55 protein-coding genes, 1 pseudogene and 1 other annotated feature (2 of these 57 running past the window's edge) are annotated in these 57,671 nt (G+C 35.8%); of the genes and pseudogenes, 39 read left to right on the top strand and 17 right to left on the bottom strand.

Going from position 1 to position 57,671, the window contains the following annotated elements:
- From CWO92_RS11705 to CWO92_RS11700, 3 genes are all read left to right on the top strand, one after another.
- Positions 1-506 carry the end of a PAS domain-containing sensor histidine kinase gene (locus CWO92_RS11705; protein WP_268877594.1) on the top strand. Its footprint begins 883 nt before the window's first position, so the window shows 506 of its 1,389 coding nt (coding positions 884-1,389); its start codon lies beyond the left edge, outside the window; it ends in the stop codon at positions 504-506.
- A gap of 155 nt (positions 507-661) precedes the next feature.
- Complete coding sequence (locus tag CWO92_RS25080; protein ID WP_133120556.1) at positions 662-808, top strand: ArsR/SmtB family transcription factor; 147 nt, start codon at positions 662-664, stop codon at positions 806-808.
- Positions 809-936: 128 nt separating this feature from the next.
- A complete protein-coding gene (locus CWO92_RS11700; protein WP_101354383.1) occupies positions 937-1,536 on the top strand; it encodes a PDZ domain-containing protein in 600 nt (199 codons plus the stop codon).
- Positions 1,537-1,805: 269 nt separating this feature from the next.
- Here the strand turns inward: CWO92_RS11700 and CWO92_RS11695 are convergent, their stop codons facing one another.
- A complete protein-coding gene (locus tag CWO92_RS11695; protein WP_101354382.1) occupies positions 1,806-2,786 on the bottom strand; it encodes a DMT family transporter in 981 nt (326 codons plus the stop codon).
- Positions 2,787-3,000: 214 nt separating this feature from the next.
- Positions 3,001-3,549, bottom strand: coding sequence for a DUF3231 family protein (locus tag CWO92_RS11690; RefSeq protein ID WP_101354381.1), 549 nt, complete (start codon positions 3,547-3,549; stop codon positions 3,001-3,003).
- A 207-nt stretch (positions 3,550-3,756) separates the two neighbouring features.
- Between CWO92_RS11690 and CWO92_RS11685 the strand changes: the two genes are divergently transcribed.
- On the top strand, positions 3,757-4,923 hold the full coding sequence (locus tag CWO92_RS11685; protein WP_101354380.1) for an MFS transporter: 1,167 nt from the start codon (positions 3,757-3,759) through the stop codon (positions 4,921-4,923).
- Positions 4,924-5,091: 168 nt separating this feature from the next.
- Here the strand turns inward: CWO92_RS11685 and CWO92_RS11680 are convergent, their stop codons facing one another.
- Entirely contained in the window at positions 5,092-5,850 is a 759-nt protein-coding gene (locus tag CWO92_RS11680) for a TrmB family transcriptional regulator (protein WP_101354379.1), read from the bottom strand.
- Positions 5,851-5,927: 77 nt separating this feature from the next.
- Between CWO92_RS11680 and CWO92_RS26325 the strand changes: the two are divergent.
- The 11 genes and pseudogenes from CWO92_RS26325 to CWO92_RS11620 all read left to right on the top strand — a co-directional run bounded on the left by CWO92_RS26325 (position 5,928) and on the right by CWO92_RS11620 (position 15,445).
- A pseudogene (locus tag CWO92_RS26325) lies at positions 5,928-6,452 on the top strand (serine hydrolase domain-containing protein).
- Positions 6,425-6,793: a serine hydrolase domain-containing protein gene (locus CWO92_RS26320; RefSeq protein ID WP_101354376.1), complete on the top strand. Its 369-nt coding sequence runs from the start codon at positions 6,425-6,427 to the stop codon at positions 6,791-6,793. Before CWO92_RS26325 ends, CWO92_RS26320 begins: the two are co-directional and overlap by 28 nt.
- Positions 6,774-7,205: a hypothetical protein gene (locus CWO92_RS11660; protein WP_101354375.1), complete on the top strand. Its 432-nt coding sequence runs from the start codon at positions 6,774-6,776 to the stop codon at positions 7,203-7,205. Before CWO92_RS26320 ends, CWO92_RS11660 begins: the two co-directional genes overlap by 20 nt.
- Before the next feature lie 228 nt (positions 7,206-7,433).
- Positions 7,434-7,922: a CBO0543 family protein gene (locus CWO92_RS26535; protein WP_101354374.1), complete on the top strand. Its 489-nt coding sequence runs from the start codon at positions 7,434-7,436 to the stop codon at positions 7,920-7,922.
- A 4-nt stretch (positions 7,923-7,926) separates the two neighbouring features.
- A complete protein-coding gene (locus CWO92_RS26530) occupies positions 7,927-8,400 on the top strand; it encodes a CBO0543 family protein (protein ID WP_101354373.1) in 474 nt (157 codons plus the stop codon).
- 67 nt (positions 8,401-8,467) lie between these two features.
- Positions 8,468-9,304, top strand: a complete 837-nt coding sequence (locus tag CWO92_RS11645) for a lipoate--protein ligase family protein (protein WP_101354372.1) — start codon at positions 8,468-8,470, stop codon at positions 9,302-9,304.
- Positions 9,305-9,319: 15 nt separating this feature from the next.
- Positions 9,320-10,270, top strand: a complete 951-nt coding sequence (lipA, locus tag CWO92_RS11640) for a lipoyl synthase (RefSeq protein ID WP_101354371.1) — start codon at positions 9,320-9,322, stop codon at positions 10,268-10,270.
- A gap of 386 nt (positions 10,271-10,656) precedes the next feature.
- Positions 10,657-12,159, top strand: a complete 1,503-nt coding sequence (locus CWO92_RS11635; protein ID WP_101354370.1) for a DHA2 family efflux MFS transporter permease subunit — start codon at positions 10,657-10,659, stop codon at positions 12,157-12,159.
- A 295-nt stretch (positions 12,160-12,454) separates the two neighbouring features.
- Entirely contained in the window at positions 12,455-13,231 is a 777-nt protein-coding gene (locus CWO92_RS11630; RefSeq protein WP_101354369.1) for a class I SAM-dependent methyltransferase, read from the top strand.
- Between the two features lie 111 nt (positions 13,232-13,342).
- Positions 13,343-14,503 carry a stage II sporulation protein P gene (gene spoIIP, locus CWO92_RS11625; RefSeq protein ID WP_101354368.1) on the top strand — a complete coding sequence of 387 codons (1,161 nt, stop codon included), beginning with the start codon at positions 13,343-13,345 and terminating at the stop codon, positions 14,501-14,503.
- A 129-nt stretch (positions 14,504-14,632) separates the two neighbouring features.
- On the top strand, positions 14,633-15,445 hold the full coding sequence (locus tag CWO92_RS11620) for a VOC family protein (protein ID WP_101354367.1): 813 nt from the start codon (positions 14,633-14,635) through the stop codon (positions 15,443-15,445).
- Between the two features lie 97 nt (positions 15,446-15,542).
- Here the strand turns inward: CWO92_RS11620 and CWO92_RS11615 are convergent, their stop codons facing one another.
- Both CWO92_RS11615 and CWO92_RS11610 read right to left on the bottom strand, forming a co-directional pair.
- The gene (locus CWO92_RS11615) at positions 15,543-16,979 is read right to left on the bottom strand and encodes a vWA domain-containing protein (protein WP_101354366.1); all 1,437 of its coding nucleotides are present in this window, start codon (positions 16,977-16,979) and stop codon (positions 15,543-15,545) included.
- A gap of 375 nt (positions 16,980-17,354) precedes the next feature.
- Positions 17,355-18,176, bottom strand: coding sequence for a GDSL-type esterase/lipase family protein (locus tag CWO92_RS11610; protein WP_101354365.1), 822 nt, complete (start codon positions 18,174-18,176; stop codon positions 17,355-17,357).
- A 235-nt stretch (positions 18,177-18,411) separates the two neighbouring features.
- Between CWO92_RS11610 and CWO92_RS11605 the strand changes: the two genes are divergently transcribed.
- Together CWO92_RS11605 and CWO92_RS11600 are read left to right on the top strand one after the other, a co-directional pair.
- A complete protein-coding gene (locus tag CWO92_RS11605; RefSeq protein WP_101354364.1) occupies positions 18,412-19,191 on the top strand; it encodes an ABC transporter ATP-binding protein in 780 nt (259 codons plus the stop codon).
- 2 nt (positions 19,192-19,193) lie between these two features.
- Positions 19,194-20,825 (top strand): hypothetical protein, encoded by a 1,632-nt coding sequence (locus tag CWO92_RS11600; RefSeq protein WP_101354363.1) that lies wholly within the window; start codon positions 19,194-19,196, stop codon positions 20,823-20,825.
- Between the two features lie 130 nt (positions 20,826-20,955).
- On the opposite strand, the gene CWO92_RS11595 is transcribed toward CWO92_RS11600, so the two are convergent.
- Positions 20,956-21,369 carry a hypothetical protein gene (locus CWO92_RS11595; RefSeq protein ID WP_101354362.1) on the bottom strand — a complete coding sequence of 138 codons (414 nt, stop codon included), beginning with the start codon at positions 21,367-21,369 and terminating at the stop codon, positions 20,956-20,958.
- A gap of 297 nt (positions 21,370-21,666) precedes the next feature.
- Between CWO92_RS11595 and CWO92_RS11590 the strand changes: the two genes are divergently transcribed.
- The 5 genes from CWO92_RS11590 (at position 21,667) to CWO92_RS11570 (ending at position 27,052) form a co-directional block, all read left to right on the top strand.
- Positions 21,667-22,896: an aminopeptidase gene (locus CWO92_RS11590; RefSeq protein WP_101354361.1), complete on the top strand. Its 1,230-nt coding sequence runs from the start codon at positions 21,667-21,669 to the stop codon at positions 22,894-22,896.
- Between the two features lie 395 nt (positions 22,897-23,291).
- Positions 23,292-24,008 carry a DUF8832 domain-containing protein gene (locus CWO92_RS11585; protein WP_235851599.1) on the top strand — a complete coding sequence of 239 codons (717 nt, stop codon included), beginning with the start codon at positions 23,292-23,294 and terminating at the stop codon, positions 24,006-24,008.
- A gap of 159 nt (positions 24,009-24,167) precedes the next feature.
- Positions 24,168-24,743, top strand: a complete 576-nt coding sequence (locus tag CWO92_RS11580) for a DeoR family transcriptional regulator (protein WP_101354359.1) — start codon at positions 24,168-24,170, stop codon at positions 24,741-24,743.
- A gap of 26 nt (positions 24,744-24,769) precedes the next feature.
- On the top strand, positions 24,770-26,386 hold the full coding sequence (locus CWO92_RS11575; RefSeq protein ID WP_101354358.1) for a copper resistance protein CopC: 1,617 nt from the start codon (positions 24,770-24,772) through the stop codon (positions 26,384-26,386).
- Positions 26,387-26,401: 15 nt separating this feature from the next.
- Complete coding sequence (locus CWO92_RS11570; protein ID WP_101354357.1) at positions 26,402-27,052, top strand: YcnI family copper-binding membrane protein; 651 nt, start codon at positions 26,402-26,404, stop codon at positions 27,050-27,052.
- Positions 27,053-27,278: 226 nt separating this feature from the next.
- Here the strand turns inward: CWO92_RS11570 and CWO92_RS11565 are convergent, their stop codons facing one another.
- Complete coding sequence (locus tag CWO92_RS11565) at positions 27,279-28,217, bottom strand: alpha/beta hydrolase (protein ID WP_101354356.1); 939 nt, start codon at positions 28,215-28,217, stop codon at positions 27,279-27,281.
- A 164-nt stretch (positions 28,218-28,381) separates the two neighbouring features.
- Here CWO92_RS11565 and CWO92_RS11560 point away from each other — a divergent pair, with 164 nt between their 5' ends.
- The 3 genes from CWO92_RS11560 (at position 28,382) to CWO92_RS11550 (ending at position 31,542) form a co-directional block, all read left to right on the top strand.
- Positions 28,382-29,383, top strand: coding sequence for a GNAT family N-acetyltransferase (locus tag CWO92_RS11560; RefSeq protein ID WP_101354355.1), 1,002 nt, complete (start codon positions 28,382-28,384; stop codon positions 29,381-29,383).
- Between the two features lie 76 nt (positions 29,384-29,459).
- The gene (locus tag CWO92_RS11555; protein ID WP_101354354.1) at positions 29,460-30,140 is read left to right on the top strand and encodes an aminoglycoside adenylyltransferase domain-containing protein; all 681 of its coding nucleotides are present in this window, start codon (positions 29,460-29,462) and stop codon (positions 30,138-30,140) included.
- A gap of 33 nt (positions 30,141-30,173) precedes the next feature.
- Positions 30,174-30,421, top strand: a binding site (T-box leader).
- Between the two features lie 125 nt (positions 30,422-30,546).
- Positions 30,547-31,542 (top strand): tryptophan--tRNA ligase, encoded by a 996-nt coding sequence (locus CWO92_RS11550; protein WP_101354353.1) that lies wholly within the window; start codon positions 30,547-30,549, stop codon positions 31,540-31,542.
- 85 nt (positions 31,543-31,627) lie between these two features.
- Here the strand turns inward: CWO92_RS11550 and CWO92_RS11545 are convergent, their stop codons facing one another.
- Positions 31,628-32,395 carry an SDR family oxidoreductase gene (locus CWO92_RS11545; protein ID WP_101354352.1) on the bottom strand — a complete coding sequence of 256 codons (768 nt, stop codon included), beginning with the start codon at positions 32,393-32,395 and terminating at the stop codon, positions 31,628-31,630.
- A gap of 148 nt (positions 32,396-32,543) precedes the next feature.
- Here CWO92_RS11545 and CWO92_RS11540 point away from each other — a divergent pair, with 148 nt between their 5' ends.
- On the top strand, positions 32,544-33,560 hold the full coding sequence (locus CWO92_RS11540) for a DUF3231 family protein (protein WP_101354351.1): 1,017 nt from the start codon (positions 32,544-32,546) through the stop codon (positions 33,558-33,560).
- Positions 33,561-33,610: 50 nt separating this feature from the next.
- Here the strand turns inward: CWO92_RS11540 and CWO92_RS11535 are convergent, their stop codons facing one another.
- Entirely contained in the window at positions 33,611-34,120 is a 510-nt protein-coding gene (locus CWO92_RS11535) for a hypothetical protein (protein WP_101354350.1), read from the bottom strand.
- Positions 34,121-34,271: 151 nt separating this feature from the next.
- On the opposite strand from CWO92_RS11535, the gene CWO92_RS11530 reads away from it, so the two are divergent.
- Together CWO92_RS11530 and CWO92_RS11525 are read left to right on the top strand one after the other, a co-directional pair.
- On the top strand, positions 34,272-34,667 hold the full coding sequence (locus tag CWO92_RS11530; protein WP_101354349.1) for a VOC family protein: 396 nt from the start codon (positions 34,272-34,274) through the stop codon (positions 34,665-34,667).
- Between the two features lie 336 nt (positions 34,668-35,003).
- Entirely contained in the window at positions 35,004-37,745 is a 2,742-nt protein-coding gene (locus CWO92_RS11525; RefSeq protein ID WP_101354348.1) for a dynamin family protein, read from the top strand.
- A gap of 185 nt (positions 37,746-37,930) precedes the next feature.
- Here the strand turns inward: CWO92_RS11525 and CWO92_RS11520 are convergent, their stop codons facing one another.
- A complete protein-coding gene (locus CWO92_RS11520) occupies positions 37,931-38,983 on the bottom strand; it encodes a lactonase family protein (RefSeq protein ID WP_101354347.1) in 1,053 nt (350 codons plus the stop codon).
- 235 nt (positions 38,984-39,218) lie between these two features.
- On the opposite strand from CWO92_RS11520, the gene CWO92_RS11515 reads away from it, so the two are divergent.
- The 4 genes from CWO92_RS11515 to CWO92_RS11500 all read left to right on the top strand — a co-directional run bounded on the left by CWO92_RS11515 (position 39,219) and on the right by CWO92_RS11500 (position 43,402).
- Positions 39,219-39,905, top strand: coding sequence for an IspD/TarI family cytidylyltransferase (locus CWO92_RS11515; protein WP_233269761.1), 687 nt, complete (start codon positions 39,219-39,221; stop codon positions 39,903-39,905).
- A gap of 4 nt (positions 39,906-39,909) precedes the next feature.
- Positions 39,910-40,662, top strand: coding sequence for an SDR family NAD(P)-dependent oxidoreductase (locus tag CWO92_RS11510; protein WP_101354346.1), 753 nt, complete (start codon positions 39,910-39,912; stop codon positions 40,660-40,662).
- A 22-nt stretch (positions 40,663-40,684) separates the two neighbouring features.
- The gene (locus CWO92_RS11505) at positions 40,685-42,001 is read left to right on the top strand and encodes a CDP-glycerol glycerophosphotransferase family protein (protein WP_101354345.1); all 1,317 of its coding nucleotides are present in this window, start codon (positions 40,685-40,687) and stop codon (positions 41,999-42,001) included.
- A gap of 177 nt (positions 42,002-42,178) precedes the next feature.
- Positions 42,179-43,402: a CDP-glycerol glycerophosphotransferase family protein gene (locus CWO92_RS11500; protein ID WP_165786675.1), complete on the top strand. Its 1,224-nt coding sequence runs from the start codon at positions 42,179-42,181 to the stop codon at positions 43,400-43,402.
- Between the two features lie 685 nt (positions 43,403-44,087).
- On the opposite strand, the gene CWO92_RS11495 is transcribed toward CWO92_RS11500, so the two are convergent.
- From CWO92_RS11495 to CWO92_RS11480, 4 genes are all read right to left on the bottom strand, one after another.
- Positions 44,088-44,288, bottom strand: a complete 201-nt coding sequence (locus tag CWO92_RS11495) for an aspartyl-phosphate phosphatase Spo0E family protein (protein ID WP_101354343.1) — start codon at positions 44,286-44,288, stop codon at positions 44,088-44,090.
- Between the two features lie 236 nt (positions 44,289-44,524).
- Complete coding sequence (locus CWO92_RS11490; protein ID WP_101354342.1) at positions 44,525-44,683, bottom strand: YjcZ family sporulation protein; 159 nt, start codon at positions 44,681-44,683, stop codon at positions 44,525-44,527.
- A gap of 34 nt (positions 44,684-44,717) precedes the next feature.
- Positions 44,718-44,807: a YjcZ family sporulation protein gene (locus tag CWO92_RS11485; protein ID WP_083489537.1), complete on the bottom strand. Its 90-nt coding sequence runs from the start codon at positions 44,805-44,807 to the stop codon at positions 44,718-44,720.
- 152 nt (positions 44,808-44,959) lie between these two features.
- Positions 44,960-45,562, bottom strand: coding sequence for a nucleotidyltransferase family protein (locus tag CWO92_RS11480; RefSeq protein ID WP_101354340.1), 603 nt, complete (start codon positions 45,560-45,562; stop codon positions 44,960-44,962).
- Between the two features lie 193 nt (positions 45,563-45,755).
- On the opposite strand from CWO92_RS11480, the gene pepV reads away from it, so the two are divergent.
- A complete protein-coding gene (gene pepV / locus CWO92_RS11475) occupies positions 45,756-47,168 on the top strand; it encodes a dipeptidase PepV (RefSeq protein ID WP_101354339.1) in 1,413 nt (470 codons plus the stop codon).
- A gap of 38 nt (positions 47,169-47,206) precedes the next feature.
- Here the strand turns inward: pepV and CWO92_RS11470 are convergent, their stop codons facing one another.
- The 3 genes from CWO92_RS11470 to CWO92_RS11460 form a co-directional block, all read right to left on the bottom strand.
- Positions 47,207-48,169, bottom strand: a complete 963-nt coding sequence (locus CWO92_RS11470; protein WP_101354338.1) for a D-2-hydroxyacid dehydrogenase — start codon at positions 48,167-48,169, stop codon at positions 47,207-47,209.
- 124 nt (positions 48,170-48,293) lie between these two features.
- On the bottom strand, positions 48,294-48,854 hold the full coding sequence (locus CWO92_RS11465) for a 3D domain-containing protein (RefSeq protein ID WP_101354337.1): 561 nt from the start codon (positions 48,852-48,854) through the stop codon (positions 48,294-48,296).
- 225 nt (positions 48,855-49,079) lie between these two features.
- Positions 49,080-49,280: a cold-shock protein gene (locus tag CWO92_RS11460; RefSeq protein WP_055742292.1), complete on the bottom strand. Its 201-nt coding sequence runs from the start codon at positions 49,278-49,280 to the stop codon at positions 49,080-49,082.
- A gap of 306 nt (positions 49,281-49,586) precedes the next feature.
- Here CWO92_RS11460 and CWO92_RS25075 point away from each other — a divergent pair, with 306 nt between their 5' ends.
- From CWO92_RS25075 to CWO92_RS11425, 6 genes are all read left to right on the top strand, one after another.
- A complete protein-coding gene (locus CWO92_RS25075) occupies positions 49,587-50,075 on the top strand; it encodes a CotG/ExsB N-terminal domain-containing protein (RefSeq protein WP_133120554.1) in 489 nt (162 codons plus the stop codon).
- 395 nt (positions 50,076-50,470) lie between these two features.
- Entirely contained in the window at positions 50,471-52,768 is a 2,298-nt protein-coding gene (helD, locus tag CWO92_RS11450) for an RNA polymerase recycling motor HelD (RefSeq protein ID WP_235851598.1), read from the top strand.
- 142 nt (positions 52,769-52,910) lie between these two features.
- Positions 52,911-54,182: an ATP-binding protein gene (locus tag CWO92_RS11445; protein ID WP_101354335.1), complete on the top strand. Its 1,272-nt coding sequence runs from the start codon at positions 52,911-52,913 to the stop codon at positions 54,180-54,182.
- A gap of 673 nt (positions 54,183-54,855) precedes the next feature.
- Positions 54,856-55,929 carry a CotH kinase family protein gene (locus CWO92_RS11435; RefSeq protein ID WP_101354412.1) on the top strand — a complete coding sequence of 358 codons (1,074 nt, stop codon included), beginning with the start codon at positions 54,856-54,858 and terminating at the stop codon, positions 55,927-55,929.
- Between the two features lie 175 nt (positions 55,930-56,104).
- Positions 56,105-57,331 (top strand): hypothetical protein, encoded by a 1,227-nt coding sequence (locus CWO92_RS11430; RefSeq protein WP_101354333.1) that lies wholly within the window; start codon positions 56,105-56,107, stop codon positions 57,329-57,331.
- Between the two features lie 125 nt (positions 57,332-57,456).
- Positions 57,457-57,671 carry the beginning of a YwrJ family protein gene (locus CWO92_RS11425; protein ID WP_101354332.1) on the top strand. It continues 466 nt past the right edge of the window, so the window shows 215 of its 681 coding nt (coding positions 1-215); the start codon lies at positions 57,457-57,459; its stop codon lies off the right edge, out of view.

The raw sequence follows: 57,671 nt of genomic DNA, 5'->3' as shown, positions 1-57,671 counted from the left end.
AAATGAATCGAATCGAGTTAATACTTACAGAATTATTAGTTCTTTCCAAACCTCAGGATTTGAAATTTGAAATGAAAGACATAGCTGTCATTATTGAACATGTGAAAGCGCTGATTGATACTAATGCAATTATGAAAAACATTGTGATTAACACCTACTATGAATGTGAAAACTTGATGATTAGATGTGATGAAAATCAATTAAAACAAGTCTTTATTAATCTCTTAAAAAATTCTATTGAGGCAATGCCAGATGGTGGAAAGATAACTATTGAAGTGATAAATCATGGGAAAGATAAAGTGAAGATTTTATTTAAAGACACTGGAAGCGGTATTCCAAAGGAACTTTTAAAAAAAATCGGACAGCCATTTTTTACTACAAAGGAAAATGGCACTGGTCTTGGCATTATGGTTTCCAAACAAATCATCGAAAATCATCATGGCACTATGCATATATGGAGTGATCCGCATGGTACCATTATTGAAATTATTCTTCCGGTTAAATAAGATATTCTACGGATCGTTATGGTAGAGCACAAGAAATTTCTTGTGCCTTTTTTCAAATAATAATTATCAAAATATATTGAAAAATAATACGAATGTATCTAATACATAACTATAAGGTTATATAATATAGATGGTGTTAGGGGGCATACGTTCTAATGACAGACATATACAGAGCATTGGCAGATCCTCATCGCCGAAGAATCTTGCAAATGCTATCACAGTGTGAACGAACACAATCAGTACTGGTAGATGCCTATCCGATTTCACAGCTAGCAACAAAGAAACACATAACCATTTTATAAGAGGAGGATTTAATCAAAGAAAGGAAACTGGGTAAATATGTTTACTATCGTTTAAACAGAGAAGTTTATCAACAACAATTTGAAATGCTGAAACGGGAAATTATTATCAATGTCACACCGGAAAAGATATGGCGGCATTAACAATACCGAGTGAACGAAATAAGTGGGAAACGAAATCTTGTGAGTTAGAATTAAAATCAGGTGGGGATACTTTTTTCGATTATGGCTGGAACTCAACTTACCGTTGTAAAACCAAGGGATTTATCGAGAATGAAAAGCTTGTATTCGAAGGGGATGACCACAGCCTTACAATTTGGACATTAGAAAAGTATAATCATGGTACAAAAGTTTCGATTGAATATACAGGCCTTTGGATTGGAGACCTTGGACATTTCGGAATGGATAATATGGCATTTGGAACGTATCAATTTATACGGAATTTAAAAAGCGTACTGGAAACATCCAGCGACATTCGCTCTTCCTTCTGGAAAAGCTGGATTGGTGTTTTTCACACTACAATTCAAGATAAAGCAATAAAAGGAACGAAAGTGGTCTGTGTAAAAGAAGGTACTCCTGCAGCAAGTTTATTAAAAACCGGAGATATTATTATAGAGGTTGACGGAAAAGCGGTTCATTCCCATGATGACTTTGAAATTCATGTTACCGAAAAAGTTGCCGGTCAGTATGTTCACCTTATAATATTACGTAATCAACAGGAAAAGCGTTGACTATAAAAACCGTTCCTTTTGGATTTGCTGCATAGTTTATATAAAGCAAGATATGTTTTATTAATGCTTTAAAACGGCCTTCATTCAGGCTTTTGCGGACATAGGTTTCGATATGAACGGTAAAATACTAGGATATCCCTGATTTTACACGATATAACGCAGCCTTTGTCCATAGAATGGAAAAGTCACCTTTTTGCCATACTTAACCAAACTGGTGTGCACGAACCTTCCATAATCCCATCATAAAGGCAATCAACCTTATGCATTTCTCATGCCCTAACATTTCGCTTATTCTCAAGAAATTGTTTTTTCTTCGTAATTTGCGTCATATAGCTATGCAATACCATTCCGATAATCACAACAAACATGCCGAACCATGAAAGAACGGAAGGATTTGGGATGGATAAGAAAATTAGTTCACCTATTAAGGTAAAAAGCACTTCCATCGATTGGGTTGCTTCTACAGATGCAAGCCTTTGCATATTCCCTCTTACCAAATCTGTTGCCTTAAAAAAAAGCACTGTTGCGATAACGCCTGAACAAATCGCAACTAAACCCGATTGAAGCGTTTGACTAACACTTGGCATGCCAACCGAAAAAAGACCGTAGATTGATAATAAAATCCATACTGGCAAGCTTGCTAAGGTCATTCCTAATACACGCTGGTAAGCGTCTAAACGTCCCATGCAATTATCCATCATCTTTCTATTTCCTAAAGGATAGGCAAAGGATGCAATAAGTACAGGGATTACACCGAGTAGGATATTATTAAGGGAAACATGTTTGGAATGCTCCAATTGCATTAGGATAATCCCAAGTAGGATGATAAGAGACATAATTAATCCTTTATAAGGAATTTTTCCTCTTACCTTTAATGGACCATGTCCAGTGTGTACTGTCTCAAAAAAAAGAGGTGTAAGCAAAGTACCTGAAATAATCGTAATTTGCCACGTACCAGCTATAAGCCAGCCTGGTGAATAAGCTGCTGCAAAGCACAAGGGAGTATAAAAAAGCCCAAATCCAACAAAGCTCCAAAGCAGCCAGCTGCCAGGACTCGCCTTTAATTCTTTGAATACCCCTTTAAGATTTCCTCTCAAAGCGACAATACATATTAAAAACGGAATCATAAAAATATAACGCAGGGAAGCACTCCATATCCAACTTCCTCCAGATATATCCATTGCCTGATTCAGAATAAAGGTGAAAGCAAAAAAGAAGGCTGCACTAATACCAAGGAAAATTGGTCGCAATTTACACACCTCAATTGTTTGCGTTTTAGATAAAAAAACTAGTCACTAATCGATAATATTATATAAATATATCTTACTTTGGTTATTCCATCAATAATTAATTTTGAATATTCTTGATTATTAACAAGACAATTAAGGTGGTAGGAGAATTAGTGGTCTCACGGAAGAAAAAAACCGCGAGACACATAACTAACATAAAAAGACGGGGAAGATCTTAACTGATCGGAGCACCCGGCGGATAATAGTAGGGAGGTACCTTTATCCACCCATTTCTTCTCATTAATGTTTTAAAAGATGAGCCATATTTTAAAAGTTCATACTGAATATTTAAGAAAAGTTCGCATACATCATTTCTAACAGAACAGGCTAATGCTTGCCCAATTAAGGTGATTTGTGCAGCCACTTTTGCAGATACTAGATTAGCAAGTTCTTCATCTGTTTGTTTTACTCCAAGGGGAACTGAATTCGGATCAGATTGCGGCTTTTCTGCCGATGTTTCTGGAAGTGGAATTCCTTCCTTTTTTAAAAAGATTCTTATTTGTTGGGCAGTTGCTTTCGATTGTTGCTCTCCATTTCTGATGGCATGAATTAAATCATCATCATTTGTTGTATTTAAGCCCGTTTGGTAAACACCAATTCCTTCTTCCATCATGGTCAACAGAACCCACATATGATTTACTTCACCAACATGAAGCGGGTTCTTCTCCTCATGATCGACAAGTGTTTTAAGATAATCCTTAGTGGATTCAAATAAATTTGTCATAAAATGTTAACCTCCTTATAAAAAGTATTTTCCTATAAAATTGTATTATTCACTCCTTTTGTGTTAAAAAATGTAAAATGAATCAAAATAGACATCTGATAAATTTTCAGTGTAAAGAAAGATAGCAGAAATTTTTTTCGCTTGTTTTTGTTGTGTTTAGAGGTTACTATCTTAGTAGTAACTTTTTAAACAGAAAGAAGGGATATCTTGAATTTTCGAGTTTATATACTTGCCATTGTTTCATTTGTCGTTGGAATGGCCGAGTTAATTGTTGGTGGAATATTAGATATCATAGCCAAAGGTCTTCATATTTCGATCGGTACAGCAGGGGAACTTATAACGGTTTACTCGCTTATATTTGCTATTGCCAGTCCGGTTCTTTTGACATTAACAGCAAAGGTAGAAAGGAAAAAGTTAAGTTTAATCTCACTTGTTATCTTCTTTGTTGGAAACTTAGTTGCTTTTACAAGCCCAAATTTTTTCTTTCTTTTTCTATCGAGGATTATTTGCGCGGCAAGCGGATCTCTTTTAGTCGTATTATGTGTAACCATCGCGGCAAGCATTGTAAAGAAGGAATTGCGTGCGAGAGCAATTGGGATAATCTTCATGGGAGTTAGTGGTTCTCTCGTATTAGGGGTGCCTATCGGACTTGTCATTGGGAATCATTTAGGTTGGCGATCACCGTTTTTATTTATTGCAATTCTTACATTGATTTCAATGGTAGGCGTTTCCTTGTTTTTATCGAAAATTGAGCCGAAACCAGTAATTCCATTACAGAAGCAATTAAAAACGCTAAGAAAGCCCAAAATTTTGTTTGCACAATTAACTTCCTTGTTGTTTTTAACGGGGCATTTAACGCTGTACGCTTATCTAACCCCATTTTTAAAATCTGTATTGCATTTAAATTCGAATATGTTAAGTATTTTTTATTTTATCTTTGGAATATCGGCTGTTATCGGAGGCGGTGTTGGAGGTTGGATGGCAGATAAATGGGGGTCAAAGAAAAGCATCCTATCGATTATCGCAGTATTTGCCATTGTTCTACTAATACTTCCAAAAGTCACTTTTTCTATCATACTTTTTGTCATTGTTATGATGATTTGGAGCATGTTAAGCTGGGCTATAACACCTGCACAGCAAAATTATTTAATTGAATCATCGCCAGGTTCCTCTGACATTCAACAAAGCTTAAATAATTCTGCCTTACATTTTGGCATCGCAATCGGCTCAATCATTGGAGGGATTGTGATAAGTCAAACTTCCGTATTGTATAATGCTTGGGTAGGCGGACTGTTCGTTGTTTTTGCACTTATATGTGCTATTGTTTCTATCAATAGTTCTGTTCAAGTTAATCAAGAAAATCATCAGTTCTAGATATGCAAAGAGAGGCTGGGACATAACTCAGTAAAAATCAAAAAAACGCATGAAATCAAATTTATAAACCTTGATTTCATGCGTTTTTGCTTTCGTAGATTTAACCGATATCAATGATTTGTTTACTTATGTCCCAGCCTCTTTTTCTTTTTTAATAAAAAACTTACACTAATATCGGAGACGCATTAACAGGCTTTTGATTTCTTCATCCTTCATTAATGTATCTTCGTATTTTTTGGTGATTTTAGTCAGAGCAACATCATGATAGAAAAACTCTACAAAAAATTTAACCAGGGGCTTCGATTTCGTTAAGATGGCTTGCCAAGCTCCTTCCTCCATGCCTGCAAACAATATTTCTTCATCATCTCTAACGATTAAACGATTTTTCTCCAACATGCGATGTTCTTCATTAGGGGATAGGATAAACAAAGAAGACAGTGGTGCTTTTACCTCTCCTACCACAAGTACTTCCACTTTTACTCCCAATTTTTCTTTTTCCATTAATATAGGTAAATATTCGTTAAAATCTTCTTTCCAAACAGAAATACGAATGGAGTTTTTTGCATTCTGGAGAAGCTGCTTGCTTTGTGAGAGGATGGATGTATCCAATTTTAAACTCCATACCCTGTCATCACTTAGCGTTTTTTTATAATTATATTGCTTAAGATTATCAATATTCTTTTGAAAGTCTTTCGTTAACATTTCAATAACAGCCTCTAATGGCAATGCGGTGTATAGCTTTTTCTTATCGGATATCGAATCTAATATCATCCCTTTTTCCAACAGCCGAGTCAAAACTTCGTATACTTTTGCTTTAGGGACGCCTGAATATTTTACGATTAAAGTGGCATCGAGTGGCTCATTGCTAGTACAAAGAGATTCATATACCTTACTTTCATATTGTGAAAATCCAAATTGCTGAAGCATGTGTCCGCCCTCTTACTTCTAATATTATTAATGGTCCTAATGAACATAATGATACCAAATATTTTCTAGGATAAACAATGTCTCTTTTTGTCATGGTACAATTTATGAAAATATTCTGTAAGGTGGTACGTTTAAAAATGGGGGAAATTTTAAATAAATATATGGAGATGTTGGATCGACACCGATACTTTAATGGGGCTGTTTTAGTCGCGAAGAAAGGCGAAGTACTATTAAGCAAGGGATACGGATATGCAGTCTATAACCATGATATCCCTAATACGTCCTCCACAAAATTGCGAATTGGCTCCTTGACAAAGGCATTCACAGCAATGGCAATCCTAATTCTTCATGATTAAGGGAGGTTGAGTATTTACGATACGATAGATACTGTATTGCCAGACTTTCCAAATGGAAACCTTATAGCTATTTATCATTTATTAACCCATACGTCAGGGATTCCAAATTTCACATCATCCCCTGAATACTGGGATAAAACGATGCGTCTTCCAGTAGAGTTGGCAAAGATGGTGGAAACTTTTAAACCTTTACCATTAAAGTTTAATCGGGTGAGGAGATGGAGTACAGTAATTCTGGTTATCTAGTATTAACGGCAATCATTGAAAAAAGGTCAGGTCTTCGTTACGAAGATTTCTTAAGAGAAAATATATTTACCAAACTTGGTATGAATAACTCTGGTGTAGACACAGGACGTGAAATTTTAAAAAATCGTGCAGAAGGCTATACGGTTTGGGAAAAAATCATTCACACCGAATTTGTGGATATGTCCTTCCCGCAAGGTGCATACGGGATGTATTCTACAATTGAAGATTTATATAAATGGAGCCAAGCGTTAATTAACAGTGAATTGATACACAGAGAATTGCAGGCAGAAATGTTTTCCGCACATAAAGGCGGATATGGCTTTGGCTTTGTTTATCGATGATGTTGTAAGTCATTTTGGAGACATTAATGGATTTGTGAATTACTTCTATTTAGATATATCCAATGATACAGTTGTCATTGCTTTAAGTAATATCAATATTTCTCCAGTAAGTAAGATTTGCCACGATTTGGCTGGGATTGTAAATGGCAAGAAAGTGGAGTTAATAAAAGAATTTGTAATAGAAGAGAGGCTAATAAAGCTGGACAAGTACATAGGAGATTATGCAAATGAACACAAAATCCTATCGTTTACATGGAGGAATGTGCCTTTTGTTACTGTCCCAAAGATGTACGGAGTTCTGTATAAATTCAAAATTTCACCGATAAAAGAAAACGAGTTTAAAAGAGAGTTCCTCCATGATACCTATGTTTTTGAGGTAGATGAAGAGGGGAAGCCTGTATCATGTAATTAATAGGTGTATACGGATGGGCAGAAACATTTATGAAAATATAGTTCCATATAAATACGCAACATTTCAACCTTGAAAAAGAGCGGGTTATTTTGTTTGGATGTTCAGTTTAATAAATCCGCTATTTTTTTGTAGTACATCTTTTGTAAAAAACAGTCCATGTTGTATATCTTTCCTGCATTTTGTGAAATATTGTTCATATTAATAAATTTAAAAGGTAGATATTAGTTTATGAATTTCTCCCAAAATGTTACGTGGATTACAATCACTTCTATCATCGTCGTGATTCTTCTAATCCTCATCGTACCGAAAAACAGAATTCGAGAAGCTTGGATTAACTTTCTTTTTTTTCAAACCTTAACTTGGGGCACAGGGGTTATTTTGGCTCAATACCACTTGCTTAAAAGCCCTTTTCGAATTTTTCCAAAAGCGACCACACAAGATTTTTTTAATGATTTCACCATTTTTCCAGCTGTTTCCGTAATCTATTATTTCCTATATCCTTTTCAGCAGAAATGGTATATTCAATTGTTCTTTATTCTTGGATCTTCCGTTATCATTGGCCTATATGATTTTTCTGTGGAAAAATTTACAGATTTAAAGAGATATATTCATTGGAGTGTCATCCATCAATTTTTATACTCTCTATTTTATTCAATTTGGGTTCCTTATGGTTTACAGTTTGGTTTTTTAAGAAATCTAAAAATGATACACAGGTGAGATCATGAACGTTAATACGATCATTGAAGCCTTAGTATGGATCATTTCTTTCCTCTTACTTTTCCTTTTCGTTCCCAAACATAAAATTCGTGATGCTTGGATTAGTTTTCTGTTCATGCAATTGCCATCTTGGATTCTTGGGCTTGCCGCAGTCCAATTTAGGTTAATCTCATACCCAAGCCGTTTCTTTGCCCATGCTGTGCAAACCAGTTTCACATTCGAGTTTCTTGCATTCCCAGTAATAAGTGTCCTTTTTAATATCTATTATCCAACCCAAATGCGCCTTGTATGGCGACTTTTATACGCTCTTGCCTTTCCCTCCGTCATTGTCACAATAGAAATTTTAATATTACGCTATACAGACCTGATTGAGTATATCCATTGGAATGGGTATCTGTCTTGGATATCCCTTTTGTTGACCCTGTTCCTTTCGTATGGATTTTACAAATGGTTTTTGACAGGGAAATGTAGGAAATAGGTTTCATTGACAAAGAGAAGGAGAATGTTAAACTAAAAATGTTTAAAAATCATTGACTTTTTAAAGAATGGGAGTGGGAGAAACCTTGAGTGAGGAATGGTTTTTTCTAGATACTGGGATAAGCTCACCCGCATTTAATATGGCGATGGATGAGGTTCTTCTGAATTGGCATAGTAAAGGGGAAATTCCGCCAGTTCTGCGTTTCTATGAATGGGAGCCAGCGGGATTATCGCTGGGATATTTTCAGAAAACGGTTGGGAGAATTGATGTTCAAGCCGCTAAAGAGCAAGGTATCGACATTGTCAGGCGTCCTACCGGGGGCCTTGCAGTACTGCATGACAAGGAGTTAACCTACTCTGTTATTATTAGTGAAAAACATAAAATAATGTCACCTTCTATCATTGAATCTTATCGGGTTCTTTCGCAAGGATTGTTAGAAGGATATAGATTACTTGGCATATCGGCCGAGTTGGCAATACCAGACAAGCCAATAGGTAAAACGGGTACCGCCGTGTGTTTTGAGGAAGCTTCATGGTATGAATTAGAAATTGACGGGAAAAAGGCTGCCGGTAGTGCGCAAACACGTCAAAAAGGCGTTATTTTACAACATGGCTCCATTCCCATCGATATCGATGAGGATGCTTTGTATAATGTCTTTGTCTTCCCAAATGAAAAGGTGAAGGAAAGAGCGAAAAAGGGCTTTAAAGAAAAGGCTGTTTCGATTAATCGGATATTAGGAAGAGAAGCGACAATGGATGAGGTGAAAATCGCTTTTAAAAATGGTTTCCAAAAAGGGCTGAATATCGAACTGACACCATATGAACTACCGCAGCAAATGATCGATGAGGCTCGTGAATTGATGGCAGAGAAGTATACTGCCGACAGTTATACCTTTTATCGATAAGGAGTGTACATAGTCGTGAACAAAAATGATGAATACTTAAGAAAGCCTGAATGGTTAAAAATAAAACTAAACACAAACAAAACCTATACCGGATTAAAAAAAATGATGCGGGAGGAAAGACTGCATACGGTTTGTGAGGAAGCAAAGTGTCCAAATATTCATGAGTGCTGGGCAGTTCGAAAAACGGCAACTTTCATGATTCTCGGGGACCTTTGTACACGCGGCTGTCGGTTCTGTGCAGTAAAAACAGGTCTGCCGACAGAATTGGATTGGGAAGAACCAGAACGCGTCGCGAGATCTGTTGAGGTTATGGGATTACGCCATTGTGTTGTAACAGCAGTTGCCCGGGATGATCTTGCTGATGGTGGAGCAGCAATTTTTGCTGAAACGATTCGAGCAATTCGACGACGTGTTCCATCTTGTACGGTAGAAGTGCTACCTTCTGATATGAAGGGGGACTATGAAAGTTTGAAAACACTGATGGACGCAAAACCTGATATCTTTAACCATAATATCGAAACGGTGGAAAGATTAACAAAACGTGTTCGTTCCAAGGCTACTTATCGACGTTCATTAGAACTCTTAAAAAGAGTAAAAGAAATTAGCCCGAATACTCCAACAAAATCCAGCATTATGGTCGGACTTGGGGAAACCAAAGAGGAAATCATTCAAGCGATGGATGATTTATTGGAACATCAAGTAGATATTATGACAATTGGACAATATTTGCAGCCAACGAAGAAACATCTAAAAGTAGAACGCTATGTACATCCAGATGAATTTGCTGAATTAAAGGAAATTGCGCTTCAAAAAGGCTTCAAACATTGTGAGGCTGGACCGCTTGTTCGTTCGAGCTATCATGCAGATGAACAAGTAAATAAAGCTGCGCGTTTAAGACAATTACAAGGTGAAAACATGGAACCTGATCTGGTCATTAGTCAGTATAAATCACAGTTCACTAATTAAAGGTGAAAAATCGAATGGTTATGCCATTCGATTTTTTATTTATGATTAAATTTTTATTTCGAAATCCGTAAATTTGCTTGACAAATTATTTAAGGGTATGTAAAATTTAAAACATTGTATCGGTACTTACAAATATTAAGCTACTAGTCTATTGTAATTATTCTTATCATGGAAAAATGCATCCCCTCTCTGGCAGCGGGTATTATATGACATTCCTCGAATATTATCTTTAGCTGAATCATTCTTAACCCATACTTCTATTAATTAAAATCAATTTAAAATTGGCGTATTATTACACCAATTTATTTTTAAATCAGTGTTCGCTGATTTTTTAAGCATATACGCAAAAAAATTCTAAGTATACAACTTGAGGAGGACAATAACAGATGAGTGCAACAACAAAAAATGTGGTTCGGACAGGTCCGATTTTTACCGTCATGCTCATTGGAGCGGTCATCGCCTTTTTGAACCAGACATTAATCAATGTTGCGTTGCCGCAGATGATGAATAAACTTCACATATCGGCGACAACGGCAGACTGGTTAACTACTATTTTTATGCTTGTAAACGGAATTGTAATCCCGATTACAGCTTTTTTAATGAACCGATTTACAACTAGGCAGCTATATCTCACTTCAATGGGGTTATTTGCATTAGGAACATTGATTTGTGGAATTGCGCCAACCTTTTCGATTATTTTAATCGGAAGAGTTATCCAGGCTATCGGTGCTGGAATTCTATTTCCGCTTATTACAAATATTATTTTTATTTTGTTTCCGACTGAGCGTCGTGGTTTTGCAATGGGGCTATTTGGGGTTGCAATGAACTTTGCACCAGCTGTCGGACCAACATTGTCAGGTTGGGTCGTCCAAAGCCATTCATGGAGAGTATTATTCTTTATTGTTTTTCCATTTGCCTTTTTAAATTTTATTGTTGCTATTTTTACCATGAAAAACGTTACAGAAACAAGTAGGCCAAAGCTGGATGTTATTGGCGTGATTTTATCCACTATCGGTTTTGGCGGAGTTTTATATGGTTTTGCAACAGCAGGTACAAATGGATGGGGAGGAACCGATGTTATCTCCATGTTCATTATCGGTGGTATCAGCTTGATCTTATTTGTATGGAGACAATGGGTTGTTGAAGAACCTATTCTAGAGTTTCGAATTTTTCGCTATAAAATCTTTTCACTTACAACTATAATCAATGTTGTTGTTACAATGGCCATGTTCTCAGGTATGATTTTAATGCCAATCTATATGCAAAATGTACGTGGATTTTCACCGCTTATGTCAGGACTTATGCTTTTGCCTGGCGGTATTGTAATGGGAATTATGTCTCCGATTACCGGAAAATTATTTGATAGATATGGTGCAAAATGGTTAACCGTCATAGGGCTGGGAATGACCATTATAACCACTTTTTCACTCACAAGATTGGAAGTAACAACTTCCTTTACTTATGTCGTAACAGTATATACATTGAGAATGCTGGGAATGTCATTAGTGATGATGCCAATCTTTACAGCAGGATTAAACGAGTTGCCTGCTAGCCTAAATAAATTTGGTACTGCCATGGTGAATACATTTAGAATGATTGCCGGAGCAGTCGGAATGGCTTTCTTTGTCTCTATTATGACAAATGAGGGTGCTAGTCATGTGAAAAATATCATGATTCATCAACATATATTGAAATCAGACAAAGTGCACTATTTACTTGCTGAGCACCAGGGAATGGTTATGGGAATAAATGATGCATTTATGGTTGCAACTGCCTTAACGATTGTCGCCTTCTTACTATCCTTTTTTATTAAGAGAACCACTCCGCAAAAGGATACGATCTCAAATCGGGTAAGAAAACCAAGAAGAAAAATCGCAGGTGCTCAATAAGGTATGTTATAAAAGAATATAGAAATTGAGCCTCCCCACATTTTAGGGAGGCTTTACTTTGTTATTTCCGATAACTTTTTCTTATGTTAAAACATTAAAAATCAAATATTTTCATAATACCTACTCTGCCGTATAGTAAAAATAAGCAATCGCTCTTTTCTTAAACAAGGTAGGTTTTGTAAATAAAATCTATAGCCAGGTATTCCTAATAGGAAAAGATGCCCATAGGAAATGCAGGATTTAAAATAATTTATACGAACTGTCTACTTACAGAACAAATGGTGGAGGGAAGAGGATGAGTCAAACAAAAAAGGATGTTCAAGAACAGTTTGGAAAAAGTGCTGAATCCTATGTCGAAAGTAAAGTGCATAAAGACGGAAAGGATCTTCAGATGCTCATTGAAATGGCAACCCTAACTGGTAATGAGAAGCTGTTGGATATTGCAACAGGCGGGGGACATACTGCGAATACTTTTGCCTCTCGTGTGAAAAGCATCATAGCACTTGATTTGACCAAGGAAATGTTGCTTGCAGCGGAAAAATTCATTACAGGAAATGGCCATCAAAATGTCCAGTTTGTAGAAGGGGATGCAGAGAATATACCGTATGCAAACGAAACGTTTGACGTGGTCACTTGTAGAATTGCACCACATCATTTTCCAAATATCCTTGACTTTATTTCTGAGGTTAATAGGGTTTTAAAAGAAAATGGTCAATTTTTGTTAGACGATAATGTTGTCCCTGAGGCAAAGGAATACGATATATTTTATAATACAATTGAAAAAATCCGTGATTATAGCCATTTTCGAGCTTGGAAAAAATCCGAATGGCTACAAATGCTAGAAGCAAATGGGTTTGAAGTAGAAGAATGGCACCGCTTTGAGAAGGTATTTAGCTTTGAACCATGGTGCGATAGAATGAATGTGTCCGATATAGAGAAAAAGAAATTAACAAAAATCATCATAAATGCATCTGATGATGTTAAGCGGAAATTTGCAATAAAAATAGAAGATAATCAAGTAGTCTCTTTTAAAGGGGAAGCAATCGTTTTGAAAGCAGTAAAGAAATATTAAATTTACATTAGACTAGCATGGGATGGATGCTAGTCTTTTTCTATTTTATATGAAATCAAATTCTAAATAGGACAAACTCTGCATAGATTACTAGTAATAGGAGGTAATTCTATGCTTGAAAAAAATAGTAAACCTATTCATATTGTTATATTTTTTAGTAGGATATTTGTTGGTGTTATGTTGGTATTTCTATTGGTATTTTGTTTAGTGAAGACGCCTATAAGCCCCTCATCCGCATCATTAAAACAGTCATTGAGTAAATTAGATTATTCAGGCATATTTGCTTCTATGCTGCAGAGTGAAAACCACTTATTATTTATAGACAAGAATGTCAATTCTAATATATCACTTTCGAAAGTTTTATTTACTCTAGTAACCAATATCAACCCTTCGAAGTCTATCACTCTTCTTGGTCGTGAAATACCAGGTTTGGATATGTATAATACAGAAATAGCTATTGCGGGAAAGGGAACAAATCTTACAAATCTCCCGTTTGATCCTCCGCCCAAATCGAATGATGATATCATAAAGGAACGTCCGATTGCTGATAACCAAAATCTAAATAATGAGAGTAACTCAGAAGAAAAAAGTAAACAAGGGGATTCTTCTAATAATACCTTGAAAAAAGTGGTTTATATCTATCAATCCCATAGTTGGGAATCATTCCTACCATTAATTAGCGGCGCGAAGGTCCCTAATGATGCGACGAGCACTAATAACAAAATTAATGTGGTTGCAGTAGGATCACGACTAACTCAAGCATTAATAGATAAGGGAATTGGTGTAGAACACGATACAAGCAATATGGGGGCAGAGTTGAAAGCGAAAAACTGGAATTATAATAATGCATATAGTCTTTCACGTGAACATGCCCAAGAGGTAATGACAGGTGACCGTGATGTAAAGTTTTTAATAGATATTCATCGGGACTCACAGAGAAAAGCGGTCACTACCACTACTATTAAAGGAAAAAAATACGCTAGAATAGATATCATAGTCGGAAAGGAAAATAAAAATTATAAAGATAATTTGAATTACGCGAAGGAATTAAATTCGATGTTGGAAAAATTATATCCTGGACTCAGCAGAGGGGTCTTTATTAAAAGTAAGAGCGAGGGAAATGGTATTTATAATCAAGATCTTTCCAATCGATCCATTTTACTAGAATTTGGCGGCGTCGATAATAATTTAGAAGAATTATACAATGCGGTTGATGCATTTGCAAAAGTATTCAGCGATTATTATTGGAAAGCGGAGGAAGTCAATGGTTAATCTGTTTCCAAAGCAATCTCAGTATTATTGCCTTTAAGTGTGCACAAATAGCATAATAAGAGCTAACAAAGGAAAATCCGGAGCAAGTTAGGATGTTCGTGTTAGTAATTAGATAGGAGTGGTGTAGTAGTGGAATTCTCCTTTGATCATCTTGTACATTTTGTTCAGAACCCACTTGGAGCAATGGAAGATGCCAAAAAAATGGGGCTTCATGCTTTTGCGGGGGGTAACCATGAAAAATGGGGAACTTATAACTCCTTAGCCTATTTCGGGTTAAGCTATATAGAATTTTTAGGGATAAGGGATCGGAAGAAGGCGGAACAAGCAGCCATTCATCATGACCTTACCCAACAAGCTATCAATCTTTTACCGAGTATACAAGGATTTAATAGAATTGCACTCCGGACCAATCAGATAGAAACGGTTGCGGAGAGAGCAAGTGAACTTGGATTTAATATAGATGGTCCAGTGGCTGGGGAAAGAACAAGGGATGATGGTATAACGATACGCTGGAAAATGCTCTTTATTAAGGATAATGATTCAAAATTGCCATTACCGTTTGTTATTCAATGGGATCAGAGTGATGAGGATCGTCAATTGGATTTACAGGAAAAAATAAATGGTCATTCGATTGGAAAAGTGGAATTAGATGATCTGGTATTTGCCGTTCATGACATAGAATTACACACAGAAAAATGGAGTCATTTATTTGGATTAAGAAAGAGTGAGCCCTTTATAGATGAGGATCTGGGAGCAACTTGTATTCAGATCTCTTTAAAAGGTGGAAATCTCACTTTTGCCTCCCCTTCCGGATGTGGATTTCTAGCCGATTATTTGCAACAACATGTGGAAGGCCCGTTTTTGCTAAGATTAAAAGGAGAGCAGTCTATTCCAACACAAGAGATATTAGGTTCGTATTTTCAAGTAGAAAGGCAAAGTTAACTTAAGCAGTTCTGTTTGATGTAAAGAAATAAAATAGAGGTTTCACGTAGTTTGTGAAACCTCTAATCTCTTATTCTCGGAATTAGTTACGAACATTTCATTGCGACTTCCGCAACTGTTCCATCTCTTTCTCCCATTCTAGAACCTTATTTTGTATCCTGTTAAGCTCTTTATTTTCTTCCTCACTTTTTATTTTTTCTAGCTTTTCTTTTTCCTTTACAATATTTTGTTGATAATGATTAACTAAGTTTCCTAATTGGACTAGCTTTTCTTCTGAAAGTAAGTGATTGGACCTCATCAAAGCAATTGCTTGGGTAAACCTGCTTTTTTCATTGTAGCTGGCATAAAGGATACGGTCTGCAAGGGCACTTCGCTCCGTTAAGTTATTCCAAGTCCTCCCCCAATTTTTAAGTAATGAATTATGCTTTTTCATTACATCATAAATACTTGGCACCCATTTTTTTTCAATGGAATTATCCAATTCATTGGTATTCTTAGCGGATATGTATTCACCATTTCCCGCTTTTGCTACTTCTTTTAATTGGTTCTCCGATTTTTGATCAACGTCAAATCCAATAATATTTACTTTACGTTGGTTATTTTCATTCGCAAATGACCTTGCTTCTTTAACAGGGTTCCCACCACATGTTTCCGCTCCATCACTTACAATGTATAGCGTTATCGCTCCGCTTAGGGATGCCGTTTTTGCCTTCGCTGTTTTAATTGCCTCTGCTAGTGGAGTCCATCCTTTTGCTTGAATTTCTTCTACTGATTTTGAAAAACGTTTCGCAACATATCGTTGAAGAGGATAGACCTCCTCAATTGATGAACAAGATAATATCTTATCCTTATCGTCTTGAGTTCCCTTATGTCCATATACATATAAGGAAATCTCGTTATCCTGACCGACTGTACTTGCGAATCTGCCGACAGCTGTTTTAGCAATGTTCATCTTTTGCTTTCCATCTACATTAAGCAGCATACTAGAGCTTGCATCGAGCAAGATAATAGCTTTTCCAGAACTCTTTATTTTCTTCTCACTTGTCGTCTTTATATCGCCTGGCTGAGGTAAATAGGGTTCATATAGTCCACCATTATAATCAGTTAATCTCTCGATGGACTGTGAATAACTATTACTTCCTAAATAATATAGCAGGCCTTTAAAAATAGTGTCTACATCATCTGTTACTGCTGTTAGTTCCTTTAATTTTTGTAACGTTTGTTCCTTGTATTCACTTATATCAAAATCACCCCATATTTGTGAGGTCTCCTTTTCATATGGTATGTCCTTCGATAAACGCCCAGGCGGCGTCTTTCTAAGGTCATCCAATGTCTTAGGAACGGAAATAGATATGATTGTATCCAAATCACTGTTTTCCCTTTGTTTGTTCACATTTGTGCTCTCGTTCTCTTCTACATTAGATGATACTTTATCTGAAGCGACTTCCCTTTTTTTATTTATACTTTGCTTCTCTGAACATCCCGTCAAGATAAACAAAATAGCACACATTATGAAAAATATCCGTTTAATCATTTCCATCCCCCATCTTAAAAACAGTAATTGTTCCCAATATTATCCATAATAGCATGTTAAATCGTCGATAGAATATCATACTTTTGACCTATAATATTTGGTATGAGAATACTTTATTGTAAAAGCTTCATAGTAAAGGAGAATTTTAATTATAAACTATATCTTTTTTATAAAAACGACCTGTGTATAATCCGCAACAAAGTCTAAACCTATTGTTCAGTAGTACCGGTTATGCACGAAATCTGGGTGAAGGACATGTAGAGGAAATGGTCATTATAATAATGTGAAATCATAAGCAAAACCGCTTTGAATTAACCAAAGCGGTTTTGCTTATATTGATAAATAACTACAACATGGTACTCACGTTTTGGGAAACTAAGTGGATGTTGGCTTTGCTGTATGCTGAAACTCATATAACATCTTCCGTGAAATAGCTAAATAGCCTTTTGAATTTGGATGAACACCATCCGCTGAAAGATATTGTAAATGTTTATCATTGATAACCTTAGATGTCTGTACTACGATCGATGAAGGTATTTGTTCTGCTGCTTTATAAATATTGATATTCCACTTTGGCAGCAGTTTATTTGCTAATCCGTAATACTGGTTGGTTGGATTTAATGGGTTATATAGTTCCAAATAGACTAATGTTGCTTTCGGATTCAGTTTTTGAATATGCATGGTTATCTGTTTTAAGTTATTTTCAAAATCATTTTGTAAGGTATGAAAAGATTGAATCGCTTGATAAATATTTTTTTGTTTTGCTATTCGTAAGATATCGTTCCCGCCTACATTAATAGTAATAATATCGGCGTTTTTAATCCCTTGATCAAATTTCTCCTGCTTGATAAGTTCATTCAACTCCGAACTAGTAATACCTGGAATGCCCTCATTTTCTGAAACAACGGGTTTTCCGGTAGCATGTGTTAATTCAGTGGAAAACTGTGTGATAAAGTCTTTATTTTGACTTGCACCAATTCCTTTAATAACTGAATCTCCAATCGCCAACAGATGAATGTTCGCAATTTTCTTTTTAGCAAAGTATTGAATATAGGAGGTTTTCTTATGTTGATTACTTGTGGACATTGCAGCTGCTTTTTGCAATTTGCTTATTTGATACTGTGGATAGTAATACCAAACAGCTCCGCCTCCAGTAAGGATAATACATATAATAAGAATAAATTTTAACCATTTCATATTTCGTCTCTCCTTATATTTTTACATTATAACAAGATAGACATGATTTCATTCTGAAATTAAAACCAATTATCCATAACCGTTGCTAGAGGTGAAGAATAACTTATTTATCCACAAAGTTCCTAACCTGACATTTGTCTTATTTTTATCTTACAACTGAGATATTAATTCACCTAAGACCCACAAGGAAATATATGCTAAAATATGAATATATCTACTAAAAGAGGGTGAAGTGATGGGGGAAGAAGTCTTAAGCATACAGGATTTACAAAAAAATTATGGGGCAAAAAAAGTGCTGCAAGGAATTAATCTAACTGTAGAACGTGGGGAGATTATTGGATATATTGGTCCAAATGGTGCCGGAAAAAGTACTACTGTAAAACTCTTGCTCGGCATTGAGGAAGGATATACCGGTGAAATTAAAATTTTTGGAACAGATATCTCAGATGGAAATATAGATTATAAGCGAAGAATTGGGTATGTGCCGGAAATTGCGGAAGTATATGATAATTTAACAGGTCATGAGTATTTAACCTTTATCGGTGAATTGTATGGAATGGAATATGATCGTGTGGATTATAAAGCTAAAAGTTTAATGGAATTGTTCGGTGTAGGAGAAGTATACCACTCTCGAATTGCCTCTTACTCAAAAGGTATGCGGCAAAAGCTTCTTATAATCTCAAGCATGCTGCATAACCCGGATATTTTGTTTTTAGATGAACCAATCAATGGTCTAGATGCTAATAGTGTCATGATTTTTAAGGAAATCTTAGCTCAATTAGCTGCACATGGAAAGACAATTTTTTACTCTTCTCATATTATGGATGTGGTTGAAAAAATCAGCAGTCGAATTATTTTGCTACATGGGGGAAATATAGTCGCTGATGGCACTTTCGCAGAATTAAAAAATCAAAATCATGAAGGAACACTGGAAGAAATCTTTAATGAGCTCACTGATTTCCATGAACATAAGGATATTGGGACTAGATTTGTCTCGGTTGTACATGAGGTGTAAGAATGAAAGATATTCGGACATTAAAGTTTCTCGACAAATTCAGTAGTCTTTTCCAAAGAGCTGGCGTCGATTATTCAACCATGAGGAAGATACTACAGGTAAAACTTTTGATGGACGGGAGAAGGGTCCCAACTGTTTTTAACCAAGGAGCCCAAAGAAAGAAAAAGAAAGCGGATAACGAAGGAAATGGATTTTTGAAATCACTTTGGATGTATGCTTTTTTTGGACTATTAACAATTCCGTTCATCGTTCTCGGTGATAATTATCTTTTTCAAATGTCTATTATGTTCGGCTTTGTTATGTTTATTGTCATGACATCGATGATTGCTGATTTTTCATCGGTTTTGCTCGATATTCGTGATAAAAATATTTTGTATACAAGACCAATAGATAAGAAGACAATCAGTGCGGCGAAAATGATGCATGTATTCATCTACTTGTTTTATTTGACAGCCTCTATTGTTACGATACCTTTGATTGTAGGGCTTTTTAGACATGGGATTGTATTTTTTCTTTTATCCATTATCCTGATTATCTTAATGGAAGCCTTCATCTTAGTATTAACTGCATTAATTTACATGTTGATTTTAAAATTCTTTGACGGGGAAAAGCTAAAGGATATCGTAAATTATGTCCAGATCGGGCTGTCGTTCACCATCATGATCGGCTATCAAGTATTAGGACGATCTTTTGAAATCATCAACTTTCACGCAGTACTCACTCCTAAGTGGTGGCAAGTGTTTATTATCCCAATGTGGTTTGCAGCCCCATATGAAGTAGCACTAAATGGACATTTTGATTCTTTTTATATAATATTCTCTATTTTGGCGATTTCTGTCCCAATTGTAGCGTTTTTCGTTTATTTACGATTGGTGCCGACTTTTGAAAAAAATCTTCAAAAGCTTGCTGTTCATAGCGTGGCGAAAGAAAAGAAACAAAGTAAATTTGGAAAAACCATCATCCAATTAGTATGTTCCAGTAAAGAAGAACAGGCCTTTTTCCGTTTTGCAAGCATCATGATGAAAAATGAACGTGATTTTAAGCTGAAGGTATATCCATCATTAGGATTTGCCATCATTATGCCTTTTATCTTTCTCTTTAATAGTTTACGAGATGGGGGATTTTCTAGTATTTCTGACGGCAAGGGATATTTAACCATTTATTCAACCATGATTTTTATTCCTAGTGTCATCATGATGCTTAAGTTCTCCGGAAAATATAAGGGTGCTTGGATCTATAAAACATTGCCGCTAGGAGATTTATCGCCACTATTTAAAGGGACTTTGAAAGCATTTTTAGTAAGGCTTTACCTCCCAATGTATTTTATTATCTGTATCTTATTTGTCGTTATATTTGGGGGCAGAGTGATCCCAGATCTAATTTTGGTGTTACTAATTTCTGCTTTATATTCTGTTATTTGTTTTATCATTTTGAAAAAAGCCATTCCCTTCTCAGAAAGCTTTGAAGCAGTAGGTCAGACAGAAAGTTGGAAAGTATTCGGTTTGATGATTCCAATAGTGATTTTTGCAGGATTGCATTATTTAAGTACATTGGTAGGTTTTGGTGTATATATATACATTGTAATCATGCTGATTGCAAACCTTTTTCTATGGAGGAAAAGCATCCGTGCCTAATTCTTTTCCTTTATGATCTGGAGTTACCATCGTTAACCATATAAATGACTTTTTCAAAGTCTATTAAAACGTTTAAAATCCCCTATTTTAAGAAAAAGAGGGGATTTTCTCTAATTTTTGCATGAACGGATTAACGGTTACTTTTTACACTATCTAATAAAACATAACCAAAAACAATGCCAGCGGTTGTTGTGATGACACTACTACTATCCAAAAATATCAACTCTTTTGCGAATAAAAATTTTATTCCGGTTAAAAAAACTAAAGAGGGTAACAAAGCTATATAGAGAGCTGGTAATCCGATTGGGATAACTTTAGTCCAATTAAAGGTCCAATGTTTTCTTTCTTTAATCTCCAAAAACAGCTTCGGCAACCGGAGTAACAAACCAATAATAATAGGATATATGGTTGAAAAAATGATAAGAGGCTTCATATTGTATGTCATATCCACTACTTCTTTTAAATCAACTTTATACATTAATCCAAAGTATAAAAGAAACCCAATAACGACTGTACAGCCAAGATTGTATAAAAACCTTTTCACTTAGAACGCCCCCTTTTCATGTATATACATATTAATACGAAAATAAATATTAATCGATTCAATATTCTAAAAATATATAAAGCTTTACTGTTATTTACAGAAATAAGCCTATATGTAGTTGCATTCAAAAATGCACTCGCATGATTCTATTGTGTCTAACAGTTATCCAGCTGCCAATAATCAGATGTAAATCATAATTATTATCTTGGATACGGGTATTTCGGCAGTAAAATAGTATTAGAAAATAATCATAAGTTTCATTAAAATGAAGTTAAGCAAAACGGAAGGGGAATACAAATGAACTTCGAACAGAAAATGGATAAATATGCTGAATTAGCCGTTAAAGTGGGGGTGAATATCCAGCCCGGCCAGCCATTGTGGATTAATGCACCCCTCGGAACAGAACAGGTAATTCGTAAAATTGTCAGACAAGCTTACTTAGCGGGAGCAAAAAACGTCCATGTTGATTGGTATGATGAAGAAATTAAGAGAACTCACTATGAATTAGCACCGGAGGAAACATTTAAGAAGTTTCCGGACTGGTTGGTAAAAGCACATGACGATTTAGTAGAAGAAGGCGGAGCAATTTTACAGGTGGATGCGGAAGACCCGGATCTTTTGACGGGCATTTCCACAGATAGAATATTAAATTTTCAAAAGGCACGCGGAGATGCTCTGGAAAATTTTTATGAGGCACTTGATACGGATAAAATAAGCTGGTCTATTATAGCAGTTCCCTCCAAAAAATGGGCGGATAAAATTTTTCCACAGCTAGAGGAAGCGGAGCGAGTTCCTGCACTATGGGAGAAAATTTTTAACGCAACGAGAATTGACTTAGAAAATCCTATTGATGAGTGGAGAGAACATATTAATGGGCTGAAACAAAAAGCGGAGCAGCTAAATAAGTTGCGCCTTCGCGAACTTCATTATAGGGCAGAGGGAACAGACTTATACATTGAGTTGCCAGAAAAACATATTTGGCTAACTGGCAGCAGTGTCAATTCCGTGGGAACCACGTTTGTCGCTAATATGCCAACGGAGGAAGTATACACATGCCCACTTCGTACAGGTGTTAATGGCTATGTGACAAGTACAAAACCACTTGCTTTTCAAGGGAATGTTATTGAAGAGTTTACGTTGCATTTTGAAGCAGGAAAGATAATTAAGGTGAAAGCTAAGAAGGGTCAGGAGTTGTTAGAAAAGTTAATTCAGACCGATGAGGGAGCAAGTTATTTAGGAGAAGTGGCCTTGGTACCCCACGACTCTCCAATTTCTAATTCAGGCATCCTATTTTTTAGCACGCTTTTTGATGAGAATGCCTCCAACCATTTAGCAATCGGATCTGCTTATCCAACTTGTTATGAAGGAGGAGCAGCGCTTACCGTTGAGGAAAGAGTATCAGTTGGATTAAACGATAGTAATGTTCATGAAGATTTTATGATTGGTTCTGAAAAAATGGATATAGATGGCGTTATGCAAAACGGTTCTCGAATTGCTATTTTCCGAAGTGGGAATTGGGCTTTTTGATAAAAGGTATTTGATCATTGTGCAGACCCCTTTGATAAGAGGGGGGAAGGATCCGTTATATTTCGCAATGGATTTTATTTACCGAGGCTAAACGAACCTTGATTTTGCTCTTGATCAATATAAAATCCAATCACGGAACCTCTGTCCGCAAAGAGTACGGAAAAATACGGTATTGGTGTCAATAATAATCTGGTGTCCGCCTATAAAGATCACCAGGTTGAATTTTACATTGTAATAGTGCAATCTTATAATGTTAATGGATAAAAATATAAATTCAGGAAGGAGAATGCCAACTGAAACGATATATACTTTCTATTTTGCTTGTTGGTATGGTTGCGGTGTCTGGTTGCAGCGGTGCGGCTCATGTGCCTATGTCAGAAATGGAGCATAAAGGTATGAGTTCCATGCAAGGAAAAGTCACACCAACGAACGCAGATTGGACTACTCCTAAGGAAATAAAACCGAATGAAGAATTCCCTATTTCCATTTTAATCAAGGATAAGAAGGGAAAAGCTATATCAAAGTTTGATCTAGTTCATGAAAAATTAATGCATATGATCATTGTAAGTAAAGACTTATCGTACTTTTCTCATATTCACCCACAGTATAAAGGAAATGGTGAGTTCGATATCACCACATCTCTACCTGCCGCTGGGGACTATGATATCATTACGGAGTTTACCCCAAAAGGTGCAGAAGATAACAGTGTCCAAAGACATCGGATTCATGTGAAGGGAGATGCACCTGCTGCAGTTCCGATTGAACCTGACAAGCATATGACGAAAGTCATTGACGGAAAAAAAATAACTCTTTCCTTTGATCATATAATGGCCTGTATGGACTTGGATATGAAGTTTACTATTCGGGATGCGAAAACAAATAAGCCCATAAAGAATCTAGAACCATATATGGGTGCCATGGGGCATGCGGTTGCGATAAGTAATGATTTAAAGGAATACTTGCATATCCATCCAATGACCACGAACGAAAAAGGTCCGAGTGTAACCTTTATGACTTATTTTCCAAAGAAGGGCGTCTACAAAATCTGGGGACAATTTAAATATGAAGGAAAAATAATAGTAGCACCATTTGTTGTGAAGGTAGATGTGTAAAAAAAGTGTCAGGCACAGGATAATCATTTAAATCCCATGCCTGACACTTTTTTGTTTGAAAAAATACAACATTTTTTCACAAATTATCACATAAAATAGGTTGATTATCGAATTTGAAACAAGTAGTGTAGAAGGTGAAATAGGACAGGAGGGTCGGTCATGTTGCCTGCTGAAAGACAACAGCAAATTTTAATATGGTTAGAAAAAGAACAAACCATTACTGTTTCGGAGCTTAGCAAAAGATTAGATGTATCAGAGATGACCATTTATCGAGATATAAAGCCATTAATCGACCAAAACAAAATCTTAAAGACATCTCGTGGAATATCCTTTATTCGAAAATCTGCTTTGCCTTCGCAAAATTGTACATATTGCTATAAAGAGGCGAACACTAGACACAGCATGCAAATCATAACCGTAGATCAAACGATTGAACATACCTGCTGCCCGCACTGTGGCTTGTTAAGATATGGAGATATTGCAAATCGGGTTTCCCAGATTATATGTAAGGATTTTTTGAACGGTACAACAATCAGTGCCCAAATCGCTTATTATTTAATTGGTGCAGATTTCCATATGAATTGCTGCCAGCCCCAAGCCATTGTATTTGAATCTTACAAACAAATAGAACAATTTCAAAAGGGCTTTGGCGGCACCATTTTCACATTTGAAGAAGCAATTTCAGAATTGAAACAACGTATGAAAAATCCACATACGGATCATTGTTCTTCATAAGGTGGAACGAGATTGGAGGACAATTGATGAAAAAAAGTAAAAGTATTATTTGGTTCTTGATGGTTTTTATCCTCTTGATTTCCGTACCGCATCTGGCTTCTGCTCACGCGTATATCGTAAAATCAACTCCTTCAGAAAATGAAATTATGAATCGATCGCCTGGGAAGGTCGCCATTCAATTTGATGAAGAGATTCAGGCAGCCTTTCATTCACTTAAGGTAGTGGATCAAACAGGAAAAAGAGTGGATCAGAATGATGCCCATATTAATAAAAAGAACCAAGCGATGATAGAAGCTAGTTTGAAACCGAAGTTACAAGATGGTACATACACTATCCAATGGAATGTGATTTCAAGTGATGGTCATCCCATTAGTGGAACAATACCATTTCAAATCGGCGATGCAGCAAAAAGCGGTCAACAGGCTGTTGCCACTACAACTGGGTATACCCCTCATGCGGATATGATCATTATTCGCTGGTTATTTTACCTAAGTTGTTCCCTGTTTATTGGCAGCCTCTTTTTTTGCTTTTTTATTTACAAAGGAAAATCGTTTCCTTTTACCAATAAGGTATTTCGAATGTTGCGATATTCCATTCAAGGCTTATTCATCAGTATTATTTTAAGCCTTCCGCTCCAGACCACTATTGATGCAGGATTAAAGTGGACAAATGCCATTCAATTTTCTATGCTGATGCAAACCATTAGCGATACGAAATTTGGACATATATGGTTGGTCCAAATAGGTCTGATGATTATCTTATCTTTCATTACCTATTTCATCATTCATTCGAAAGCGAAAAAAGCATGGGCATACACAGGAATGTTAGGTTTATTGGCTCTTTTAGTATCAAAAACTTTTATAGGTCATGCTACAAGCTTTAAATACCAATCAATAGGGGTAACCATTGATTTTCTGCATATGGCTGCAGCTGCTCTATGGATAGGAAGTCTATTAGCTATCGCAATTCTTCTTCGTAAAAAAGAAGATGAAACTATTTATTGGTTATCCATTCAGCGATTTTCTTACTGGGGAGCAGCATTTGTAGTAATTATAGTAGCAACGGGGGTTTATGAAAGTTTTAAATTTATCCCGACCGTTAATGCTCTATTTCATACCCTATACGGGCAGGTCATAATAACAAAAATTATCCTGTTAATATTTATGGTTGGCTTTGCACTTGTGAATTTTATAAAAGGAAAAAGTCAAAAGAAAACCCTGGGACCATCAATATGGATGGAATTCATGATCGGAGTTATCGTCTTCGTTTTTGCCGCAATCCTTACCAATTTGCCAACAGGACTAGCAGCACCAGGAGATGTTCAGCAAACCAGCGTTACAAAGGATGGGTATTCCATCACTCTCAACATTACGCCGAATAAAATTGGTAAAAATGAGTTCAAAGTAGATATTTCTCAGAATGGGAAAAAGGTACAAAATCTTGAACAGGTTACGTTATCTCTTATATGTCTCGATATGGATATGGGGGAGAATAAAGTTCAGTTCACAAAAAATGATCTGCAAAATAGCAAACCAGTAACAGGTGTATTAAGTATGGCAGGTCGTTGGAGGGTTCATGTTCATGGACTTACATCGTCCTTAGAAAATATTGATGCAGATTTTACTATTACAGCGGGAAGCTAATAAAGGAGAATAAGAATGAAAAAACTAATGAATAAAATAACTAAAATTACATTGTCAACCATTGCGGGTTTATTCCTATTTGTCGGGATCGCAAGTGCACACGTCACGGTTAATCCAAATGCATCAGCACCGGGTGCATGGGAGACCTATACGATTAAAATCCCAGTAGAAAAGGAAAGTCCAACTACAAAAGTAACATTAAAGATTCCAAATGGAGTAGAATTTGAACAATACCAGCCTGTCCCGGACTGGAAGGTTACAACGAAGAAAGATGGATCTGGGAAAGTAACGATGATAACTTGGGAAGCTACTGGTAACGGAATTCAACCAGGGCAATTTCAACAATTCAACTTTGTTGCCAAAAATCCGGATAAAGAAGGTAGTGCTGCATGGGATGCCTATCAGTATTATAAAGATGGTTCGATTGTAGAATGGACGGGTGATGAAAAATCAGATACTCCACATTCCATCACATCTATTACTGCATCCCAAGCGAATGTAAGCGAGTCTTCTGCTCATGATCATCATGCAGATACAAAAGCAAATGAAGATAATACTAAATCTGTGTCTAAGAATTCTTCTAATACAACACCGCTTATTCTTTCGATTGTGGCTGTGGTGCTTGCATTAGCTGCACTAGTCGCAGCACTTCGCAAAAAAAAATAATGAACTAAGCAGCAGACCAAATCTAATATGATTTGGTCTTTTCTTTAGCTTTGCTGCCCTCAGTTCCCTGATATTAAAGAATGGTTAAATTCTTGATGTTTGCAGACATAGGTTCCGCTAATTTGAAAAAAATAGTGATTTTCATTAAATAAGGTGCTGAGTGATAACAAGGCTTAGGAAATAGCTTTATTTAAAAAGATTAACGAATTCTTAGTCCTTTTGTGTTTTATTCCACGAGATGTAATTGTTTCGAAATCCAACTATGAACAGCATTAAACACTTCATGCTTATTCACCTCATTCAACATTTCGTGTCTGCTCTCTTTAAAGAAAACACTATCAATATTCTGTAATCTATTCCTTTCATATTGAGCAATCACTTTCTGGACGCCTTTGGTTCTTCCCCCAACTGGATCTTGTTCACCACTAAAAATAAACATAGGTAATTCTTTAGGAATTCTTTCAATATGCTTGTTATGATGAATCCTTTCCATTCCGGAAATAAGATCATAGAAAAAACCTGCTGTGCAAATAAACCCACAGTAAGGATCCCTCATATATTTTTCCACTTCATGAGGATCACTGCTTAACCAGTCAAACTCCGTTTTTGGCTCATCAATATTTTTATTGTAATTTCCAAAGGTGAGACGATTCATGAGTGGACTTGGAGCTTTGGCACCATTTTTTCGGATCTCCCTTTTGGCAATGTTCTTTCCAATTTTCCCAAGTAGTCCGGCACTGCTACCAGTTCCCGAAATGATAACTCCTTTAATAGAACCAGCATATTTTTGTATAAATCTTCTGGCTAAAAAGGACCCCATGCTATGCCCAAACAAAAATATGGGGATGTCCGAATGTTCCTTTTGTATTACCTTATTAATCTCAAAAAGATCCTCCACTACTCGCTCAAAACCATCTTTATCACTAAAATATCCGTGAAGCCCTGCACGTTCTCCTGTATGTCCATGTCCGCGATGATCATTGCCGTACACAAAAATACCCTTTGAAACTAAAAATGTAGCAAATTCATCATAGCGTTCTATATGCTCTGCCATTCCGTGTGATATCTGAACAATAGCGTGTGGCACTATGTTTTCATCTTCCCATTTCTTTACATAGACCTCTATCTGATCCTCCATTCGAATCCAGTCAGAAGTGATTTTCATGCTTATGCCCCCTTTTTCGTTTTCCTTTTTATGAAAATTATATGAAATCATAAGATAAAGAACCAATAAAAAGAAGAAATTGGAATTTAATAGAATCAAATAAAGAGGTACGTTATAATATCAGTATATTCAAAAACTATCTGAACAATAAAGGTGGATTTGGGATGACCACAATAGACATCAGAATTTTTCAGTATTTAGACACTCCTAAAATGGTCCAACTGCTAAACGAGAATGCTGAATATTTTCAAATAGCAAAGAAAGCAACTATTGAGGAATTTACTCAATTTTTAAACGAACCTGGCGAGGAAATTAAGGAAAACACATTTGTAGCGCTAGTTGGTGACAAGGTAATTGCCTATCAATCTCTGTGCTTTGTTAAAAGTGATGAACATATCAATGTGTATAGCTATGGTACCGTTCATCATCAGTATAGGAGAAAAGGAGTCGGCACTTTGCTTCTGGAACGTACTTTCAAACACTTAACCCAACGTGCTGAGAGAGAAAATAAGAAAATCATCTATAATCATATGGTTAGAGTCAATCAAAAAGGTCAAAAAGAATTAGCGAATAAATTTAGATTAAAGAAGAATACGGACTTGCTTGCCTTTGAATGGATAAATTCTAATCAAATCCCTATAAAACCTCTTTTGCCCAGTGGTTATTCTTTTATTACACCTTCTCAGAAAAATGCGGAAGAATGGGCTCAAATAGATAATGAAGCTTTTTCATGGCGTAACAATCATGATGAGATAACTCAAGAAAGTGTCATCTACGAGTTTAATAGCCTAGAATTTTCTTCTGATTATTATATTCTTTGCCTAAAAGAAAATAATGAACCTGTTGGCTTCGTTTGTGGAATTGAAGAAGGACCTCATCATGCAGTTATTTCTACGCTAGCTGTACGACCACGTTTTCAAGGAAGAGGAATTGGAAAGGCACTGCTACATGAGGTAATGTACCGAATGAAAGTAAATAGGATTGAAAAAATTCGACTATCTGTTGATGCTAATAATCCCTCCTCAGCGATTAAACTGTATGAAAAGTCAGGTTTTACATTGGAAAACCGAATCATCCATTATATGTATGAAATAGAGCCGCTTAAGGAGTTAGATACCGGCAATTGTAAACCAATTATTAAAAACTTACTCAGATCTGCTTTGTGAAGAGTTACCAAATACGGTAGAAGGTAGTTATCTTCATGGTTCGATTGCCCTAAATTCCTTTGACGATTCCAGTGATATGGACTTTTTAACGATAACGAAACGTCCACTAATTCATGAAGATATTCAGATTTTAAAACAAATTCACCAAATACTTGCAAAGAAGTATGCAAAGCCGGAAATGGATGGTATGTATCTACAACTAAGCGAAATAGGAAAGAATATAGTAGAATCTAATGCTCCTTTTTACAATGGTGGTGTGATGCATGCATCAGGTGCCTTCCAGCAAAACCCTATCACATGGTGGACATTAAAGCATTATGGAATCAGAATAACCGGACCTGAAATAGAAAAAATAAACATAGATGTAACACCCGAAGACTTGAAAAGGTATGTTCATACCAATATGAATGCGTATTGGAAAAAACGAGTGGATAACTATAAAACTCTTAATTTTAACACAATCCCGGATAATCTAATCGACCAAGAAATAGAATGGTCCGTTCTGGGGGTACTACGACAATTTTATACAATAAAAGAAGATGATATTACTTCGAAGCTTGGAGCTGCTACATACGCGCTGGAACACCTTCCAAGCGAATGGAGCAATATCATCCAAGAAGCAATCAAAATTCGTGAACAATCCATAAGAAACCATTATCAAACTAACAAGGAGAAGATTTTAGATGCGAGCCAATTTTTAACTTTCCTTATTCAATATTGCAACGAATTGGTAGAGGAAATATTAGATATATTGTAATGCATATATTTTTAGTATAAAATAATCATTAAATGTAGAGCAATGACGAAGAAGAGTAAGCATAAGAAACACTTTAGAGAGCTGATGGCCGGTGAAAATCAGTGTGAAACTTCTGCTGAATGGGCTTCTGAGCTTCCTGACTGAACCTGAAGTAGGTTGGGCGGATAGGTCTTACCGTTAAAAGAGACAACGCATCGAAATGGATATTTCCGTGCGATAAAGTGCGTTTGCTAATATAGGTAAACGAATAAAGGTGGCACCACGGGCTTCCCGTCCTTTTTAGGATGGGGAGCCCCTTTTGTATGCTGAAAAAATATATACTTTATTTAATAGAACGGTTTGTTTCCGCTATCCGGTTGCTTATAAGGAATGCATAGATTCACACAAAAAATAGGAGGATATCTCAATGAAAACAGTTTTAACAGGTGTAAAACCAACTGGAAAAATCCATTTAGGAAATTACATTGGAGCGATTAAACCTGCGCTTCAAATAGCACGTAATCCAGAATATCAGCCAATTTATTTTGTAGCGGATTATCATGGTTTAACGAAAACGCAAAATGCAGAAGAAATGCGGAAACTCTCTTTAGGAGTAGCATCCGCATGGTTAGCTCTTGGGCTAGATCCTGAAAAGGTTATTTTTTATCGTCAATCCGATGTTCCGGAAATTTTTGAACTATCATGGGTATTAGCTTGCTTTTCGCCTAAAGGACTAATGAACCGTGCTCATGCTTATAAATCATTGGTAGAGCAAAATAAACAGGCAGGCAAGGAAATCGATGACGGTGTAAATATGGGTCTCTTCACATATCCAATTTTAATGGCAGCAGATATCTTAATGTTTCAAACAGATATTGTCCCAGTCGGAAAAGACCAAATTCAACATGTTGAAATAGCCCGTGATATTGCCGAGCATTTTAATAAAAATTATGGAGAGACATTTACATTACCGGAATTTAAAGTGGAAGAGGAAACAGCAGTTCTTCCAGGACTTGATGGAAGAAAAATGAGCAAAAGCTATAACAATACGATTCCTTTATTTGAGGATGCGGATACGCTGTTTAAATTAATTAAAAAAATTAAAACGGACTCCACACCGGCAAATGTTCCAAAGGATCCTAATCAATCGATTATCTTTGAACTTTATAAAGAATTTGCATCCCCTGAAAAAATTCAAAAGATGAGGGACGCTTATGCAAATGGAATCGGTTGGGGAGATGCGAAGAAGGAATTATTTGATGTCATGAACACATATCTGGAAGAACCACGTGAAAAATATAACGAACTGATGGCAAAACCAGAAAAAGTAAATGAAATTCTTCTCTCCGGCGCAGAAAAAGCAAGGCAAAAAAGCATTCCATTTATGAAAGAAATACGCAGAAAAATTGGATTGATGAGTTAGGAATTATTTATAAATCGGGTTCGATAGTGAGTATATCGAACCCGCTTTTTTGATTATTTTAATATTCGGCTATGCAGATTCTCTTTTATTCTAGAAAATCGGGATTTCTGCTCAAAAATCCTTCCCATGCCTGCTTTGTCCCTTCATCTAATTCATCTCTAGAAGCACGCAAGCGTTTTGCAGATCCACCGTAGCCAATCTCTTCTTCACCGTTTTTAATTCCCTCAAATACTGCATCAGCAAAGTCATTCAATGGAGCACCGAATGTATGTAATCCGATTCCGCCTAGATCTGTGTTTACAGCAGGGGGGAATATTTCCACAACTTTCACATTGGATTTTTCCAATTGTAATCTTAGCGATAAAGTAAACGAGTGAACGGCAGCCTTTGTTGCACTATATACTGGCACCCATGTACCCGGTGTAAAAGCTAAACCAGAGGAGACATTAATAATGGTTGCATTCTCCTTCTTCATCAAAAAGGGTGTAAACAGCATGGTCAGATGAACTGGAGCTTCAAAATTGATTGCAATCTCATTTTGATAATAATTCCAGTTCTCATTTGCTTTAAGAAGATTTACTCTTTGTTGGATTCCGGCATTGTTCACTAGAACATTAAGTGTTGGAAATTCGCTCGTCACCCACTCAAAAAGTTTGACGCGCTCTGATTCTTTGGATACATCGCAAACCCTGGTATGCAGATTAGGATATTTTGTTTGAGCTTCCTTTAACTTTTCTTCTCTACGTCCTACGATAATTACTTCGTTGCCCGCTTTTATAAATCGTTCTGCAAATGCTAATCCAATTCCAGAGGCTCCACCGGTAATTAATATAGTATTTCCGGATCTATTCATTCTTTTTTCCTCCCGTCAAAATAAATGAGCTTCTCCTTTTTATATCACAAAATTGGTGAATTTAATTACAGGGAAGCTTGAATTTCTTTTACTATTTTTGCAAAGAATATGCCATACATGATAATAGAACTTCTTTGGAGGTACTCTAATGCCTAAGGAACATATTCCATTAACTTCGTCCGAAATAGCAAGCCTTTGGACATCTTTTATGAACTTTAGTATGTCCAAATGTATGCTCGCTCATATGAAAAGACACATCCAAGATACGGAAATAAAACCGATTATTGAAATGGCCGAAAGCATATCATCTGATAATATAAAGTGGTTAACGACTATTTTTGAAACGGAAAAATTTGCGCTTCCTGTTGGATTCTCAAAAGAAGATGTGAATTTAAATGCTGCCCCATTATTTACAGATACCTTTTGTCTAACATATGTGCATCATATGTCACGTACTGGGATGATAGCTTCTAGTGGCTTTATAGCCATGTGTGCACGAGAAGATATAAGAATGCACTTTTCCCATGAACTTTTGCGAATCGTTGATTTATATAATAAAAGTTCGGATACAATGTTAAATAAAGGGCTATTCGTAAAAGCGCCGTGTATTATGGTACCTGCCGAGGTGGATTTCATTGATTCTAGCAGCTATCTAAGCGGATTTAATTTGTTCAGTAAGAAGCGGCCATTAAATGCGGTTGAGATTTGCCATCTATATATGAACACGCAAACGAATATGATAGGGGTAAAGCTTTGTCTTGCTTTCGCACAAAATTCGCCGACTAAAGAAGTTCAAAAATATATGATGAATGGGAAAGAAATATCTGAGAAACATATAAAGATATTTTCCTCCATATTACTGGATGATCATATTCAAGTTCCAATGGGTTCTGATATTGCCATTACAAATTCAACTGAGCAAGTCTTTTCGGATAAATTGGTTATGTTTCATATGGGTTTTTTAAGTGCCGCTGGGACAGGAAACTATGCAACAGCTGCAGCAGCAAGTCAGCGAACCGATCTAGTAACTAATTATGAACGTCTTTCCATTGAAATAGCTCAATTTGCTAAGAATGGTGCAGATATTATGATTAAGCATCAATGGCTAGAACAGCCTCCGGGAACGGTTGATAAAGATAAATTAGCAAAGAAGAAAAATGATTAAAGTAGATGTGAGTCCGTAGAAAAAATTGTTTCTCGGACTTTTTTAGTTATTCATTCATTCAATACATCCACTATACGATCTGCCTTCATTCTTTTTTGACATAGCGATATCAGATCATCAAAAAAAGTTCCTACTTCAAAGCAGGAAGTTGGGATTGGAATATGGATGGTCGTTGAACCGTAAAGTTGTTTGAAATATGATTTCCTTTCTTGATTTTTACCATCACGTTTCAATGGATTGTAATTCCAAGTAATAACTGCTTTTCGATTTAATTCACTAATGTTTTGAAGTTCTGCTAGTGTGGTGGATTTATTTTGCGGATAAATAACCAAATAGTATCGATTATTCCGGTGCCAATCAATAAAAAATAAATAATAACCTAATTCTTCTGGCTTTGATATGTGGTAACCAGCTATTATCGTTTTTCCATTGGTCCATTGATGGAATCCATGAATAGTACTCCATACTATAGCCAATTTTGAAATATCGTAAGAAGTTTGATTATTCTTCATACAATCCTCTATTTGGCTGCATATATAAATTGCTACTTTTTTTTCCATTTGTAAATCCTCCTTTTTTAATATAATAATAACGATAAAAGTAGAACAGCGATACTTTGTTTTTATGACGATAGAATATATAATTTCCTTAACAAGTCTTAGCTAGTTTAGCTATAAACATGCCAATATAAAAAAACGGGGTGGATTTGAGATGAAAAAATTATATACAAGATTAAATATTGAAAATTGCAAGGAGGCAATCGAATATTATGCTCAAGTTTTAAATGGAGAGATTAAAAACGTTCAGCTTGCAGATGGTGTGGAAATGTTTAAGGGACACGAAGGAAAGTATATACATGCCGAATTACATCTTAACGAACATTATGTTATTTTCTTTAATGATATCTTTGGAAATGAGCCTGTTAGAGGAAACAATATGATAATGGGACTTGATTTTGATAACGAAGAAGAAATAAGAAAGGTTTATAACGGGTTGTCCAAAGAAGGAATAGTGACCATGGAACTGCAAGACACATTTTGGAATGCCCTATACGGAAAAGTAACCGACAAATACGGAATTCACTGGGAACTAAATCACCAGAGATAAATGAAAGTGGGATAAGGGGTCTGACCCTGCATCCCATTTTGTTATTAAACAGTCACATTTCTGTAGTACAATTGAAAGGAAAATGAAATTTACCGCATAAAGGACTTTGTTACAATAATAAGATAGAATTGAAGAAGATTATAAAAATACTCTTTTGCATTTAAGACTTAACTAAAGGCTCTTTTCTTAACTTTTATACTTAATTAAAAATTTTTTGAGAAAATGTCCTTATACAACTTTAGAATGGCTCGCTTCAATGAAGGTTGCCTCTAAAACGTATAAGGGTATTTTAATGAGGTAAGAAAATCCTATTTTAATGACATCGGGGGTTCAAAAATGACATTAGAGGAACAATTGATTAACAAAACATATTACAAAGTTACTTATATGAATGAGCAGGAAGAGAAACATCCTATTCAGGTTCTTGGAGATGCTTACTTATTAGAACAGCGAAACGAGCTTCCAGACCTATCATATATTCGTTATGCACAAGGCGAAGTATATTTTCAATTCAAGGATTTTGAAGCGGCTATCTTTAAATGGGAGAATATTACGAATGAACTGCAGCCATGGGCCAGAAAAAATATGGCAGATGCCTATTTAGAGCTTGGACTAGTGACAGATGCAGAGGAAATGTATCTTTCCATTCATACAGAATCACCGACACTTCATGCGGAGGTTTCCTTACAATTATTTTCTTTGTATTTGGAACAAGGAAAAATAGATAAGGCCGATAAAGTAATAAAGGAAGTTGTATCTTTAACTCCGGATTATCCAAATGTAACCGAAATTGCACGAAGATTTTATGAGGAACAAGAAAAAGTTCAGGATGCTGTGGAACTTGCTGTTAATGAAGCAATCCGCACTGAAAGCTTAAAATGGTCCCAATTCGTCAATGAATATGTGCAAAAAGGTTGGACGAAAACTTATAAGCCAGAGTATTTTATGGAGTTTATTCCTGCGGTACATCAGGTTGATCAAAAATGCTTTGAACAAATAGTTGCGTCCCTTTGGAACAGCTATAAACAGGAAGATCTTTATTTAAAATGGTTAAAAGAACTAAATACAGTTCTTTCAAAATTAGAACTGCAGAAAAATGCGCGAATCTCTTCTTTATATAAAGAGGCCTATATTGAATTAATAGATGGGCAATTTTATATAAAGGAAATATCGTCGATTATCCCAGATCACTTATCAAATTGGCAAAGAGTATCGGTTTCTACGGATCAAATTTTTGCTTCTTCAGCGATTTTAGCATGGAGTGAAATGTTCCCTGCCAGTTTAGATTTAGGGGTGGTTAGTGATGCCGAGTACAATATTTGCCATACTAGCAAACTGGATAATGTTTTGTCTCATTGTCATCAGCTCTTTGAATCTATTACTAAGTGGGCCGAGGACCATGAATTGGGAGTAGGGCATAAAATGAAATGGATGGTTCAACAATTGATGGATTGTAATGTCCATCATCTAATGGTAGCGGGGCCAACTGGAAATGGAAAATCATCTTTCATCAATTCCATTCTGGGAGAGAATATTTTAAAACCATCCACATCATCGCTTATTATGTTTAAGGATAATGAAGCATTAAATATGACTGAGATTACAGATTCAGGCAGCAAAAGAATAGCTGATTTTTCCGATTTTTATCAGATAACAGCGTCCCAACTTCAAACGAAAGTAATTGATTTCCATTTGCCTAGTGACTTTTTGCATAAAAATGGGCTAGCACTTATTGATGCACCTAGTTTTCAAGGCAGTACCAAGAGTAGAAATGACTTTTTTGATTATTTACAGTTAGCTGACGGCCTAGTATTTGTATTAAATGCAAATGTTCCATTTACTGATAAAGAATGTGACATTCTATTACAAATACAAAAATTTGCTCCAAGTCTTCCAATCTATTTTGTATTAAATAAAATTGATACGATTTATAGTGAGCATGAAGCTAATAGTGTTATAGAGGAAACAGAATCACGACTATCCGAATACTTCCCATCTGCAAAAGTATTTCCATATTCATCAGTATATAATAGCGAGGAACAATCAGAACAATTGTCAGAATTTGTAAAAATAGATCATAATCAAGATGTTCTACAGCAAGGGCGTACTGAAAAGCTTTTATATTTAATTCGCCAGTTGATAACAGACCTATTAGAAAAGCGGGTAAAAATGGAAACGGATATCGTAAAGTCCATCAGCTGGAATGAGGATATTGCTGGAAGATTAAACGGTGCTCTTCACCAACTTCGTGATCTAGAATCAGAAAAAATGGAACATATCCAAACAGAGTATCAAATGATGGAAGAAGAAATAAGGAATGAAGTAATAAACACCATTCCAACTATCTTGAAAGGATGCACCGACTTTATCAAAGAGGATAGTGATTTCCGTCATATTCATAATGAATTGAATGACGAGATGAATAACCGTGTGCAAGATTACCTCCATAACGATATTTTACCTAAATACTATGGACAATTGAAAAAATGGATTGCTACATCCAATAGTGAATTCAATCAATCTAAGGAATATTTAGATGAAATGTGTGAGAGTTTAAATAAACTATATGGAGAAGAACGCTTAAAACTAGAGTTTGATTTCCGCGTCATAGATGATTGGAGCCGTGACGCAGACAGAATGACCAATGCAGTACGTTTTGAAAAAATAAATATTTTATCAAGAAACACGCCAACCCAGTTATTATTAAAAGGCGCGGGAAAACTGTTTGGCGGAATTCCGCAAAACAAATCAATGCTCTATAACAAGTACAAAAGTTTAGTGGATAATGAAGACTACTATGGAGTAGCAGTGATTATCGCAAATAAATTTATGCAGCAATTCGATTTATTTGAGAAAGGGTTAGATCGTGATATCTCCATGTTCTTCCACAATCCGCTTTCTGTATTGGAACAAACCATAGCAGAAACATATGAAAAAATTAAAAGGCAAAATGAAATATTACAAAATTTAAGGGCAAATCCTGAGAAGTATAAAGATCCAATCACATTGTTTGAGGTTAGATTAAGACAAAATGAATGGATTAAAGATGTTGGGAAGGAAACCCAGCCGGTTTATTAAGTTGGCTGAAATATGGTCGAGTTTGGCTGAATTGTTGTAGTAAATGGCTGAATTACCGTCTTGATTGGCTGAATTATCAAGATAGTTGGCTGAATTCCTTGTAATGTAAAAACAAAACGCTTAAAAGTGTGAACAAAACCCAAAATAAGAAAAGCAGCCAAATCAAAATTGGCTGCTTTTCCATTTTAGTAATTCAAAAACTTCACACATACCGGATAAGGAACTGCTACATCAGACTGCAATAAAGTCAATTTTCCAGTATCCGTATCACGGGAATAGAGAACAAGATTTCCTGACTCTTGGTTAGAAGCAATTAGGAACTTTTCTGTTGGATCCAGCATAAAATCTCTTGGCCAAGAACCTTCTGTTGAAGTATGCTCCACAAATGTAACCTTTCCGGTATCTTGATCAATACTAAATACAGCAATCGAGTCATGTCCGCGGTTTGCCGCATAAACGAATTTGCCGTCAGAAGAAACATGAATGGCACTTCCTTGACTATTCTCTGTAAAATCATCAGGAATCGCGGAAATATACTGCAGTTCTTTAAAACTCCCATCTTCCACATGGTATTCCAAAGCAATTACCTCAGAACTTAGTTCCGTCATTAAATAAGCGTATTTCCCATTTGGATGAAATTCAAGATGTCTTGGTCCGCTTCCAGGCTTAACAGATAAACTGTTTACTTCTGTTAATGCATTATCCTGTACTTTGTATGTAATCAACTTATCAATTCCTAAGTCTACAACGACAGCATATTTTTCGTCAGGTGTAAAGCCAGAGTAATGTGTATGTGGCTTTTCTTGTCTTTCCGAAGGTCCGGAGCCTGTATGCTCAATAACGGAAAAAGCTGGTTGAATGCTTCCATCTCCATTTGTAAGGTAAGCTGCAACAGTACCAAGGTGGTAATTCGCAGATAAAACGTAGTGGTTTTCGCTGTCCACACTTACATGACATGGTGAGGAGCCTTTAAGCAATTGAATGTTTTTTCTTTCAAGTGTTTCAGCAGGATTATGGATGGAATATGCAGCGATTCCCCCTTGGTCCCCCACTTTCACAACAGAATAAAGAAATTGGTTATCCTTGCTAATAGCAACATATGTTGGATTATCAAGCTCCGCTACTAATTTTACATCACTAATTCTTTCGTTCTCTGTATCTAAGGTGAAAGAATAAATGCCTTTGCTCTCCCCTTTGGTATATGTACCAATAAAGCCATTAAATTTATTATGCCCCATCCTTATTCACTCCTTTTAAATAGTTGTTGTGTACATCAGTAAAACATCTAGTTCCATTAACCCAAGTGTATGTCTTTCGATTATTATATCACATATGTTGCCAATCCATGGACAGGGGACTCAAGATCGCACTTTACGATTTTATTTCCATTAAACCAATTTTAATAGTATAATATTTTTCAAAGTTATTTGAATATATAACCTATTTAGAATTTAACAAGATGAGGTGAACTTATTGAAGGAGTTTAGCTTTATACTTTTATCAGGCGGAGTAGGAAAAAGAATGCAGCTTGATATTCCTAAACAATTTTTATTAATAGGTGGTAAGCCCATTCTCGTTCATGCATTAGAAAAGATTGATGTTATCGAGGAAATAAAAGAAATCATCATCCCATCTCCAAAGGAATATATAGAAAAAACAGAAGAAATTATTTTTCATTATGGGTTTGCAACACCGATCTATTGTATAGAAGGAGGGGAAACCAGGCAGGAATCTGTGTATAAGGGACTTCAAAAAACCAGATTTGAAAACGTTATCATTCATGAGGCTGTGAGACCATTTGTTACGGTGGAGGAGTTCAAGAATTTGCTACATGAAGATGCGGAAAATGCGATTTATGGTAAGGATATTCCATTTACCGTTTTAGAGGGAACAAAATATATAGAAAATAATTTGCAAAGAGAACGGCTTATAAACGTCCAATTGCCTCAAAAATTTAATAAAAAGAAACTGCTTTATGCACATGAATGTGCAAGCGAAGAGGGATTGAACTTTACAGAAGATGCAAGCCTCTTCTTTCATTATTTTCATTCTAACATCAAAGTACTTACGGGAAGCGACTACAATATTAAGATTACAAAGCCGATTGACCGCAAAATAGCAGAAATTATCTATAAAGAATATATTTTAATGGAGGGGTAATGGGATGTCGAAAACATGTGTCATTACAGGTGCAAGCCGTGGAATTGGAAGGGCAATAGCCATCACTCTCAGCAGGAGAGAAGATATTGAAAATATCATTCTCATTTCCAGGACGAAAGAAGGTCTGGAAGAAACAAGAAGTATGATGGAGGAAAAGCATATTGAATGCTATGCTATGGACCTGACTGATTATCAAGAAGTGGAAAAAGTCATTTCTTCCGTTGGAACCAGATTTGGCACGATCGATTATTTATTAAATGTTGCTGGTTACGCGAATCCCAAATCCTTATTAGAAACCTCCATTGAAAACTGGGAGACTACTTATAAAGTGAATGTGCATTCTATTTTTTATATAACAAAGGAAGTAGTGAAATTTATGAAAAGGACAGGAGGGAAAATTTTAAATGTAGCCTCTACTGCAGGAAGTACTGCACGTCCAGGATGGCTCGCGTATGCTTCATCCAAGGCAGCGATTATAAGTATGTCGCAGACCCTATCCGATGAATTATCGGAATATGGTATTTTAGTATATTGTATTTCCCCAGGACGATGTGCAACAGAGCTTAGAAGGGTATTGGCGCCTGATGAGGATCAAAGTACGATTATGCAGCCGGAACATGTAGGAGAAGTGGTGAATCATCTGCTTTCCGACACTGGAATATGTTTAGACGGGCAAAATATAGTTGTACGCAAGCAAGTAACGAAACTGATAAATCAAAACTTTAATAATAAGGAACTAACAGAACAATCATTGTAAACAAAACAGAGAGGCGGTTACAATGCATTTCAATCAAACATTATTAAACATTATCCAAATCATCTTCCTGATAATGATATTTCTATCCGTCAATAAAAACTACAGTAAAATCAAACTACTGTTAAAGCGTTCGATTGTTGTAGGCATTTACAATGCATCTAAACTATTTCCGAGATCATCGAAAGTCATTGTATTTGGAGCAGAAAACGGAATGGGATTTAGAGGGAATCCGAAATATCTATTCCTGGAGATGACAAAGAGTTCGGAATACAGATGTATCTGGATTTCCAAAAGTGAAAAAGTAGTACAGGACCTGACAGCTGAGGGATATACCGCTTATAAACATAATAGTTTAAAAGGAATTTACTATCAGCTACGAACAAAGCTAGTCGTCCACTCACATTCAATTAATGATGACTTTTTTAAAGTATTTTTAGGAGGGGCAACCTCTTATCTTACATGGCATGGAGTTGGCTTGAAGAAGGTATGGGGGGCACATAGTAAAACATTTTCTTATAAGATTCTTCATCATAAGAGTTTTATCAAACGTTTCTTTGGAAAATTCGTCGTAAAAACGAATTTAGCAAAAATTAATTATGTTGTATCGACAAGCCCCAGGGTATCATCCTATTACCCAGAGACCTTTTTAGTAAAGAAGGAAAATGTCATTGAACTTGGCCAGGTAAGGAATGATATTTTCTTTCAAACTTCTGCAGAAGATAACGAGATTCCAGATTATATAAAAAATAACAAAGTTATTTTATATATGCCAACACACCGTAACTTTGGAAAGTTGGACACCCCTATAAATCTCATATTCGATTTTGAAAAGCTGGATCAGTTTTGTGAAAAAATGGGTTATCTATTTATTGTTAAAAGACATATGTACTCAAGTGGAAGCATTTCTAACAAGTATAAACATATTATCGATGTTAGCGATAAATCCTATGACCCTCAATTTCTATTAAAATATGCAGATGTACTAGTAACCGACTACTCCAGCTGCTACACAGATTATTTATTGCTGGACAGACCCGTGGTGTTTTATTGCTATGACTTAGAGTTGTATTTACAAAAATCAAACGAAATGTATTTTGATTATTTTGACGTAACACCGGGGCCAAAACCTAATACCTTTGATAATTTTCTTCAGTCATTGCAGGAAATGATGGAAAATCCAAATGCTTATCGGGAAGAAAGGGAACGAGTGTTAAATATTTTCTATTCAAGGGAAAATCAGGGGAAGGTTTTGGAAAAGCAGGTGAATTATATTAATAATCATATTTTAAAGGGCAGCAAAACCAATATTCATGTTACAGGCACGGATGCTTCTTTCTAAGGATCTTTTCTTACTTTATTGCTATTATATACCAGGGTTAATAATGAATTAACTTTTTAAGAAAAGATGCCCGAAACCAATTCTGCTGGTAGGATTTGTATCCAATTCCGAAAAGCAACCGGAAGGGTTTATACAATTAATGCAAAACAGCCCCTTCTAGGGAAGGTAGGTCCTAATATGTCGCGCATTAGATTAATGCCAACAATCTTTGTAAAATATATAATGAAAAGCATATATTTGATTATCTGTTTATTTTTTAAAGTGAATACACATAAAATTACCTTTGCTTCTTACCGTGCGGATAAGCTCAAAGATAATTTATATTTCGTATGGGAAGAGATGCAGGCGCAATATCCGGATTATCAATATCATTTTGTTTTCAAAAAGTTTCATAGTTCTTTAAAGGGGAAAATCCATTACTTTTTCCATCTTCTAAGAGCTATTTATGAATTGGCCACATCAAGATTATTTATTATTGATGATTATTATTTCCCTGTATATGTAGTAAAACCAAGAAAGGGTACGGAAGTGATTCAACTTTGGCATGCTTCCGGTGCTTTGAAGAAATTCGGCTTAAGTACGGTCGGGAAGCCTTTTGGTCCGAGTGAAACGTATTTGAAGCATGTGAAAATCCATTCTAATTATGCAAGGGTGTATGTGAGTTCTGCAGAAGTTATCCCATATTACAGCGAAGCGTTCGGAATGCCGGCAAAGCAAATCTATCCTCTTGGAGTACCGAGAACGGACTATTTTTTCTCCGTAGAAAAGAAAGAACAAGTGAGAAAGAAATTCATGGAGCAATATCCTGAATTAATGGGAAAAAGGCTTATTTTATTTGCTCCGACCTTCCGGGGAAAGAGTCACTACCAACAGGTATTTGAATGTCCGCTGGATATACGAATGATGAAGGAGGAATTGGCCCCTGGTTATGCTTTACTCATCCATCTCCATCCATATATGCAGAATGTCGTAATAATAGAGGATGAGGAAAAGAGCTTTGCCTTTCATTTAAAGGATACTTTTACCATTCAAGAGCTATTGTTGCTTTCGGATATGCTAATTACCGACTACTCAACAGTCTTTTTTGATTACAGTTTGCTTGGGAGACCCATTGCATTTTTCGCAAATGATTTGGAGCAATATATAGGGGAACGGGACTTTTACTATGACTATTTGGATATGATACCTGGGCCCTTCTTTACGAAGACAGAACAGCTTATAGATTGGATTATAAAGGGTGCATATGACTTGAAAAAGGTCGCAGCTTTTCGCAACCGTTTTTTTGAGCATATTGATGGGAAGGCAACAAAGAGAATTGTGCGGCATTTGCTTGGGGAAGAATTAGAGAGTTCCACTCACATTAGAAATTATACTTCGGATAGGGAGAAAGGGGCAATATAAGGCCCCTTTCTTTTTTTGTGGTTGATTTTCCCTAGACATATTCATAATGTCTCTTTCGGCTCATCCATAATGTGATACTAACTACTAGAATTCTATAGCAAGGTACAAGAGAAGGATGCGATATTAGTAATTTCTGTTTCATCATGCCTTTTTTTAAAATGCCAAAATACCCTGAAAGTACAAGAATTATAAAGAATAATATTTAAATAACTTCTATGTTTATAATAAAAAATTCCTTTATTTTTAGATAATAGTTCTTTCATTTATAAAGGGAAGTGGCAGTCATAATACTCTCCCTTACTTTGCATAATTATCCTTGGGCATCCACATGCTAAAGTTTCAAATAATCAGTAACTACAAACTATCTTTCAAAGATAATTTATTAATTCTAGTCAACTAACTGGAATTTGATACTATCATACCGTAAAAGGTTTCTTTATATGATAAAAATACAGCGAGTAAAATTACCTGCTTCAAAGACAAATTAATAGAATAAGTCGTAAAGATGGATGCATGGAGTAGATATGATAGAAATGAAAATATAACAAGTGGAAAAATACATGAAAATGCTTGTGGATAAGCGAAGGTTAAAAACAGATTAATAAAATCCACAGAAATTCTCAAAAAAGAATAAATATTGAGTACAATGAACATAATTGAGACCTTGTTTTCATTATAATATGAATTAATTTCTTCTATGGCCCTTTGGATGTTCTCGTACGCCCTTCATTAAAGATTGATAGGCAAAAATAAGCTTATCCAATTCTTGGCTTTTATGAAGGGTTTCTGGGCTTCTAAGCCCCTCCTTAATGCCAATTTCAATCATCTTATTTCGGAGAAGATCAATTTGATTAGTTAATTCAAGTAAGCTATAGTAGTTTTTCATATTGTCACTCCTACCAATAAACAGGGATACAATTGTAATAGGACATATGTAATATTATGATAGATTATGGAGAAAAATGGAACCCTTTCGACAATCAATCCAGATATTTGACAAATTTCGATATTCCGAAGTCTTAATTTTGAAGGAATTTGATATAAAAGGAAGGCTAACTAATAAAGTATAGTTAGCCTTCCTTTGAATTTTACATAGATATAGTTAGCTTATAGGTGGACTATTTATGCCCAGCAAACGGCTCCAATGATAATAAGAAGGATAAATAATACGACGATTAGCGCGAAGCCACCGCCATATCCAAAGCCGCCTCCTCCATATCCATACCCGCAGCCACCATAACCACCGTAGCCACCGCATCCGTATCCCCAACGACCAAACATAAAGCTCCTCCTTTCAGAAAGGTTTACTTACCTATTAATATACGTAAGCTGCTCCTACGATAATCAGAAGGATAAACAATACGACAATTAGTGCAAAACCTGCACCGTAACCTGCACCATCCACAATATCACCCCCATGGCTTATTCCTTAATAAACTATGTAGGTTTAACGTGTCTGGATTGGACTCCTTACATAAAAATTTTTATAAAAGCAAAATAGTTATTTAACCAACAAGGGAAAGTAAGAGGCAAACGATTTAAAAAATAATAATGAGTTCATTCCTCAAGGATTAATTTCAGGTAATCGTGGGGTGTATCAATGTCTTCCGGATATAGATTGTCACTATGGCATATGGATAAAAAGCGGAGATTACGTTGAATGATATCCTTACCTCCCCTATCTCCAGATGCAGCAGTTAATGCTTGAAAAAAGTGAGAGCTGAAGAGAATAGGATGACCAATTTGTCCATCCTGGTATTTTGTTTGCATGATGACTTTGTTATTGCAGAAGTCATTCAGAACATATTCTGTACAGAGGTTTTGTATATCTTCTGAATCTATTCCGGGCTGATCACCAAGGAGGATAATTGCAGCTTTTGCATCTGCAGGAAGGGAACGAATTCCTAACGACAGACTATATCCCAACCCAAGGCTGGGAGAGAAGTTGTATATAGGATCACACGGATAATTGGATACAGTTTTTTTTAGTGATTCATTGTCTTTAGGGATAACGACTTTTAGACCTGCAAATGGTAAGGAAACTGTTTTGGAAAGAATATGTTCTATTATATACATTCCTTTCCATTGCAATAATAGCTTTGGGGTGCCCATCCTTTTCGATTGGCCACTAGCTAAAATAATCGCATAAATTCCTGTCATTTTGTTCAAGTGTTTCACCTTCCAAATATATATTTATTCCTCATAAGAGAGGTTCTACATCAACGTATTTGTTATACAAGGACAGTATACTCAAAAAGTTCTGTTCTAGAATGATTATGATAAAATAAGGTGAAAACTAAAAAATTTGAAATATTTAAAAGCAAAGATCAAGTTCGAATGGGAGTGAAAAGGAATGGTGAATTGGTATCAGGAAGTGCAAAACCGAAAAGAGGAATTAATCAAGGATTTATTTGGATTACTGCAGATCGAAAGTGTGAAAGATTTAACTACGAAAACATCGAAATATCCAATGGGGGAAAACGTAGGAAAAGCACTAGAATATATATTACATTTATCGAATGAGGCTGGATTCAAAACGAAAAATGTAGATGGTTTTGCTGGGTATGCAGAACATGGTAATTATACAGATGACGATCATGTAGGGGTTTTGTGTCATGTAGATGTCGTACCTGCTACTGGAGACTGGTCGAGTCCTCCTTTTGAACCAACCATTCGAGATGGTAAAATTTTTGCTCGAGGTTCGATTGATGATAAAGGACCAACGATGGCAGCATTTTATGGATTAAAGTTGGTGAAAGAGCTGGGACTTCCGATGAAAAGGAATGTACGTATTATTTTTGGAACGGATGAAGAAAGTGGAATGAGTTGTATGAGGCATTATCAACAAGTAGAAAAAATGCCTACCTTAGGATTTGCTCCAGATGCTGATTTCCCTATTATTAACGCGGAGAAGGGGCAAATGAGTATAAAAATTGTTCAAAATAAATCTAGCCATAGCACAAAAGCTAACATAAATCTTGTATCCTTTTCTGCAGGTACCAGAATAAACATGGTTCCGGAACAGGCGACAGCAATATTAAGCGGGAATATAAGTGAAGTGGCTGAAAAGTTTGAGGAATACTGCAAAGAAAATCAATATCATCATAGTATGGAAGTTTTTACAGATAAGATAAAGCTTTCTCTCTTTGGTATCTCTGCTCATGCAATGGAACCTTTTGCTGGTCGAAATGCAGGAACGGCACTTGGTGAATTTTTATCCTCATTTCAGCTTCAGTCCGATGTTCAACCATTTTTATCGCTTTTATCAGAACTGCATAACGATTATTATGGTGAGAAAATTGGAATTTCTTATTCAGATGATGTAACAGGCTCACTTACAGTCAATCCTGGTATTATTCAGTATAAGCACGATGGGGAAGCTACTATATTTCTAAATATGCGCTGCCCGGTAACCTTGGATTTTAAACAAACAAAAGAGAAAATAGTGAAGGCAGTGGAAGATAAGGGATTCAGCATTGCAGAATATCGTGAATCATCCCCCCATTTTGTTGATGGAGATGATCCAATGATTCAGGCATTGCAGAAAGTATATCAAGAAGAAACAAATCTTGAGCCAACACTTCTATCTTCTGGCGGGGCCACCTATGCACGCTTTATAGAGAAGGGTGTAGCATTTGGAGCATGCTTTCCTGGAAAAGAATACAGAGCTCATCAGCAGGATGAATATATAGAGGTAGAAGATTTATTAAAAGCTACTGCAATTTACGCAAGAGCAATATATGAATTAGCAAATATATCATTATAAAAAATAGAAGAGGGGAGAAACTGTTTTCCCCCTTCTTCTTAATAACCCCTATTATAATCCACAACATTTATTGTCGGTTTGTTTTCTTCGATATAATGCTTTAAATTGGGAAGGAAAATATCTTCTATTACTCTTTTATCATAATTCTCGGTTGATCCAGAAGTATGTGGAGTAATGATGACGTTGTCAAACTCCCATAACGGGCTGTTCTCTGATAGTGGTTCCTTTTCAAATACATCCAACCCGGCACCAGCAATCTTTTGCTCCCTTAGAGCATCAATTAATTCCTGCTCTACCACTGTATCTCCGCGTCCAATATTAATAAAATAGGCAGAAGGCTTCATCAGTGAGAACTGCTTTTTTCCAAACATATGATAGGTTTCTTTTGTAGAAGGCAGTGTTACTACTACATAATCACATTTTGGAAGAATATCATTTAACTGAGAAGAAGTAAACATTTCATCCACATATTCCTCTGGTTTTCCGGAAAAACGAACTCCTATCACTTTCATTCCAAATGCCTTCGCTAGTTTTGCGGTTTCCTTACCAATTGCGCCAACACCAATAATACCAACAGTCTTTCCATGCATTTCAAGCCCCAATTGAGCATGATGCCAATTCTTTTTTACTTGATTTCTTACATATGTATGTATCTTTCGAGTTAACCCAAGCATTAGTGCAAAAATAGTTTCAGAAATGGGATATGCATGAACCCCGCTTGCAGAAGTAATCATCATGTGCTTTGCAGCCATCTTTTCCAAAGGAAAATTATTAACACCAGCACTCCAGCTTTGTAACCAGCGAAGCTTAGAATCTTGATCAATGCAATACTCTTTTATTTCCTTTTTCCAGCCGACAATAATCTCCGCATCCTGAAGGTGATCTATCCATACAGAAGAATCTCTTCCAATGATAATATCCCAATCTGGAATAATCTCTTTGATTTTAGAACTATACTGTTCGTTAATATTTTGTGTGATGACTAGTTTTCTTTTATTCATACAATCATCCCTTTTTGAAATTTTAAATAACTTCCATCTTTATATTTTAACAGAGTTTTTGTTACATGATAATCTCATAAAATATAATAAAATAAGAAAAAACCAAAGCAATTAACGCCTTGGTTTATTTTAATATCTTAATCTTTACTTTTTTATTTCCCCATTTATAACACTGTTTAAGCGTTGGGTAAAATACATCAATTTTATTTCCTTTAACAGAGCTTCCTTTGTCTGCTGCAATGGCATATCCATAACCTTCTACATATACCTTGGTTCCTAGAGGAATTATCTTTGGATCCACTGAGATAACTTTAGATTTAGGATGCTTTTTTAAATTGATTCCAGTCGCAGTGATGCCACTACATCCTTTGCAGCTGACTGTATATGCTGTAGCAGTTACAGTGATTTCTTTTACTTTTTTGTTTTTTACAGTTGCTTTTTTCTTGCTAGCAGCGGATGCTTTTACTGGAGCAGCAACTTTTAATTTTTGATTAATATGTATTGTATTAGATTTGAGATGATTCCATTGTTTTAAGTGTGTAATAGAAACTTTATATTTTTTGCTTATTTTATATAAACTGTCGCCTTTTTTCACAGTATATGTATTGGAGGCTGCAAATGCACCGTTTGATAGTCCAAATGTTATTATAAGCAACGCACTGAAAGTAAGAATGATTTTCTTCAAGTTCTTTGCTCCTTTATATTTGTCTTAAGAAAAATATACCATTCTAATATGACAATATTATTACAGCGCTGTAGTAATTCTGTTACAAGACATTAAAAATAAAAGGACAAAGCATAATAATAGGTCCAAATATTTCCAAACGGAACTATTCAATTACCAACTCTCCAGTGTTATGCCTATATTACTCTATATAAGAAAAGACTCCAGATAAGGAGTCTTTTGTCATTATTGCTTTTGAACATTTGTTGCTTGTGGTCCGCGGGCACCTTGCTCGATTTCAAATGTGACGGTTTGCCCTTCTTCAAGTGTTTTGAAGCCTTCACCTTGAATAGCAGAAAAATGTACAAATACATCATCTTGTCCTTCGACTTCAATAAAACCAAAGCCTTTTTCTGCATTAAACCACTTAACTTTACCAGTTACCATTAAAATACCTCCAACACGGATATTTCCAATATGTATTTCCATTCATAGTTTTTCAAGATAGAACTTGTTTTATACAGTCTTTCCGAAAAGTGGAACACGAGGGTAAATATCCTTTTTAAAATATATTTTCACCCTATAGTTTTTACCGAAACAAAAAGAAACTATACATAAAAATTATAAAAAACTGGATGAATTTTTATAAATTAAACGTTTGTCCTGTACGTAATAACTGCTTTCAACATACGTTATATCAATGATAAGTTTATAAAACTTTCATGTATAGATAACCATAAGGAGTTGATTTGAGTGGGATTCTCAGCATTAGAGGTTCAAGATGCTGTACGGGAAGGTGAAAGAAAGGGGTTAAGCCATTTTTTTTACCAAGAACCAAGGGCTCAAGGTTCAAGAAGACGTAGGTCAAGTCGTAGTGAAGTTCGTAGATCAAGTCGCAGTGCAAGCAGTAGAGCAAGTCGCAGTGCAAGTCGCAGTGAAAGCCGAAGTGAAAGAAGTCGTTCTCGTCGTCGTTCGGACAGACGCTCGAGACATCGTTCACGTTTATTAATAGTGTTTAGATCGTTGAGAAGTGACTCTAGACGCCGAAGAAGACAACGTTCAAGCAGACGTTCGAGAAGACGTCGTTCGCGTCATCGTTCGCAAAGTCGTTCGCAGAGACGTTCGAGTCAGAGTTTTAACCGACGTTCGAGAAGCAGATTTAGCCAACGTTCAAGACGCAATACAAGACGCAGTTCAAGACGCAATACAAGGCGCAGTTCAAACCGACGTTCTAACTTTTGATTACTAGTTTTCGATTTCCCTAATAAAAATATATTTGCTCCATTAAATGATTGCTTAAATCTGTGCTTGTGATTTTTCATTATATTCAAATATGGATTAAAATGTGACTTCTGGTAGTTCCTGAATAACCTGTCAACAATAGTTTGACAGGTTTTCTTTTCGTTACGATATTTGTAAAAATAAGCAAGTGACGAAAGGATAATTTCAGTAAATAATCGAAATAATAGTCTGAAGAATTTTATCAGGGAAATTTACAAAAATATTAGACATTTCCCTGGAAGTATAATACAATTAATTTTACGTTTCCCAAAAGTGCAAGTGATTAAAGTCATGAATTTTTACTGAATTCATGGCCTTTTTGCGTCTGTATTCACATTGAGAGGGGGCATCAAGTAGTGCCAAATATCCAGCATCCTGATTATCAAGAAGAGCTTGACCGTTTGGAGTTTACCAAAAAGTATATGGATATTGTAATCAAAGCATCTGAATCCACAGAAGAAAACTTCAGGGAAAACCTCAAGAGTTCCCTTGAAGGAATCGATTTAAAGGACAGCAGTTTAAGTTATATGAGTATGTTAACCAACTCTAATCTTTTAAGAAGAACGGAGGAGGAAGTTAAAAGATTAAAAAAGTTTGCGACCAAGCCTTATTTTGCTAAGATCAATTTTCTGCGTAAAGAAACCAATCAAGAAGAAATTCTTTATATCGGAAAAATTTCACTTTTTGATAAGGAAACACAAATGCCGATCATTGTAGATTGGCGTTCTCCAGTTGCTAACCTTTATTATGATGGGCGGTTAGGGGAGGTTTCTTATGAAGCGGAAGGCGAAGAATATGAGGGGTATCTGTCACAAAAACGTCAATTCATCATTGAAAATGGTGAATTGGAGGACATTCGAGATATTGATTTAACCACCAATGATGAACTTCTGCAGATGTCCCTTGCGAACAGTTCCAGTAATCGGCTTACAGAAATTGTTTCAACCATTCAAGAGGAGCAAAATAATGTTATCCGTGCAGACTTAAACAAGCCAATCATTGTCCAAGGTGCAGCCGGAAGCGGTAAAACAACCATTGCCCTACACCGTTTATCATATTTTATTTATACTTACGCAGAACACTTTACTCCTAATCAGTTAATGATATTAGCCCCAAACCGATTGTTTATCGATTATATTTCGGAAGTGCTTCCAGAACTGGGAGTCGAAAATATACATCAAACCACCTTTGTTGATTACGCATTAAAATGCATCGGCAAAAAAATAAAATTAAAACATCCAGATGAAAAATTACTTAAATTTATGAATCGTGAAGTCCAAGACCCTGAATTAACTAGATGGATTTCGGCATTTAAAGGGTCTTTGCAATTTAGGGATATTATCAATCAATACTTACAAGACATTTTGCAAACCCTACTGCCAAAAGAAGACTTCTATATTTCGAAATTCCGGCTTTACAGTGCGAAAAAATTAAGAAAGCTGATTACTTATGAATACGAATACCTTCCTTACTATCAACGAATAGAGAAAATTAAACGAATTCTGCAAAACCATGTAAGAACAGAAAAAAAGACAATGATTGAAAAAATCACAAATTTTTATGATGAAAAATTAGAAAGAGCATTAAACAGTAAAGCAAATCCTGAAAATCGGCGCAAATATGTCTCCATGGCATTGGATAAAAAAGATTATGCTTTAAAAGAAATAAATAAGGAGGTCAGAACAGCAGTTAATACTTATATGAAGCAAATTCCAAAATATGATTTGTTTCATTATTATAAAGAGCTTGTCACCAACAAAGAGCTCTTCTCAAAATATGCGCTGGATTTAACCGAAAAACAAATTGAATTCTTCTGCAACTATCAGCTTTTGCTATCTACAGAAAAAAGCTATGAATTAGAGGATTTATCCGCACTGCTTTATTTGCAAGGAAAGTTATTTGGAATTGATAAAATGCTGCGTGTAAAGAATGTTGTTATTGATGAAGCACAGGATTACAGCTATTTTCAACTGTATGCGTTAAAAAGCGTATTGGAAACCGATATGTTTACTATTGTGGGAGACCTGGCTCAAGGCATTCATTCCTACAGGGGGATCAATGACTGGAGTATTGTGTATAAGGATATCTTCCCGCGTGCAAGCTACAAAACATTGCAAAAAAGCTATCGTACCACCATTGAGATTATGAATGCAGCCAATGAAATTTTAAAGCTATTGCAATTAAATCTTCCACCAGTGGAGCCGGTGGTTCGTCATAGCCAAAAACCCGTATTTATAGAAACAACGACTGAAAAAGCAACAATTGAAAAAATTTGCAGTGAAATTGAAAAAATGTATTCAGAAGGGATAAAGACGGTAGCTGTTATTGGCAAAACAAATAACGAGTGCAAGAAATTAGCGAAGCTTTTCGGAAAATATTCTTCATTATCTATTCAGTCTTTGCAGGAAAATGAGGAAATAAATAAGGATGAAGTAGTAATCGTCAGCTCTCATTTATCAAAAGGGCTTGAATTTGATGCTGTGATTGTATGCACATTGGATGAAACATTTGAGGCAAATGAAATAGATATTAAGCTTTTGTATGTATCTATGACAAGACCTTTACACCGCTTGATGCTATTTGGAAAGCATAAATCATGCTTTTTACTTGATCAAATACAAGATGCATCCCTCTTTGGTGAACTTGACTCATAAAATGGAACTGGAGCCCAAGCCATTATGTTGGAAAGGCTCCTTTTTTTTACGTAAAAATCCCATTATATTGTATTAAATGCAGGATATCTATCACATTTTGTCGTATTGTATCCAGTAAAAAAGTCAAGGAAGTAGGGGAGTAATGATCCTAGAAAAAATTCTTTTACATCTGTTAATCATTTTAATTCCCGTTCATATATATACCCTTTTTTTTGAAAATAGAAAGATTGGAAGATCTCCTTATTTATTTGGGTTGATAAATGGAATTACTGCCATTATAACCATGTCTTTTTCATTCTCAGCATTCGGCATGGTGTGGGATTTAAGGTATACCCCACTAGTCATAGCATTTCTGTATGAAGGTCCGATATCAGGATTAATTGTTATGAGCATTATTGCGCTGAAAAGGACGATTACAGGTGGAGATGGACTAATCGTAGCCTATTTGTGTTTGATGTTTTCGGTGATTTTGCCAATATACTTACATAAAAATTACTGGGATATTAGCAAAACCAATCGTGTCAAAAAGGCATTAATTGTGGGAATATGGACTGCTTTTACCCAAGTAATAATTACATTCGGTTACTTTTTAATAAATGACTACCCGAATCATACGAATAAAGAGCTGTTTCTTTTCGTTGTTTTTTATGGAGTGGTACAGATTATAGGAATTGCAGCGTCATCCACCCTTCATGAACGAATGATTGAGAAACAATTATTACAAAAGGAAATGTCAAAAGCGGAAAAATTACATACAATTGGGGAGTTGGCAGCATCAATCGCCCATGAGATCAGAAATCCCCTAACAGTGGTGAAGGGCTTCCTGCAACTGATGAAAAAGGAGGAAAAAGGAACACATCTCCAATATTTAACCCTCGTTTTGAGTGAGCTAGACAGGGCTGAGGTCATCATTAGCGATTATTTAAATTTTGCTAAGCCACGGCTAGAAAAAATTGAAACAATCAAGCTCGGTGATTTTATTTCAGGTATTATCACTTTAATTCAATCATTAGCAGTTACAAAAGGTGTTATTTTAGAAGACAAAGTGAATGAAAATCCTTCTATTGTTACAGATAAAGATCAGCTTAAGCAAGCAATGGTGAATTTTATTAAAAATGCTATTGAGGCCACACCGCAGGGAGGAGCGGTGTCTGTAAACCTAAAGCGGATAAATAACTTTGTGTATATTGTAATATCTGATACAGGAAAAGGAATGACGAATGAGCAGCTTACCAGAATAGGGACTATATTTTACACAACAAAGGAGAAGGGAACTGGCCTTGGTACAGCTGTCTCTATTAGAATCATTGAAACTATGAACGGGAAAGTTACGTATGAGAGTGAACTGAATGTTGGTACAAGGGTAACGATTCAATTGCCGATAGTTGAAGAGGGGAAACTAAATTCATTTTAAAAGAAAGAGGAGTTGCTTCGACTCCTCTTTAAAAATAGAATTTAGTCTTTTTTTACTAAGGTAAGTGACCACATATTTCCGTCTTTCCATACTCTGTTTGTTGTCCTATACCGTGAACTCCTGTGTCGGGAAGTGCGACGTTGGGATGTACTGCGTCGTGACCAACCAGAAGTCCTGTGCCTGGAAGTACGGCGTTGTGACCATCGGGAAGTACGTCGAGAAGTTCTCCTGGAAGTCCAGCGAGAAGTTCTCCGGGAAGTACGGCGAGATCTTCTAGATCTGCGCCTTGAGCTTGGATCCTGTAACATAAAATCAATTAAACCAGAGATATTGCCACTTTCAACAGCTCGTCGAATATCTCTAGAAGAAAAATTACTCATGGTTAACCTCCTTTAAGCATTGAAAGATTTGAAACCCTTTTTATGCTAGAAAGATTCCTTATATCATCTTCCATTGCTATATGGTACGTGTATCCCACAAAAATGTATGAGACATTCGTGTATATTTTGAAAAAAAATAGATAAATGATTCAAGTGTCAATGCCTGCTTTTTTTTCATAACAATAAATAAGGAGAGCGTAAGCGCCGAAAACACAGAAGTTTCGTTAATCACGATGCTGTTTGCGCTTGTAATGTAGAAAGGCAGGTGTTCGTTTGTGGAAATAAATGGGGGAATGATTGATTATTATTTATATATTCATCCTTTAGACTTAAGGGATTTAAAATTGGATATTTGGAATGATGAGCCTGTTCAAGGGAAACTTACCATTAAGCAAAAAAAATTCGATATTGATGTTGTATATAGGGGTTCACATATACGAAAGTTTCCCAAAAAATCCTATCATATCTCTTTTTATAAACCTACTAATTATCAAGGGAAAAAGGAAATTCATCTAAATGCGGAATATAAGGATCCTTCTATGATAAGAAATAAACTATCCCTCGACTTCTTCGCTGATATAGGTGTTCTATCTCCAGTGTCCCAATACATTTTTCTCCATTTAAATGGCCGAAAAGAAGGAATTTATCTGGAATTAGAATCTGTAGATGAACATTTTTTGAAAAGAAGAGGCCTTCCAGATGGGTCCATTTTTTATGCAGTAGATGGAGATGCGAATTTTTCACTTATAAGCGAATTAGATGATGAAACAAAAAAATCATTATTATTAGGGTATGAGAAGAAATATGGCAGGAACAGTGATGATCATCATCTTCAAGAATTTATTTTTATCATTAATACTTTATTAAAGGATGAGTTTGAGAAGGAAATCGTTCATCATTTGGATGTTGAGAAATATTTAAGATGGCTGGCTGGCGTTGTTCTTACTCAAAATTATGATGGTTTTGTTCATAATTATGCATTGTATAGAAATGGAGCTACAGGATTGTTTGAAATTATTCCATGGGATTATGATGCAACATGGGGAAGAGATGTAAATGGAAGATATATGGAGGAAAATTATGTTCGAATTGAGGGTTTTAATACGTTAACAGCTCGTTTATTAGATGTAGATTCCTTTAGAAAGAAATATCAATCATTGTTATTGGAGTTTTTATCTAATCAATTTACCGTGGATTATATGAGGCCAAAAGTGGAACAGTTATTTAATTTGCTTAATCCCTACATTTTAATGGATCCGTATAAAAAAGAACACTACGACAAGTTTAAAAAAGAACCAGAGCTTATAATCAAGTTTATCGAATTAAGAAACAACTATTTAAGATCAAAAATAAATAAACTTGACTAAAAAGCGTTCGTCCGCATTTCATTATATCTTTCTTTCATTAAATAATGGTCAACATTCCATATAGGCGAAAGCTGAATTTTTAAGAAATAGTTATTTATCCCGTTTCAAGAATTTAATAGACACGTATATATACAGTATGAATAACCCTAATGGATAAATGATAAGGAGGATAAAAATGGAGAGTAGCAATATGAATTATTCAAATCGGTCTCAACCTACCTTAAAAATACCCTACTCATTATTAGGTAAAAATATAACCGTTTATCGAGGCGGACCTGAATCCAAAACTGGAAAACTTATGGATGTAAAACAAGATTATCTTGTAATCTACTCAGATAATAAAATCATTTATTATCAAGCGGAACATATTAAAAGCATTACAGAGGACTCAAAAACAAATGCAATGCAAACGAATAGTGTCGAGGAAGAGGAGCCTTTTTTCTATCAAGGAGATAACTTCATCAGTTTATTAAAAAATTTTTTAAATAGAAAGATTCAAATAGACCAAGGTGGTCCCGATTCAAAACAAGGAACTCTTCTGCAACTAGGTAGTGATTTTTTAGTTCTTAGTACGGAAGATGATGGGGTTATCTATTATAACTTACATCATATTAAAAGTATTATTGAGCTAGAAAAGAATCTTAATAATATAGGGGCAGATACAGAGGAGTCATCATCTTATTGGCAGAATGAAGAAAGTGCAGAAGAAATGATGTCAAATATCCTTATGGGATCCGATTTTCATCATCTTTGCTCGCTAATGTCTCATAAATGGGTATCGGTTAATCGAAAAGGACCTGAGGCATTAGAAGGGATACTTGTTGATAGCTCTGATGGATTCTTTACTTTAGCGAATAATCAAGAATTATACCGTATTCATCCATTTCATGTAAGAAACATAAGCATTGGACCTAAAGGAGCCATGAAACAACAACAGCAGCAAAATAATAATAATCAAGAGCAAATGGAAAACAATCAGGCTGAGTCAAGCAGTAATGGAAATTATCTTGATGCATCTTCACGTACCGGCCAGCAACAAACTACTAGTGGAAATAGAGGAACGTCAAGAAGAACATCGCGAAGAACATCCAGTAGTTCATCTAGTAGAACATCGAGAGGAACATCGCGAAGAACATCGCGAGGAACATCGCGAAGAACATCGAGAGGAACATCGCGAAGAACATCGAGGGGAACATCGCGAAGAACATCGAGGGGAGCATCGCGAAGAACAACCAGAAGAACATCCAGGGGAAGAAATACTTCTAGAAGACGCCATCGTCGTTCAAACAGTAGTTTCCGTACCAGAAGACGTCGCCGAACCAGCAGTAGCCCTCAAAGAACAGGAAGAAGACTTGAATCCATTATCAGGGCTGTTAATTTTGATTGGAGACCTATGTCATAATAATAGAAATTGTGCAGACCTGGGATAGGATGAGTGCATATTTTAAATGCAAAAATGACCCTGATTAGTCGGCATGTGCAATAGCTATATAAGTATGCACTCATTCTTACAGAACAACTACGATTTTGAAAGGAGGTCCAGTAGATGGGATAACTAGCTTTCTTGGTCAAGAAGTGGAGATTGAGATTTCGGGAAAAACATTTATTTCGGGGATATTAATTGATGTAGGCTTAGACATCCTTGTAATTTATGATGGCAAGCAATATCTGTATATACCCTTAATCCATGTGCATTGCATCAAAGAAAAGCTTGAAAAAGAAATTACGGAAGATCCTCCCGA

The organism is Heyndrickxia camelliae (assembly GCF_002844575.1).
Classification (GTDB): Bacteria; Bacillota; Bacilli; order Bacillales; family Bacillaceae_C; genus Margalitia; species Margalitia camelliae.
Note: the sequence above shows the minus strand (reverse complement) of the source record. Positions and strands in the feature narration are given on the sequence as shown.

Excerpts from the sequence above, each read along its gene's own strand:
- CWO92_RS25080 (WP_133120556.1), top strand. The coding sequence starts at position 662 with ATGACAGACATATACAGAGCATTGGCAGATCCTCATCGCCGAAGAATC.
- CWO92_RS11700 (WP_101354383.1), top strand. The coding sequence starts at position 937 with ATGGCGGCATTAACAATACCGAGTGAACGAAATAAGTGGGAAACGAAA.
- CWO92_RS11690 (WP_101354381.1), bottom strand. The coding sequence starts at position 3,549 with ATGACAAATTTATTTGAATCCACTAAGGATTATCTTAAAACACTTGTC.
- CWO92_RS11680 (WP_101354379.1), bottom strand. The coding sequence starts at position 5,850 with ATGCTTCAGCAATTTGGATTTTCACAATATGAAAGTAAGGTATATGAA.
- CWO92_RS26320 (WP_101354376.1), top strand. The coding sequence starts at position 6,425 with ATGGAGTACAGTAATTCTGGTTATCTAGTATTAACGGCAATCATTGAA.
- CWO92_RS26535 (WP_101354374.1), top strand. The coding sequence starts at position 7,434 with ATGAATTTCTCCCAAAATGTTACGTGGATTACAATCACTTCTATCATC.
- CWO92_RS26530 (WP_101354373.1), top strand. The coding sequence starts at position 7,927 with ATGAACGTTAATACGATCATTGAAGCCTTAGTATGGATCATTTCTTTC.
- CWO92_RS11645 (WP_101354372.1), top strand. The coding sequence starts at position 8,468 with ATGGGAGTGGGAGAAACCTTGAGTGAGGAATGGTTTTTTCTAGATACT.
- CWO92_RS11635 (WP_101354370.1), top strand. The coding sequence starts at position 10,657 with ATGAGTGCAACAACAAAAAATGTGGTTCGGACAGGTCCGATTTTTACC.
- CWO92_RS11630 (WP_101354369.1), top strand. The coding sequence starts at position 12,455 with ATGAGTCAAACAAAAAAGGATGTTCAAGAACAGTTTGGAAAAAGTGCT.
- spoIIP (WP_101354368.1), top strand. The coding sequence starts at position 13,343 with ATGCTTGAAAAAAATAGTAAACCTATTCATATTGTTATATTTTTTAGT.
- CWO92_RS11615 (WP_101354366.1), bottom strand. The coding sequence starts at position 16,979 with ATGATTAAACGGATATTTTTCATAATGTGTGCTATTTTGTTTATCTTG.
- CWO92_RS11610 (WP_101354365.1), bottom strand. The coding sequence starts at position 18,176 with ATGAAATGGTTAAAATTTATTCTTATTATATGTATTATCCTTACTGGA.
- CWO92_RS11605 (WP_101354364.1), top strand. The coding sequence starts at position 18,412 with ATGGGGGAAGAAGTCTTAAGCATACAGGATTTACAAAAAAATTATGGG.
- CWO92_RS11600 (WP_101354363.1), top strand. The coding sequence starts at position 19,194 with ATGAAAGATATTCGGACATTAAAGTTTCTCGACAAATTCAGTAGTCTT.
- CWO92_RS11590 (WP_101354361.1), top strand. The coding sequence starts at position 21,667 with ATGAACTTCGAACAGAAAATGGATAAATATGCTGAATTAGCCGTTAAA.
- CWO92_RS11585 (WP_235851599.1), top strand. The coding sequence starts at position 23,292 with ATGAGTTCCATGCAAGGAAAAGTCACACCAACGAACGCAGATTGGACT.
- CWO92_RS11580 (WP_101354359.1), top strand. The coding sequence starts at position 24,168 with ATGTTGCCTGCTGAAAGACAACAGCAAATTTTAATATGGTTAGAAAAA.
- CWO92_RS11575 (WP_101354358.1), top strand. The coding sequence starts at position 24,770 with ATGAAAAAAAGTAAAAGTATTATTTGGTTCTTGATGGTTTTTATCCTC.
- CWO92_RS11570 (WP_101354357.1), top strand. The coding sequence starts at position 26,402 with ATGAAAAAACTAATGAATAAAATAACTAAAATTACATTGTCAACCATT.
- CWO92_RS11565 (WP_101354356.1), bottom strand. The coding sequence starts at position 28,217 with ATGAAAATCACTTCTGACTGGATTCGAATGGAGGATCAGATAGAGGTC.
- CWO92_RS11560 (WP_101354355.1), top strand. The coding sequence starts at position 28,382 with ATGACCACAATAGACATCAGAATTTTTCAGTATTTAGACACTCCTAAA.
- CWO92_RS11555 (WP_101354354.1), top strand. The coding sequence starts at position 29,460 with ATGGACTTTTTAACGATAACGAAACGTCCACTAATTCATGAAGATATT.
- CWO92_RS11550 (WP_101354353.1), top strand. The coding sequence starts at position 30,547 with ATGAAAACAGTTTTAACAGGTGTAAAACCAACTGGAAAAATCCATTTA.
- CWO92_RS11545 (WP_101354352.1), bottom strand. The coding sequence starts at position 32,395 with ATGAATAGATCCGGAAATACTATATTAATTACCGGTGGAGCCTCTGGA.
- CWO92_RS11540 (WP_101354351.1), top strand. The coding sequence starts at position 32,544 with ATGCCTAAGGAACATATTCCATTAACTTCGTCCGAAATAGCAAGCCTT.
- CWO92_RS11535 (WP_101354350.1), bottom strand. The coding sequence starts at position 34,120 with ATGGAAAAAAAAGTAGCAATTTATATATGCAGCCAAATAGAGGATTGT.
- CWO92_RS11530 (WP_101354349.1), top strand. The coding sequence starts at position 34,272 with ATGAAAAAATTATATACAAGATTAAATATTGAAAATTGCAAGGAGGCA.
- CWO92_RS11525 (WP_101354348.1), top strand. The coding sequence starts at position 35,004 with ATGACATTAGAGGAACAATTGATTAACAAAACATATTACAAAGTTACT.
- CWO92_RS11520 (WP_101354347.1), bottom strand. The coding sequence starts at position 38,983 with ATGGGGCATAATAAATTTAATGGCTTTATTGGTACATATACCAAAGGG.
- CWO92_RS11510 (WP_101354346.1), top strand. The coding sequence starts at position 39,910 with ATGTCGAAAACATGTGTCATTACAGGTGCAAGCCGTGGAATTGGAAGG.
- CWO92_RS11505 (WP_101354345.1), top strand. The coding sequence starts at position 40,685 with ATGCATTTCAATCAAACATTATTAAACATTATCCAAATCATCTTCCTG.
- CWO92_RS11500 (WP_165786675.1), top strand. The coding sequence starts at position 42,179 with ATGTCGCGCATTAGATTAATGCCAACAATCTTTGTAAAATATATAATG.
- CWO92_RS11495 (WP_101354343.1), bottom strand. The coding sequence starts at position 44,288 with ATGAAAAACTACTATAGCTTACTTGAATTAACTAATCAAATTGATCTT.
- CWO92_RS11490 (WP_101354342.1), bottom strand. The coding sequence starts at position 44,683 with ATGTTTGGTCGTTGGGGATACGGATGCGGTGGCTACGGTGGTTATGGT.
- CWO92_RS11480 (WP_101354340.1), bottom strand. The coding sequence starts at position 45,562 with ATGACAGGAATTTATGCGATTATTTTAGCTAGTGGCCAATCGAAAAGG.
- pepV (WP_101354339.1), top strand. The coding sequence starts at position 45,756 with ATGGTGAATTGGTATCAGGAAGTGCAAAACCGAAAAGAGGAATTAATC.
- CWO92_RS11470 (WP_101354338.1), bottom strand. The coding sequence starts at position 48,169 with ATGAATAAAAGAAAACTAGTCATCACACAAAATATTAACGAACAGTAT.
- CWO92_RS11460 (WP_055742292.1), bottom strand. The coding sequence starts at position 49,280 with ATGGTAACTGGTAAAGTTAAGTGGTTTAATGCAGAAAAAGGCTTTGGT.
- CWO92_RS11445 (WP_101354335.1), top strand. The coding sequence starts at position 52,911 with ATGATCCTAGAAAAAATTCTTTTACATCTGTTAATCATTTTAATTCCC.
- CWO92_RS11435 (WP_101354412.1), top strand. The coding sequence starts at position 54,856 with ATGATTGATTATTATTTATATATTCATCCTTTAGACTTAAGGGATTTA.
- CWO92_RS11430 (WP_101354333.1), top strand. The coding sequence starts at position 56,105 with ATGGAGAGTAGCAATATGAATTATTCAAATCGGTCTCAACCTACCTTA.